Source organism: Cellulomonas soli (genome assembly GCF_052036975.1).
Lineage (GTDB): Bacteria > Actinomycetota > Actinomycetes > Actinomycetales > Cellulomonadaceae > Cellulomonas > Cellulomonas soli_A.
Genome location: NZ_JBQIAR010000004.1, coordinates 57,672 through 112,767 on the forward strand (window position 1 = coordinate 57,672; position 55,096 = coordinate 112,767).

Here is a 55,096-nt window from a genome sequence, read left to right on the forward strand (position 1 = left end):
TGTGCGCCACCATGGGGCCATGGTCATGACGCCACGTTGCCACCCGCTGCGCGGGCATGCCGCCTCGCAGGACCGGGTCGCCGCCCGCTACCGGTATGCCGTGGTCGCCGCCTCCCGCGTCGTGATCGAGGTGCCGCCGCCCGGCTCGTCGCAGCAGGTGGACGCCGGCAGGTTCCCGCGGTGATCGTCTTCCTCGACGTCGACGGGACCTACGCGGCGCGGGGGGTCGTGCCTGCGGGGCACGTAGCTGCCGTCCGCGCCGCCCGCGCCCGTGGCCACCAGGTGCTGCTGTGCACCGGACGACCGGTGTCGATGCTGCCGGAGTCGATCGTGGGGGCGGGCTTCGACGGGCTCGTGGCCAGCGCCGGTGCGTACGTCGAGATCGACGGGCGCGTGGTGCGCGACGAGCGGTTCCCCGCCGACCTGGCGGCCAGGACGGTCCAGGTGCTCGACGAGCACGGCGCGGACTACATCCTGGAGTCGCCGACCGCGCTGCTGGCCGCGCCCGGCACACGGGACCGTGTGCTGCGCGCGTTCGGCGCGACGGGCGCCCGCGACGACGGCGTGCGCCGTGCGGTGCCCGACTTCCTCGTCTCGTTGCAGACCAGGCCCGAGGGACTCCCGGCCCCGTTCAGCAAGGTGACCGTGCTCGGCTCGCGCATCGAGACCGCCGAGCTCGGCGCGCACATCGGACCCCGGGTCGCCACGATCGAGGCCTCGGTTCCGCTGCTGTCCGCCTCCGGGGGTGAGATCTACCTGGCGCACGTGCACAAGGCGATCGGTGCGCAGATCGCCGCCCGCGAGCTCGGCGTGGACCGGGCCGACGCGGTCGCGGTGGGCGACGGCCTCAATGACCTGGAGGTGATCGCCTGGGCGGGGACCGGTGTGGCGATCGAGGGGGCCGACCCGCAAGTCCTCGCCGTGGCCGACCGGGTGGCGCCCGGTCCGCAGCGCGAGGGGCTCGTGACGTTGTTCGGCGAGCTCGGCCTGCTGCGCGAGTGAGCCCCGGGCGGGGGCCCTCAGGTCTCCAGAGCCGACGCGAGACCCGGCCGGTGCGGGCGACCCGAGCTACGAGTCCTGCGCGGCGTCGGTCTCGAGCCGGGCGGCGGCCGTGCGTCGACGGTGCGGGTGGTCCCGCACCTGACCTTCGCTCGTGGAGCACGGGGTGCCGGCGGGGGAGTCGCACCGGGGGCAGCGGACCTCGAGAGGGCTCATGCCGCCAGACTGCCAGCCGCGGCCCGAGGTGGCGAGAGCGGCCGCACGTCACCGCTTCGCGACCAGCCCCTCGACAGCACTCGGCTCCGCGGACAGCCGCTGGGCGACCAGCGGGAACACGATGATCGACAGGACACCAGCGCCGACGAGCGCCGCCGCGGTGTCCCTGGGCATCAGCCCCTCGTCGACGGACAGCTCGGTCAGCGCCACCAGGAGCGGCAACGTCGTGGCGCTGTACAGCGCCACCTGCACCCGTTCACGGGCGCCCAGGTCACGGCGGAGCCAGAACAGGGCAGGACCGCCGCGCACCACCAGCAACAGGACCAGGAACACCGGCGGCAGCCAGGGCGTCCGCAGGATCGAGGCCGCATCCAGCCCCATCCCCGAGCCGATGAAGAACACGGGGATGAACACACCCCAGCCCACGACGTCGAGCTTGCCCTCCAGCTGCTCGACGTCGCCCGGTGCCCAGCGGCGCAGCACCATGCCGCCGAGGAACGCTCCCAGGATCGCGTCGAAGCCGAGCGCCGCCGAGGTGGCCAGCAGGCCCACCAGCAGCACGACGGTCAGCCGCAGGGTGCTCTGACCCGTGCCGTGCTCGACCCGCAGGAGCAGGGCGCTCACCCGGGGCAGGGTGATCCGGGTCGGGACCGCGGCCAGGGCCACCACCAGCGCCGCGAAGGCGAACAGCAGGGCAGCCGCGACGCTGCTCCGCCGGCTGCCGAGCAGGAGGGCCATCACGACGATGGGAGCCAGCTCGCCGACCGCGCCTGCGGCGAAGACGGTCGTGCCCAGCCGGGTGCCGAGCTGCCCGGAGTCACGCAGGATCGGCAGCAGCACGCCCAGAGCGGTCGTGGCCAGCGCGATCGCGCCGGCAGCGAGCGCCTGCGGCGAGGCCGGGCGCAGCACGAGCGCCACGAGCACGACGGCGAACACCAACGACGTACCCCACGCGCCCAGGGCCAACCGGCCCGCCCGTTGCCGCATCAGGCGGGGATCCAGCTCGTACCCCGCGAGCAGGAACAGGAAGCCGATGCCCAGGTCGGACAGCGTCTGCACGGCGGCCGGGTCCGACCAACCCAGCCCTTGCGGTCCGATCAGCACCCCGCCGGCGAGCAGCAGCACGACCTGCGGGACCTTCCACCGCCGCGGGAGTGCGCCGACGACGAGAGGGCTCAGCAGTGCCACCGCGAAGACCGGTAACAGTGCCGTGTAGGTGGTGGTCATGCGATGCGATCCGGGGTGGGGCGGTCCGGACGTGACCGGCCGGTCGAGGTGCCGTCGGCGACGGGGAACCATCGGCCGTCGAGCACCCCGGAGTGGACCACGACGCCATCTCTGCGGCTCGACACCGTGCCACCGTACTGCCGGGCGGTTCGCCAGCGGCGGCACATCCGGTTCGGTGCGGTTCGGTGCGTCGCCGCTGGTCGAGCGGACCCTCCGCGTCGTGGTGGCCGGCGTGCGCCTCGCGTCCGGCGTGCGCGAGTGCCCAGTCGAGCGCGTGGTCGGCGACCTCCTCCCAGCCCGGTTCGGCGCAGATCCAGTGCGAACGTCCGGGGAACTCGTGGTACTCGGTGACGGCGGGCGAGGCCGCGTAGTGCTTCGCGCTGGACCGGTTGACCGACGGCGGCATGACGTGGTCCTTCTCCCCGCGGTGCCTCCCGGTCGGCGCGGGCTCAGTGACCCGCATCGACCGGGCCGTCAGGTCTTGACCGTCCGCGTTCGAGCGGCGACGGTCGATGCATGGCACATGACGAGCAGCGTGCGCTCACGGAGCTTGCCGTCCGGCTCGACCAACGTTTCCCGGGACTGGGTCGAGAACGCATCGACCGGGACGTCGCCGAGCACCACGCCCGGTTCGTGGACGTCACGATCCACGACTTCGTGCCCGTGCTCATCGAACGCCAGCTGGTCGAGACCTACCGCGGCGCCAACGGCAGGTGACCGACCAGGGTGCTGCGGTGCGCGCTCACCAGGCCCGTCGCGCCTGCCGGCACCCCAGGTGTTCACCCCCGTGTGAGAGCATCCGCGGCGCCAGGCCCCAGGAGGCCTGTCGCCACGGCGGATGCCCGGGTGCGCCCGGGCGGGAACGAGACGAACGGTGAGCACCACCAGACCTGCGACCGACCCGCTGCGCGCCGCGTCCAGGGCGCCCTCGGCGCGGACCCTCGTGGACGTGTTCGCCGAGACCGTGCGAAGGTACCCCCTGGCGGTCGCGATCGACGACGGCGACGAGGTCCTCACGTACGCCGCCCTCGACGAGGCGGTCCGCCTGCGGGCGGGGCGGCTCGCGGCGGTGGGTGTGCGCCGCGGGGACAGGGTCGGCATCCGTGTCACCTCCGGGACGGTCGGCCTGTACCTGTCGATCCTCGCCGCGCTGCGCGCCGGCGCCGCGTACGTGCCCGTCGACGCCGACGACCCGGCCGAGCGGGCCCGGCAGATCTTCGACGAGGCGGGTGTGCGCGTCGTCCTGGGCGACGGCCCCGAGCTGACCCACCCGGACGGCAGCCCGGTGCACTCGACGTCCCCGGCCGCCGGGGACCAGCGACCGACCGTCACGGACGACGCGTGGATCATCTTCACCTCGGGCTCGACCGGCAAGCCCAAGGGTGTCGCCGTGACGCACCGCAACGCGGCCGCGTTCGTCGACGCGGAGGCGAACCTGTTCCTGCAGCACGCCCCGATCGGCCCGGGCGACCGGGTCCTGGGGGGCCTGTCGGTCGCGTTCGACGCCTCGTGCGAGGAGATGTGGCTGGCCTGGCGGTACGGGGCCACGCTCGTGCCCGCCCCACGCTCGCTGGTGCGCGCAGGCACCGAGCTGGGCCCGTGGCTCGTGGAACGGGACATCACCGTCGTCTCGACCGTGCCCACCCTGGCCGGGCTGTGGCCCGTTGAGGCACTCGCAGGGTTGCGGCTGCTGATCTTCGGCGGCGAGGCCGTCCCGCCCGAGCTGGCCGAACGCCTGGTGCACCCCGACCGGGAGGTGTGGAACACCTACGGTCCGACCGAGGCCACCGTCGTGGCGTGCGCCGCGCCCCTCGAGTCCGGGCGACCGGTGCGCATCGGGCTCCCGCTGGACGGCTGGGACCTCGCGGTGCTCGGACCGGACGGCACCCCGGTTCCGCAGGGGGCGACCGGTGAGCTGGTCATCGGGGGCGTCGGCGTGGCCCGCTACCTCGACCCGCAGCTGGACGCCGCACGGTTCGCCGCCCTGCCCGCCCTGGGCTGGGATCGCGCCTACCGCACCGGTGACCTGGTCGAACGGCACGACGACGGCCTGGTGTTCGTGGGGCGGGCCGACGACCAGGTGAAGGTCAACGGGCATCGGATCGAGCTCGGTGAGGTCGACGCCGCCCTGCTCGCCCTGCCCGGCATCGCCGGTGCCGCGGCCGCCGTGCGGCGCACCGCGTCGGGGTCGGCACTCCTCGTCGGCTACGTGGTGCCCGCGGGTGACGACCCCGTGCAGACCGCCCCGCTGCTCGCCCGGCTGCGCCAGACCCTGCCCGGGTCGATGCTGCCGCTGCTGGCCGTCGTCGAGGAGATCCCCACCCGCACGTCCGGGAAGGTCGACCGCGACGCGCTCCCGTGGCCCGTGCCGGGGGCCGACGGCCCAGGCAACGACACGCACCTGACCGGCACGGCCGCCTGGGTGGCGCAGCAGTGGGTCGACGTCATCGGTGTGCACCCGGCCGACGCGGAGGACGACTTCTTCCTGCGCGGTGGCAGCTCGCTGACTGCCGCGCAGCTGGTCTCCGCGCTGCGCGCCCACTACCCGGAGGCCACCGTGGCCGACGTCTACGACCATCCCGAGGTCGGCGACCTGGCCGACTACCTGCAGACCACCTGGCCCGACGCCGACGAGGCACCCGTCGCCAGTGCCCCCGCCGCCGACGTCCGCCCGGTGGGCGTCGCCAGCCAGGTCGTCCAGCTGGCGACCGTGCTGGTGCTGCGCACCCTCGTCGCGCTGCGCTGGCTGACCGCGCTGGCCTCCATGAACTTCGTCCTGCACGCCCTGGCGCCGGTGCCGTGGCTGCAGCCCGTGTCCGTGTGGTGGGTGCTGGCAGGCTGGCTCCTGACGGTCAGCCCGGTGGGACGGATGGGAGTCAGCGCACTCGGGGCACGCCTGCTGCTGCTCGGCGTGCGCCCCGGGGAACACCCCCGCGGCGGGTCGGTGCACCTACGCCTGTGGGCCGCCGAACGCCTCACCGAGTCCTTCGGTGCGGTGACACCCGCCACGGCCACCTGGGTGTGGTTGTACGCGCGGGCTCTGGGCGTGCGTATGGGCCGCGACGTCGACCTGCACTCCGTGCCGCCCGTCACCGGCATGCTCACCCTCGGCGACGGGTGTGCCGTCGAACCCGAGGTCGAGCTGTCCGGCCACTGGGTCGACGGCGACGTGCTGCACATCGGTCGCATCACCATCGGGGCCGGGGCCACCGTCGGTGCGCGCAGCGTGCTATGCCCGGGCGCGCACATCGGCGACGGCACGGACGTCGCCGCCGGCTCCGCCGTGCACGGGAGCACCGGCGCAGGGGAGTACTGGGCGGGCTCACCCGCCGCGCGCGTGCACGAGGCGCGCCACCCCTGGCCCACCGAACGGCCCGCCGCCGACGGGCGCTCCGCCCGGTGGGTCCTCGCCTACTCCCTCGTCGGGTCCGTCGTCGCCGCGCTGCCCGCCCTGGCCGTCACGGGTGCGCTCGTCCTGGTCGCGCTCGCGGTGCAGGGCACGGACACGCTCGCCGAGGCGTTCGGCCCGGCGCTCGTCGTGGGTCTGCCGGCCGCGTTCGGGGCCGCGGTGCTGTACGCGGCGCTCGTCGTGGTCTGCGTGCGGGTCCTCGGCCTGCACCTCGGCGAGGGCTACCACCCGGTCCGTTCACGGCAGGGGCTGCAGGCGTGGGCCACGGAACGGCTGATGGACGCGGCCAGGACGATCCTGTTCCCGCTCTACTCCTCGGTGGCGACGCCGCTCTGGATGCGTCTGCTCGGGGCGCAGGTGGGCCGCGGCACCGAGATCTCGACCGTCATCGGTGTGCCCTCGATGATGCGGCTGAAGGACGGGGCGTTCCTGGCCGACGACACCATGGTCGCGCCCTACGAGCTGGGCGGCGGCTGGGTGCGGGTGGCCGTGGCGAAGGTCGGCCGGCGCGCGTTCGTCGGCAACTCCGGCATGACCGCCCCGGGACGCACGGTGCCCAAGAACGGCCTGGTCGCCGTGCTGTCGGCCACGCCGCGGCGCACCCGGGCCGGTTCCAGCTACCTGGGCAGCCCCCCGGTGCTGCTGCCGCGCGCAGCCACGCTCGACGACCCCGCCCGGACCTACGACCCGCCCGCGCGGCTGCGGGCGGCGCGAGCGGTGGTCGAGGTCGGTCGGCTGGTGCCGGCGCTGACGTTGAGCACCCTCAGCCTGGCGACGCTGCTCGCCCTGCAGGCCGTGGTCCTCTCCACGGGGTGGGTGATCGCGTGCGCCGTCGGGGGGCTCGTCCTGGCGGCCGCGGGCGTGGTCGCGGCGCTGGTCACCGTGGTGGCGAAGTGGGTGCTCGTCGGGCGGCACCGGGCCGGCGACCACCCGCTGTGGTCCTCGGCCGTGTGGCGCGGCGAGCTGGCGGACACCTTCACCGAGATGGTCGCGGCCCCGTTCTTCGCCGACCCCGCCACCGGTACTGTCGCGCTGGTGTGGTGGCTGCGAGCTCTGGGTGCCCGGATCGGGCGTGGCGTGTGGTGCCAGTCGTACTGGTTGCCCGAGCCGGACCTGGTCCGCCTGGGTGACGGGGCGACGGTCGGCACCGGGTGCGTCGTGCAGACCCACCTGTTCCACGACCGGGTGATGAGCCTGGACACGGTGCGACTCGACGCCGGTGCCACGTTGGGACCGCACGGTGTGATCCTGCCGGCGGCCCGCCTCGGTGCCGGTGCCAGCGTGGGGCCGGCATCGCTGGTGCTGCGCGGTGAGCACGTCCCGGCGGGGACCCGGTGGGTCGGCAACCCCATCGCCCCGTGGCGTACCGGCAGCACAGGGAGCACGGCGAGCACGGCGCGGGTCGACGCGTGAAGGCGACCACCCGCGGGGCACCCGCCGGCGACCCGTACGACACCTCCCACGGCGACCGGGCCACGCACGTGACCCACTACGACCTGGACCTGACGTACCGGCCGGCCACCAACCGCCTCCAGGGCACCGCCACCTTGCAGGTCGTCACGCTCGAGGTGACGCGCGCCGTGGTGCTTGACCTCCTCGGGCTGGCCGTGTCGAAGGTCGCCGTCACCGGCGCGACCCTGGCGCGGTACGACCACAAGGGCGGGCGGCTGACGGTCCGGTTGTCAGGGGAGGTCCCGGCGGGCACGCACCTGACGCTCACCGTCCGCTACGGGGGCAACCCGCGCCCCGCGCCGAGCCCGTGGGGGCTGGTCGGCTGGGAGGAGCTGGAGGACGGTGTGGTCGTCGCCAGCCAACCCACCGGCGCCCCCACCTGGTTCCCGTGCAACGACCGCCCCGACGACAAGGCGACCTACCGGACCTCGCTCACGGTCGACAACCCCTACCGTGCCCTGGCGCACGGCGTCCTGGTGGGCCGACGGACCAAGGCCAGCGCCACCACGTGGGTCTACGACGAGAAGCACCCCACCTCGACGTACCTCGCCACGGTCCAGATCGGTCAGTACGACGAGATCGTGCTGGCCGAGGGCCCCGCACCGCAGCGGGCGCTCGTGCCGACCGCACTGGTCGCCACCGCGCGCCGCCAGCTCGCGCACCACGGTGCGCTGATGGCCTTCTTCTGCGAGACCTTCGGGCCGTACCCGTTCGCCGCGTACACCGTGGTGTGCACCCCGGACGAGCTGGAGATCCCGCTCGAGGCCCAGGGCGTGGCGATCTTCGGTGCGAACAACCTGCGGGCGACGGGCGGCGAGGAACGGCTCATCGCTCACGAGCTCGCGCACCAGTGGTTCGGCAACAGCGTCTCGGTGACCTCCTGGCGCCACATCTGGCTGAACGAGGGGTTCGCCTGCTACGCCGAGTGGCTGTGGTCGCAGGCCTCGGGCGGTCCGAGCGCCGATGCCCTGGCACGCACGTGGCACGCGCGGCTGGCGGCACTCCCGCAGGACCTGGTGCTCGCCGACCCGGGCTACCCGCGCATCTTCGACGACCGTGTGTACAAGCGGGGTGCGCTGAGCCTGCACGCGCTGCGCACGGTGCTCGGCGACACCGCCTTCTTCGACCTGGTGCGCGCCTGGACCGCGGCCTTCGCGCATCGCAGCGCCGGGACCGACGACTTCCGAGGGCTGGCGACCGCCCACGCGCGCGAGTGCGGGGGACAGGTGCTCGCCTCGACGGTCGGCGACCTGCTGCACGCCTGGCTGGACCTGCCGGTGCTGCCCCCGCTCGCCGTGTCGTCGCCGGCCCGCCGCTGAGCCAGGCTCACCCGACGGCGACCCGCTCCAGGACGGCGGCGCCGTCGTGCAGCTCGACCTGAGGCGCGGGCCACGGTCCGCTGCCCGGGTTCGTGCGCACCGCGACCGCGGCGCCGACCCCCGGACCCACCTCCAGGTCGCTGACCCAGGCGGTCATGGCCGGGCGTGCGTCACCGCGCGCGAGGCGCACGTCGTCCCGGCGGACGTCGACCAGGTCGGGTGCGACCCGTAGCCCCGTGCCCCACGCCTTGAGGGTGGCCTCCTTGCGCACCCATGCGCGGGTCAGCGCAGCGGCGCGCCGGTCGTCCGGGAGCCGCTCGAACGCCTGCCGTTCGGGTTCGGACAACGCGACCTCGGCCAGCGGCGCCCGTGCCACCTGCGCGTGCGACTCGGTGTCGACGCCGACCGGACCCGTCGCCGTGATCGCCACGACCAGCAGCGGGCCGGAGCGGGTCAGGCTCACCTGCCAGGGCGCCTCACCCCTGTCGGGTCGTGGCTGCACCACGACGGGTCCGTGCGGCCTCCCGCACTCCGGGCAGGCGGCCCGGAGCCCGACCTGGTCCGGCGGCAGCCCGAGCCGTGCCCCCAGGGCGCCCCGCAGCAACGCCCGGGCCTGCACGAAGGACGACCGTCGAGCAGGCCGCATCGCCTCGGCGCGGGCGAGCTCCGCCGCGTCGAGCACGGGCACCAGCCGGTTGACGTCGACGTCGCGGGCAGCCGTCGCCCAGACGTCGACCCTCGGACCTGCGACACCTGCCTGCACGCCACCACTCTCGCGCACCGACGCCGTGCAGGGGGGTCCAGGATGGCCCTCCCACCCGTGGCCGGCGCCGCCTAGCCTCCCCGACATGCCCCTTCCTTGTCCCCGCTGGTCCGTCGTCGCGCTCGTCGGGCTGGTCGCGGCCACCCTCGGCGCCCGCTCTGGTGCCGACGTCCGCGGTCCCGCCTCCGACGGCGGTTCGACGGCGTCCGACCCGGTCGCACCGACGGCGCCCACGGCCGCCGGTGCGACCGCCGCGCGCTCGTCCGCCGCGCCGTCGAACGCCGGCAGCCCCATCCGCGTCGGCGAGACGGTCCTGGAGGGCAGGTTGTGGGACACCGCACCGAGCCGTGCGCTCATCGACCAGCTGCCGCTGACGTTGACGGTCTCCGACCTGAACGGCGTCGAGAAGACCGGGCGCCTGCCTCAGGAACGGCCAGCTTTATCACCGCAGCGGCCATCGCCGCAGACGGCGGCATAACCGCGTGAGGGTTCGCAGGACCCCCTGACGAGCGCCGAGGTGAGTGGAGAACGACGCTCGTCCGCGCGCGTTGCGGCACCGGGTGGACACGGGAGAGCAGGTGCACCCCCTGGTGCCCGGTGCGGGGGCGACCTGACGGCCGACCCGCTGCGGAAGGCGCGTCCGACCCCGCAGGGGTGGGTCGGCCAAGGGGGGTACCCGCGGCAACTCCCTCCGCTGGACGACGACTCCTACCGTGGTGGGCATGGCGACGAGCAGACGTGACGACGTGCGGGACTTCCTCCTCTCGCGTCGCGCGAAGGTCACCCCCGAGCAGGTCGGACTCCTGCCCGGGGGCCGTCGCCGTGTGCCGGGCCTGCGTCGCGGCGAGGTCGCGCAGCTGGCTGGGGTGTCGGTCGAGTACTACACGCAGCTCGAGCGTGGCGCCGTGGCCGGTGCCTCCGACAGCGTGCTCGACGCGCTGGCCCGCGCGCTGCTGCTGGACGACGCGGAGCGCGCCCACCTGTTCGACCTGGCCCGCTCGGGAGGCGGAGCGGGCACACGGGCGAGCGCACGTCGCAGGCCGAGCCTGCAGACCGTGCGCCCGGGCATCCAGCAGCTCCTCGACAGTCAGCTCGCGCCCGCCTGGGTCGGCAACACCCGGGGAGACCTCATCGCCACCAACCTGCTGGGCCGGGCGCTGAACTCGCCACTGTTCGACGAACCCGGCCGGCCCGCCAACCTGGCACGGTTCCGGTTCCTGAGCCCGCGGGCGGTGGACTTCTACCGTGACTGGGAGCAGACCGGTCGGGACACCGTCGCCGCACTGCGCCTCGCCGCAGGCAGCACCCCGTTCGACCGTGGCCTGACCGACCTGGTCGGCGAGCTGTCGACCCGCAGCGAGGAGTTCCGCACCCTGTGGGCCTCGCACGACGTGCGCGTGCACAGCACGGGCATCAAACGGCTGCACCACCCGGTCGTCGGTGACCTGGACCTGGCCTACGAGGGCTTGGCCCTCGCGTCCGACCCGGGTCTGATGATCTTCGTCTACAGCGCCGAGCCCGGCTCACCGTCCGCGCACGCCCTCGACCTGCTCGCCAGCTGGGCCGCGACGTCCCTGAAGGAGGCGCAGCCGGCCGTCGAGGCGCCCGCCACGAGCGTGCCCCAGCCGAAGGCGTAGCTCCCGCACCACCGACACACCCCGCGCGCCGCGCGGGTACCGCCAGTCGCACGCACACGTGCGCACCCGTCACGAGAGGTCCTCCGCATGTCCATCGAGATCCCGTCCGTCACCCTGAACAACGGCGTGCCGATGCCGATCCTCGGCTTCGGTGTCTTCCAGGTGCCCGACGAGCAGACCGAGCAGGTCGTAGCCGACGCGCTGGCGGCCGGCTACCGGCACCTGGACACGGCGGCCGTCTACGGCAACGAGGCGGGTGTCGGCCGGGCCATCGCCGCCAGCGGCATCCCGCGCGAGGAGCTGTTCATCACGACCAAGCTGTGGGTGCATGACGGTGGCGAGGACGGCACCAGGCGGGCGTTCGACGCGTCGCTGGAGCGCCTCGGCCTGGACCACCTGGACCTGTACCTGATCCATCAGCCGTACGGGGACGTGTACTCCTCGTGGCGTGCCATGCAGGACCTGTACGGCCAGGGCCGGGTTCGTGCGATCGGCGTCTCGAACTTCTACCCCGACCGGCTGGTCGACCTCATCACGAACACGGACGTCGTCCCGGCCGTCAACCAGGTGGAGACGCACCCGTTCTTCCAGCGCGCCGACTACCAGACGCTGATGGCCGAGCACGGCGTGCAGATCGAGGCCTGGGGTCCGCTTGCCGAGGGGCGCAACGACATCTTCACCAACCCGACCCTGACCGAGATCGGGCAGGTGTACGGCAAGTCCGTGGCGCAGGTCGCGCTGCGCTGGCTCGTCCAGCGCGGGGTCGTGGTCATCCCCAAGTCGGTGCGCCCTGAGCGCATGGCGGAGAACCTGGACGTCTTCGACTTCCAGCTCACCGACGACGACATGGCCCGCATCGCCACGCTGGACACCGGTGCGAGTGTCGCGTTCGACCACCGCGACCCGGCGTTCGTCGCTCAGATCGGCGGCGCCCGCATCGGGTGATCCGCCACGGAGCGGTGCACCCCCTGCCCTCAGGGTGCACCGCTGGCAGCACTCGCACGCGCGTACTGCCAGCACCCCCTCACCACCCCCGCGCCACACGGACGGACAGGACGATGACGACCACCTCCCCGGTTCCGGTGATCCCGCTCAGCACAGGGATCTCCATGCCCGCGCTCGGCCTGGGCGTCTTCCAGAGCGCCCCGGCCGACACGGCCGCCGCGGTCGAGACCGCCCTCGGTGCCGGGTACCGCCTGATCGACACCGCTGCCGTGTACTTCAACGAGCGTGAGGTCGGCGAAGGTGTGCGTCGATCCGGCGTCGACCGCAGCGAGCTGTTCCTCACGACCAAGCTCTGGATCAGCGACTACGGCGACCAGCGGCCGCGACGCGCGTTCGAGGACAGCCTGCGGCGGCTCGGCACCGACTACGTCGACCTGTACCTGCTGCACCAGCCGCTCGCCACCGAGTTCGACCGGACCGTGGCCGCCTACGAGGCCGCCGAGCGGCTGCTGGCCGCGGGACGCGTGCGCGCGATCGGCGTGAGCAACTTCCTTCCCGCGCACCTGGACGCCCTGCTCGCCCGGACGCAGGTGGTCCCCGCGGTGAACCAGGTCGAGCTGCACCCGTACTTCACGCAGAACCTGACCCAGTCGGCCGACACCAGGCGCGGCATCGTCACGCAGGCGTGGTCGCCGCTGGGCGGCGTGACCAGGTACTCCTCGCGGGACCGCAGCGCCGCACCCGACGTGCTGCGCGACCCGGTCCTGACGGGCATCGCGCAGGAGCACGGCGCGACCGTCGCGCAGGTCGTGCTGCGGTGGCACCTGCAGCAGGGACGGTCGGCGATCCCCAAGTCGATCACCCCGCGCCGCATCGTGGAGAACCTCGACGTGCTCGGCTTCGAGCTCACCGCGGACGAGCTCGCCCGGATCGACGCCCTGAACACCGGTGAGCGCGGTGGCCCTCACCCGGCCACCCTCACCCGGCGCTCGATGCCGATCACGATCGGCCGTGGCCCGGGGTGGTGGGCACGCCGAGGGCTCATCGGCGCGTTCGCGCGCCGTCAGCGCGGCCGCTGACCTGACCCTGCGTCCGACACCCACACCCGTACGACGAGAGGCGAGAGCTCATGACCGAGACATCGACCACCGCGTCGACCCGCACGGTGGGCCGACGCGGCTTCCTCCAGGGCGTGGCGGGCATCGCAGCACTGCCGCTCGCCGCGAGCCTGGTCGCCTGCACGTCCGAGCCTGCTCCTCCCGGCACGGCCAGCGGGTCCTCGTCGACCACCCGTCGCGCGCCGGGTGCTCCCGCACCGGCGGCGGTCACCCTCAGCACCACGCGTCGGCTCGGCGAGCTCGAGGTGTCGACGATCGGGTTGGGGTGCCAGACCATGCCAGGGACGCTCTACGGTCCGGTGACCAGCCGTGAGGACATGGTCGCCCTCGTGCGCGGCGCGGTCGACCAGGGCGTCACGCTCTTCGACACCGCCGAGGCGTACGGGCCTTTCGAGTCCGAGGCCATCGTGGGCGAGGCGCTCGAGCCGGTGCGTGACCAGGTGGTCATCGCCACGAAGTTCGGCTGGGACATCGACCCGGACACCGGTCGCATGGTGGGTGGCCTGAACAGCCGGCCCGAGCACATCAGGGTGGCCGTCGACGGGATGCTGCAGCGGCTGCGGACCGACCACATCGACCTGCTGTACCAGCACCGGGTGGACCCGCAGGTACCGATCGAGGACGTGGCCGGCACTGTCCGGGAGCTCATCGCCGAGGGCAAGGTGAGGCACCTCGGGCTGTCGGAACCAGGGTTGGAGACCGTTCGTCGCGCCCATGCCGAGCAGCCACTGACCGCGATCCAGAACGAGTACTCGGTCATGTGGCGAGGTCCCGAGGACGACGTCCTGCCGCTGTGCGAGGAGCTCGGCATCGGCTTCGTGCCGTTCACCCCGCTCGCAGCCGGGTTCGCGACGGGCACCATCAGCCCGTACACCGTGTTCAGTCCGGGTGACTTCCGCGCCGGCGTGCCCCGCAACAGCCCGGAGAACATGGCGGCGAACATGGCCGTGGTGCAGCTGCTGCAGGACTGGGCGGTGCGCACGGGGTCCACGCCGGCCCAGGTCTCGCTGGCGTGGCTGCTGGCGCGCCGTCCGTGGATCGTCCCGATCCCGAGTGCGACCCGCACGGCACACCTGCTGGAGAACCTCGGCGCCGAGGAGCTCTCCCTCACCACCGACGACCTCGCCGCGCTGGACGCCGCTCTGGCGGACCTCGGGGTCGAGGGCGACAGGCTGCCCGGCGGGGTGCTGGCTCTGAGCGGCGTCGAGGCGCCGACCCGGTAGGGCGGCAGGCTCAGCGCAGCAGCGTCCTGGCGAGGTAGTCGTCGAGGTCGATCCCGGCCTCGGCGACCTCCTCGCCGCGCACGGCCAGCCCCTCGCCGACGATCGCGTCCGGCGCGAGGGCGGAGTAGACCTCGACGGCCCGACCCAGACCGCTCATGGCGTGCGTCGTGACCGGCAGCAGGGTCGCACCACGCAGGGGCAACGCCTCGACGAACGTCGACATGATCATCGGCGGTCGCACGTTCCAGATGGGGCTGGCCAGGATCACGGTGCCGTACCCGCTCACGTCGGGCAGAGCTCCCGCGATCACCGGCCGGGCGTCCTCGTCCTGCTCGCGCACGTTGCGGTCGACCGTCTCGCGGTAGTCGTGCGGGTAGGGGTCGGCCGCCTCGATCCGGTACACGTCGCACCCGAGGCGGTCGGCGATCAGGGTGGCCAGCACCTCGGTGTTGCCCACCTCGAGGTCGCGGCGGCCGCCGTACCAGTAGTTCTCACCGGCGCGGGAGAAGTAGGCCAGCAGGATCGTGGACCCGGGGGTCGGCGCGGAGGAAGGCACAGGAGTCGTCTCCGGGTGGTCGGCGGCAGGGGTTCGGGCAGACAGGGTGGCGTCCGGGCCGTCGGTCCGCGCCGCCGTGCACGCCGCCGCCACCGCACCGGTTCCCAGCAGGAGCGAGGCCCTCAGGAACGTGCGCCGGTCGAGCCGGAGCCGGCTCATGCGGTCGGGCCGACGGCCTCGGCGTGGTGGGTCGCTGCGAGTGTGGCCAGCAGCGCGAGGCGGTCGGCGGCCGGGGTGCCGGGTGCGGCGCTGTAGGCGATGAGCAGCACGCCGGGCTCCTGCACCAGCTCCATCACGTCGTAGTCGAGCTCGAGGACACCCACGGCGGGGTGGTGCAGGCGCTTGAGCCCGGTGCGGTGCACGCGCACGTCGTGCGTGGCCCACAGGGTGCGGAACGTCTCCGACCGCGTGGACAGCTCGCCGACGAGGTCGGAGAGGGGCTTGTCGTACGGGTTGAGACCGGCGGCCGCGTGCAGCACGGCCACGCAGTCCCGGCTGACTGTCTCCCAGTCGGGGTAGAAGTCGCGACCCGCCGGGTCGAGGAACGCGAACCGGGCCGTGTTCGGCGTCGTGCCGGTGTGCTCGGCGTAGCGGAAGACCGGTGCATGCAGCTCCTTGGCCAGCGCATTGGCGGCCAGGATGTCCATGCGGGAGTCGCGCACGTAGGCGGGGACGGTGCCCATGGCGTCGAGCACCCGGCACAGGGACTGACGGACCGGCGCCGGCCTGGCCGGCGTGCGGCGCTTACGCGCGGGCTGGCTGGCCGCCCGGGCGAGGTTGCGCAGGTGCGCCAGCTCGGCGTCGTCGAGCCTCAGCGCCCCGGCCAGGGCGTCCAGCACGGAGTCGGAGACCCCGGCGAGGTTCCCGCGCTCGAGGCGCGCGTAGTACTCGGAGGAGACCCCCGCCAGCACGGCGACCTCGTCGCGGCGCAGACCGGCGACCCGACGCCGCCCGGTGCCGGCGGGCAGCCCGACGTCCGCCGGGCTCAGCCGTGCCCGGCGTGACGCGAGGAAGTCGCGCACCTCGTCCCGTTGATCCATGGCCTCGACGGTACGAGGCACGCGCGTGCCGAGCCACGTACTGGCAGTACACCCGTCGGCAGAGCGTTCCTCGGTGGCGTCCACGGTGGTGTCGTAGAGGCCGACACTCCCGGTCTGTCCGGGTCCCCACACGCAGCAGCGAGGACATGACGATGCGAGCGACGTTCCTGTACGGCGCCGGTGACATCCGGGTCGAGGAGGTACCCGACCCGACGATCCAGGAGCCGCACGACGCGGTGCTCCGCGTCGTGCGGGCCTGCGTGTGCGGCTCGGACCTGCACCGCTGGCACGACTTCCCGGCGGCCAAGGTCGGCCGACCGATGGGCCACGAGCTGCTCGCCGTCGTCGAACAGGTGGGCGCCGACGTGACGTCGGTGCGTCCCGGCGACTTCGTGATCTGCCCCTTCGGGATCCAGGACAACACCTGCGTGTACTGCCGCGAGGGCTTCCAGACCTCGTGCGAGCACGGTCACTTCTTCGGCACCGGTGGCATCGGGGGAGCGCAGGCCGAGCTGGTGCGCATCCCGCAGGCCGACGGCACGCTCGTGAAGACCGGCACCGCGCTGGAGGACACCGACGACGCGCTGCTGAACTCCCTGCTGACCCTCTCGGATGTGTTCCTGACCGGGCACCACGCGGCGCACAGGGGCCGCGTGGGCCCCGGCAGCACCGTCACCGTGATCGGCGACGGTGCGGTGGGCCTGTCCGCGGTGCTGGCCTCGCGGCGGCTGGGAGCGGAGCGGATCATCCTCATGGGCCGGCACGCGGACCGCACCGCGCTCGGTCGCGACTTCGGGGCGACCGACGTCGTGGCCGCACGCGGCGAGGAGGGGGTGGCGGCGGTGCGCGACCTCACCGCCGGCCAGGGCGCGCACGTGGTCATCGAGGCCGTCGGGCACATGCCTGCCTACGAGCAGGCGTACGGCATCGTCCGTGTGGGGGGCATCATCTCGCGCGTGGGCGTGCCCCAGTACGAGTCGGCACCGGTCGGCTGGGCGTCGCTGTTCGCCAAGAACATCACCCTGACGGGCGGGCCCGCGCCCGTGCGCGCGTACCTCGAGCAGACACTGCCCGACGTGCTCTCCGGCGCGCTCGACCCCGGCCGCGTGTTCGACCGCACCGTCTCGCTGGACGACGTCGCCGAGGGCTACCGCGCCATGGACTCGCGCGAGGCGCTCAAGGTCGTCGTCCTGCCCTGAGCGTCCGCACCCACCCCCTGCCCCCGATGTCGCGGGCGTCCCACCCTGCGAACCGCGACCGAGGATCCTCATGACCGTCGAGCCCAGCACCACCCGCCCGGACGTCGCCGTGACGACGTCGCCGCCCTCCCGCAGCCCGCGTGCCGCGCTCGCGGTGGCCATGCTCGGGTTCTTCGTCGTCGCCCTGGACTCCCAGGTCGTCAACGTCGCCCTGCCGACCATCCGCGACGACCTGGGCGGGAACCTGTCCGCGCTGCAGTGGGTCGTCACTGGTTACACGCTGAGCTTCTCGGCGCTGCTGCTGTTCGGGGGCACCTTCTCCGAACGGATCGGGGCGCGGCGCGCGTACGGGGTCGGCATGGTGCTGTTCGTCGCCGCCTCCGCACTGTGCGGGCTCGCGCCGAACCTGGTCCTGCTGGTCGTCGCCCGCGTGCTGCAGGGCGTGGGTGCCGCGCTGATCACCCCGACGTCGTTGGCGCTGATCCGGCAGGAGTACACCGACGCGGCCGCCCGCACCCGGGCGATCGCCTACTGGGCGATGGGCGGGTCCGTGGCCGCGGCCGCCGGTCCGATCCTGGGAGGCGTGCTCGCGCAGTCCGACTGGCGATGGATCTTCTACCTGAACCTGCCCGTCGGCGTGCTCGCCCTGGTGGTGCTCGCGCGCGTCGGCGACTCCCCGCGCCGCGTCGTGCCGTTCGACACCGCCGGCCAGGTCACCGCCGTGCTCGCCCTCGCGGGCACGACGTTCGCCGTGATCGAGGGCGCCGATCTGGGGTACGGCAGCACCCCCGTGCTGGCGGCCGCCGTGGTCGCGGTGCTCGCCGCCACGGTGTTCCTGCGGACCCAGGCGCGCGGCGCGCACCCCATGGTGCCGCTCGACCTGTTCCGGTCCCGGCGCGTCACCGTGAGCCTGGTGGCCGCGTTCATGGGCATGGTGGGCTTCTACGGTCTGGTGTTCGTCCAGGGGCTCTACTTCCAGCAGGCACGCGGCCTCGACCCGCTCACCACGGGGCTGCTGTTCCTGCCGATGACCGGACTGGTGGCCCTGCTCAACCCGCTGGCCGCCCGGCTGGCCGTGCGCACCGGACCGGTCGTCCCGATCGTGGGCGGACAGCTGGTGCTGGTCGCCGGCCTCGTCTGCCTCGTCCTGACCCCCGCGACCGCGCCGACATGGGTCGTCGCCGTGCTGATGATCCCCGTCGGCGTCGGTGGCTCGTTCACCGTGCCGCCGTTGACAAGCCTGCTGCTGGACGCCGTACCCGCCGAGCGTGCCGGGACCGCCTCTGGTGTGCTGAACACGGCGCGCCAGGTCGGCGGCTCCCTCGGTGTGGCGGCCGTCGGTGCCGTCCTGGCCTCCCAGGCCGACCTGCTGCACGGTCAGCGGATCGCCCTGAGCGCCGTCGCCGTGCTCGTCGCGGCCACCGCACTGCTGAGCCTCACCCTGCGTCACCCGTCCCGATCGATCAAGGAGACACCATGACCACGACCCTCACCCTGAACAACGGGGTGCTCATGCCGGCGCTGGGGCTCGGGGTGTTCCAGACACCGCCCGAGGAGACCGTGGCGTCCGTCCGCACCGCGCTCGAGGTGGGCTACCGGCTCATCGACACCGCGGCCGCGTACGGCAACGAGCGAGAGGTCGGCCAGGCCATCGCCACCTCGGGCGTGCCGCGCGAGGAGGTGTTCATCGAGACGAAGGTCTGGATCAGCGACTACGGCTACGACGCGACGCTGCACGCGTTCGAGAAGTCCGCAGGCAAGCTGGGCGTCGAGCAGATCGACCTGCTCCTGCTGCACCAGGCCCTGCCGGGCCGGTTCGCCCTGACCATCGACGCCTACCGCGCGCTGGAGCGTCTGCTCGAGGACGGCAAGGTCCGGGCGATCGGCGTCTCGAACTTCATGCCGGAGCACCTCGATGCGCTCCTGGCCGCCACCTCGGTGGTGCCCGCGGTGAACCAGGTGGAGATCCACCCGTACTTCCAGCAGCGGGACGTGCAGGCCGCGGACGCCGCCCACCGCATCGTGTCGCAGGCGTGGTCGCCGATCGGGGGGATCACCTCGTACCGCGACACCGGTGCGGGTCGCACGTTCGACGACCCCGCGATCGTGGCGATCGCCGAGGCCCACGACAGGACGCCCGCTCAGGTCATGCTGGCCTGGCACCTGCAGCAGGGCCGATCGGCCATCCCGAAGTCGACCAAGGCTGCCCGCATCGCGGAGAACTTCGCGGTCTTCGACGTCGCGCTCACGCCCGAGGAGCTCGCGACCATCGACGCACTCGACCAGGGCGTGCGCCGCGGGCCCGAGCCGGAGGTCATCACGCTCGAGACGTTCCACCGCGACATCCCCGAGGCCTGAACCGGGTGGCGTGCCCACCCCGAGACAAGGAGAGTGCCATGACGAGCTGGACCGCCGACGAGCTGGACCGTGTGGGAGGGGCCACCGAGCTGCGGGTCGCCAGCCGGCGCCCCGACGGCAGCCTTCGGCCGTTCGTGACGATCTGGGTCGCCGCAACCGGCCACCAGGTGTACGTGCGTTCGGCGCGCGGCACCGACAACCCGTGGTTCCGACGTGCCACCGAGTCCGGACGCGGCCGGATTATCGCCGGTGGAGTCGAACGCGACGTGCGGTTCGAGGCCCCCGACCCGCAGGTGCATCCGCAGATCGACGAGGCGCTGCACCTCAAGTACGACCGCTACGGACCCGGACCGGTCGGTGCGATCACCGGGTCGGGCACCTGGGCGGGCACGCTGCGCGTCATCCCGGAGTAGTCGTCGGCCGGGTGCGCACACGGGAGCCATGAGGTCCGGCGCCACCATCCGCGGTCCTGGCTCAGCCGTCGAGCCGCTGCACGAGCTGGACCGGGTGGCCGTCGGGGTCCTCCACGAAGGCCACGCTCAGCAGCCCGTCATGGAAGGGGTGGGGGCCGCGCATGTCGGCGCCCCCCGCCTCGAGGCCGAGCTGTTCGAGGCCGCGCTCGACGAGGCCGCGCAGCGATACGAGGACTGGCGTGACGAGCGACTGGCCGGTGAGACCGATCCGTTCCGCCGCCTGGCGATGAGCATCAGGCTCACCGGCCGGCTGCACTGGGAGCACCCCCAGGAGGCCGATCTGCTCATCCGGCAGCTGACGTTCCTGCGTGCGGGCACGCGGCACCTGCCCGCCCGGGTGCGCGAGGACGTCGTCGCGGCCATCGAGGCCGTACCCGTGTCGGCGCGGGCCGCGAGCCGGGCGGACGTCACGGTCATCGCGGCCGCCCAGCTGCCCGACGACGCCCGGGCGGACCTGGCCGACGCGCTCGCCGCCGACATCCTGCGACTGCTCGGGGTGGACGACGACCTCATCGTCGGACTGGTCGCCGAGCCGATCGGCTGATCCGCGCACGGGGGTCGCGGCGTCGCGTGCCGCGCATCCGGTGACGGTCTCGATGTCGACCCCTGCGCCCCCGGGTCGCAGGGCCAGCCGGGCCCGTCTCAGGGTCTCGTTGCCTGCAGCGCCTGGTACATCTCGCGCGGGGTCGGTGCGGCGGGCAGGTCGTCGGCTCCCGGGTGGAACGACTGGAGCATGTACTCGACGAGCCGGCTCGACGCCTGCCGGTTGCCGCCCGTGGCGTGGACGAGGCCGGCGTTGGCCATGAGCAGCAGGACGAGGTCCTGGTGCTCGAAGTCACGGCGCAGGACGTCGGCGTCCTGCGCGCGGTGCACCAGCTTCGTGAACGCGCGGAACGCCCGCGACCGCTGGGGGTGGAACGCGCGTCGCGGCGCGAGGGCGAGGATGTCGGCGAAGCCCGCATCCTCGACCTGCATGCGGCAGACGACGCGGACGTAGTCGCTGAACCCGGTCCACGGGTCGTCGACCACGAGCGCAGCCTCCGCGGCGTCGGCGTAGACGTCCATCTTGGCGGCGAACACGGCGGCGACGAGGTCGTCGGCGGTGGGGAAGCGCCGGTAGAGCGTGGCGATCCCGACGCCGGCTCGCTTGGCGACCTCGGTCAGCGGGATGTCCAGGCCCTGCTCGGCGTAGAGCTCGCGCGCGGCGCCCAGGATGCGCGCGCGGTTGCGCTCGGCGTCCACGCGCAGCGGTTCGCCGTCGCTGGGGATCTGGTCGACGGGGGTCATGGATCGAGCATACCGACAAATGGAATAGGCCCTCCGGTTGTCGTGTTAGCGTCGGTACGAACTGGAGACAGTCCTCCACTTGATCCCATCAGGAGAGCCCCATGCGTGCAGTCGCCTTCGCCGAGCTCGGTGCCACCCCGCAGGTCCACGACGTCGCCGTCCCCGAGCCTGCCGAGGGCGAGGTGCGCGTCCGTGTCCACGCGGCCTCGGTGAACGGGTTCGACCTGGCCGTCGCCGCCGGGTACCTGGACGGGATGATGGAGCACCGCTTCCCGGTCGTGCTCGGCAAGGACTTCGCCGGCGTCGTCGACGCGATCGGCGCCGGGGTCGAGGGCTACGCGGTCGGCGATCGAGTGTTCGGCGTGGTCACCAAGACGTTCCTCGGGGACGGGTCGTTCGGTGAGTACGTGACCGTGCCGGTCGCTGTCGGCCTGGCCCGGCTGCCCCGGTCGGTGAGCTTCGTCGACGGTGCCGCTCTCGGTCTGGCCGGGACCGCCGCGGTGGACGCCGTGGACGCGGCCCGGCTCGAGGCCGGGCAGGTCGTCCTGGTGGCCGGTGCCACGGGCGGTGTCGGGAACCAGGTCGTCCAGCTCGCGGTGCGCTCGGGAGCGACCGTGATCGCGACGACCCACACCGGGCCGGAGACGGCACTCGTCACGAGTCTGGGTGCGGCGGAGGTCGTCGACTACCGCCAGGACGTCGCCGCGCAGGTGCTCGCCGCCCACCCGGGCGGTGTCGACGCCGTGATCCACCTGGCCGGGGACGCGGCGACCCTGCTTCCGGCGTTGCGCGCCGGAGGTCGGTTCGCCTCGACCCTGGTCATGTCGCCCGATCAGCTGCCCACCGACGCGGCGACCGTCGTTCCGGTGTTCGCGACCCCGACGACCGCGACCCTCGACCGCCTCGCGGACGACAGCGCCCAGCGGCACACCACGGTGACGATCGAGCGGACCTACCCCCTCGACCAGGTCGGCCGGGCGTTCGCCGACTTCGGCGCCGGCACCGTCGGCAAGCTCGTCATCACGATCGACTGACCCCACCCACCGCGCGGGGGTCGGCCGAGCCGCCCCGCCACCTGAACGGACCGACCCATGGACCTCGGCGTCTTCTCCCTGACCGACATCGCGGGCGACCCCTCCGGCGGACCTCCGCCGAGCGTGAGCAGGCGGCTCGACGACATCGTCGGCTACGGCGTCCTGGCCGACCGGTTGGGGCTGGACGAGTTCGGCATCGGCGAGCACCCCAGTCACCAGTACGCCGTGTCCTGCCAGGCCGTCGCCCTGGCGGCCGTCGCGCCGGCCACCGGCACTGACCACCCGAACGAAGGAACCCGATGAACGTCACCGTCTTCGGCGCCACCGGCGCCATCGGCCAGCTCGTCGTGGCCGACCTGCTCAAGGCCGGCCACGCGGTCACCGCCTACGTCCGCAACCCCGCCAAGGTCCCCGCCTGGGGCGACCAGGTGCGGGTCGTGGTCGGTGAGATCACCGACGGTGCCGCGATCGACACGGCGGTGGCCGGCAGTCGGGCCGTCGTCAGCGCGCTGGGCCCCAGCATGGACCGCAAGGCCCAGGGCCTTCCGTTGGTCGAGGGCACCCGCCTGATCCTGGAAGCCATGCAGAGGCACGGGGTGCGTCGCTACGTCGGGAACGGGACCCCCAGCGTCCTCGACGTCCGCGACAGGCGCACCCTGCAGGCACGCCTGGTGGGTTGGATGGGGCGCACCTTCCTGCCCCGTGCCTACGACGAGCTCGTCCAGATGTCCGCGCTCGTGACCGGCTCAGGCCTGGACTGGACCATCGTGCGATTCATCGCCCCCAAGGACGGCCCCGCCAAGGGTGTGCGCCGGATCGGGTTCTTCGGCACCGACAGGCTCGGCTTCGCCGTCACACGGGCCGACATCGCCGCCTTCACGGCCGCGCAGGTCGACGACAGCACCTACGTCAACGCCGCACCCGCCGTCAGCAACTGAGATCCGAGGACCCCCACATGACCATCGCCGTCTGGATCGTCTCCGGCCTGCTCGCCGCCCTGTACCTGACCGCAGGCCTGATGAAGACCCTCCGACCCAAGGCCGCCCTGCGGGCCGGCCTGCCGTGGGTCGAGGACTACGCGTCCTCCACCGTCAAGCTCATCGGCACCACCGAGCTGCTCGGGGCCTTCGGCCTGATCCTGCCCTGGCTCACCGGCATCGCCGAGGTCCTGACACCGCTGGCCGCCACCGGCCTCGTCGTCATCCAGGCCCTCGCGATCGGTGCGCACTTGCGCCGCGGTGAGCGGGACGTGCTCGCCTTCAACGTTGCGCTCCTGGCCGCGGCGGCCTTCGTCGCCGTCGCCCGGTTCGCAGGCCTCTGATCGGCACAACCGCGCCGGAGCGGCACCGATCTCGACGCGGTGGCACTACCCCCGGGGTGGCTTCGACATCGCGTACGCCGAGGGCTGACGGCCGGCGGCAGGTCCCGCAACGATGAGGGGCTGGTCACCCGGACGGTGACCAGCCCCTCATATCGGCGTGGCGCTACGCGCTGGCCGTCTCCCGCCCGACCACAGGGGCGGTCGCGGCCTCGGCGGAGACCTGCGACGACGTCAGCGCCGCGGCGGTCTCCCGCTCGACCTGCAGCTCGCGGCGGTCCGCCAGCCGGAAGAAGGGGAAGTAGCAGGCGACGGACAGCAGGTAGCAGGCGATCAGGAAGATCCCGAAGCCCACGCCGGCGCCGAGCAGGAACCCGCCGGGGATGAACGGCATCGTCATGACCGAGAACGGCAGGGTGACCCACGGGACCCCGATGATCCCGGCGCTGATGAGCACGTAGCCGAGCGTGAGCTGGATCAGGGGGACCAGGACGAACGGGATCGCCATGATCGGGTTGAACACGACCGGGAAGCCGAACATCATCGGCTCGGTGATGTTGAAGACGCTGGGCGGGAACGCGAGCCGGCCGAGGGTCTTGTACCGCTCGCTCTTCGCGAACAGCAGCATGTTCGTCGACAGGCCGATGAGGCTTCCGCCACCGCCGACCCACTGGACGATCGCGAACACGACCGTGAGCGTGATCGTGTAGGGCAGCGGGTCACCGGCCGTCCCCGCGACCTGGTTCTCGGTGGCCGGGCCGATCATGAGGGGCAGGACCACGAACCACACGGCGCCGTTGTGGATACCCACCGTCCAGCACAGCTGGGCGATCAGCAGCAGGATGAACCAGGTGGCGAAGGAGTTGCTGACGCTGGCCAGCGGGGCGCCGATGATGGTGAAGATCAGCTGGGACAGGTGCCCGTAGGAGGTGTTGGCGAGCACCGCGTGCACGACCAGGAACAGGGTGCCGACGATCACGGCCGGCACGATCGACTCGAACGGGCGCGACACGTTCGGCGGGACGCTGGCCGGCATCTTGATCTTCCAGCCGCGGGCGACGATGAACGCGTACAGCCGCACGGCCACGAGCGAGACGATGATCGCGGTGAAGATGCCCTGGCTGCCGAGCCACTGCGTCGGGATGACGCCGGTGGCCAGGAGCTCGGTGTCGCCGCTGACCACCGTCGTGGAGAACGGCATGACGAGCAGGAACGAGGCCAGCCCGGTGATCGTGGTGGCGAGCGGGTCCTGCTTGAGCTCGCGGCCCAGCGAGTAGCTGATGCCGATCACGGCGTACAGGCCGAGCAGCCCGAAGGTCGCGTCGGAACCGAACTGCAGCGCGGCGCCCAGGCTGTGGCCGGCGAGCCAGTCCGTCCATGCGGTCACCGGGAACCCGAGGATCATCGAGCACACGGCGCCGAACATCAGCGCCGGCAGCGCCGCCATGAAGCCGCCGGTGATCGACTTGACGTAGACGTTCTCCTGGATGCGCGTGGCGACGGGTTGGACACGTTCGACGACGGTGTCGATGTTCATCAGTGGAGCCCTTTCAGTGGAGCCGGCTGACGGCTCGCCCGTTTGCGGTGTACCGATGCTCCCGAGGGCGAATCGGGCCGTGCCACCAGAGTCCGTTCCTCGACGGCGGAACCAGCCTGAACCGGCAGGTCCGACCCTGCCCGCACCGGCTGGCACCGGTCTGGGAGCGCGAGTCTGCCACCCGGGCGGCCGGCGGGCACGTGTGCTGGAGGTGTGCTTCCGCGGAGGCGGAAGCGCACCTACCTCGACGCCCGGTCGGTGCGCCCAGCAGGCTGACGCCGCCGGTTCGCGACACACGACGACGAGAGCGCGGACGGTCGGCAGCGAGAAGAGGTCCACATGGTCGACGACCAGTTCGTGCCCCTGTTCGACGGCACATCCACCGCCGGCTGGCGGGCCATCCCTCGGGTCTACGGCACCGTCCGGCCGGGCGGCCCCACGATCGCCGAGGTGTACCGGGAGCAGGGCCTGTGCCCCCCGCAGGCCCCGCAGGACCACCCTGCTCGGTGGACGGTCGAGGACGGCGTGCTGGTCGGCAGGCAGGACCCGCCGGGCTGCGGCTACGGCGGGTACCTGATCACCGAACGTGCATTCGGTGACTTCGAGCTCGTGCTGGAGACGAAGCCCGACTGGCCGGCGGACACCGGCGTGATGGTGCGTCGCCCCGCGGACTCCTGGGAGGGGTTCCAGGTGCTCCTCGACCATCGACCGCACGGGGGCATCGGCGGGTTCTTCGGCAACGGCCTGGCCAGCTTCTCGGCCGTGCCGTTCACGGTGGACGTCGAGCGCGACACGCACGAGCGCCCGGTGGGCCTGCGGATCGACGACGCGGGCGCCGGTCCGGGCACGGCGATCGCGCACCGGCGCGCGCAGCTGTCCCAGGCGTGCGAGGCCGAGGAGTTCCTGCGTGCCTGGCGCTGGGGGGAGTGGAACGAGCTGCGGGTGCGGTGCGTCGGGCACCTGCCGCGACTGACGACGTGGGTCAACGGTCTGCTCGTCGCCGAGCTGGACACCGCCGCGATCGACTGGCCCGGCTACGACCCCGACACCGTGGCCCGCACGCTCGGTCCGCGCGGGCACATCGCGCTCGAGGTGCACGACAACGACCCGGTCAGCGGCCTGGACCGCTGGGGCGCGGACGCCGCCTGCCGCTGGCGCAACATCCGGATCGCAGAGCTGTGACCACCCGCAGGTCGGCCGGAGGCCGTCTGCCAGGACAGGAGACGACATGACGACCATCAGGATCGGCGTGCTCGGTGGAGGACCGATCGCCGCCGTGTTCGCCGAGCGCATCGCCGAGCTCGACGGTGTCGAGCTCGGCGCGATCAGCGCGGCGGCAGGGGAGGACGTGACCGCGTTCGCCGAGCGCCACGGCGTGCCGGTCGCGCCGGACGAGCATGCCCTGGCCGCCGACGTGACGCTCGACGCCGTGTACGTCGTCAGCGTCAGCTCGCTGCACGCCGAGCACGCGATCAGACTGCTGCGCGCGGGCAAGCACGTGCTGGTCGAGAAGCCGATGGCGTGCACCGCCGCGCAGGTCGCGGCCATGACCGCCGCCGCCCGTGAGCACGACCGGCTGCTCATGGAGCTGTACCCGGCCGCGTTCGAGCCGAACATCGCCGCCCTGCGCGAGGCGCTGCCACGCCTGGACCGTGTGCGGCGCGCCGTGCTGGTCAAGGACCAGTACTCCTCGGCGTTCGACGCCTACCGGGCCGGCCAGAACCCGCCCGCCTTCGACCCGGCGTTCGGGGGCGGCTCGATCCTCGACCTGGGCTTCTACCCGGTGTCGCTGGCTGTCCACCTCTTCGGTGCGCCGAACTCGGTCACCGCGACCGGACGGCTCCTGGACAACGGCGCCGACTCCCAGGGCCTGATCGTCCTGGGCTACCCGGACCTCGAGGTCGCCTGCCTGCACTCGAAGGTGTCCAGCTCGGCCATCGACTCGCAGGTCGCCGGTGAGTTGTCCGCGCTGCTGCTCGACGACATCTCGACGCCCAGCAGGGTGCAGCTGCTCGAACGCGGCCCCTCGCGGCGCCTGGAGCCGGTCGCCGACCTCTCGCGCGAGCGGACCGGCAGCCACCTGGTGTACGGGATCGACGCGTTCGTCGACCTGCTGCGCGAGGGAGCCCGGGACAGCGCGATCCACCCGCTCGCCGACGTCGCGACCGCGCACCAGGTGCTGGACGAGGCGCGTCGGCAGGTCGGCGTGCGCTTCCCGGCCGACGACTGACCCGCCGACCCTCCACGAGAGACGAGACCGACGTGACCCTTCCGTCCAGCTTCCCTGACCCGTCCTTCCTCGGCCGTGGGACCGCGCCGTCCCTGCGCTGGGGCGTCGTCGGGGCCGGGCACATCGCCCAGGAGTGGGTGCCGGCCGTCCAGCGGCACACCGAGCAACGGGTCGTCGCCGTCGCCGCACGGACCGCCGGACGGGCCGAGCAGTTCGCCGCCCGGTTCGGCATCGAGACCGCCGTCGAGTCGGCGCAGCAGCTCCTCGACCTCCCGCAGGTCGACGCGGTCTACGTCGCGACCCCGGACAGCGAGCACGTCCCGATCGGGCTCATGGCCGTCGCGGCGGGCAAGCACGTGCTCGTCGAGAAGCCCGTCGCGCCCTCCGCGGCGCAGGCCCAGGAGCTGTTCACCGCGGCCGCCCGCGCGGGGGTCCTCGCCATGGAGGCGATGTGGACGCGGTACCTGCCGCAGTTCGACGTGATCCGCCGACTCGTGGCCGACGGGGTCCTGGGTGAGCTCGAGCTCGTGGTCGCCTCCGCGTGCCGCGCGCTCGTGCCCGCCCGGGTTGCCGACGACGGTGCCTTCGACGCGAGCGCGGTGGCCGGGATGGGCGTCTACCCGATCGCCCTCGCCTCGGACCTGCTGGGCACGCCGACCGTGGTGCGTGCGCTCGGGCGCACGACGCCGGCGGGCGGCGACCTGACGGCCTCCGTGCTGCTCGGGCACGCCGGTGGCGCCCAGGCGTCGATCACGACCAGCATCGCGACGCGCGCACCGGTCACCGCGACGATCTCCGGCACGCGGGCACGGGTCGACCTCGAGGAGTTCTTCTTCAACCCGACCTCGTTCACGCTGACCACCCCGGAGAAGATCGGCACGAGCATGCGCTGGCAGGAGCCCACCGGGATGGCCCTGTACGACGGGCTGGCCTGGCAGGTGCTCGCGCTCGCGCAGTTCGCGGGGGAGGGGCGCGTCGAGTCGCCGCTGCACACGCACGCCGAGACGGTGGCGATCCTGCGGACGATCGAGTCCGCCCGCGCCCAGCTGACCCCGCCCGCACCGCGCTGACGCCGCTCGTGCGCGACGCCGGCGCACCGCCCAGCAGCGGACCTGACCTGCACCATGCCCAGGAAGGCAGCCTTGTGAACCCCCAGCACGTGGTGGCGGACGCCGCCGTGTCCTCCCGTCCCGTCCTCCCCGCCGGCGCACGTCCCGGCGCGGCTTCCCAGGTCATCCACGGCGTCGGCGTCGGCCGCAACGCCGTGGTGGGCCCCGTCGCACGGGCGCATCCCGCACCGTCGGTGCGCGCCGATGCGCCCGCGCCGCTCGACACCGACGCGGCGGTGCGCCAGGTCACCGAGGCTCTCGCGCGGGTCGGCGACCGCCTGCGCGTGCGCGCCGAGCGCGCCGAGGGGACGCTCGCGCAGGTGCTCGCCGCCGCCGCGGCAATGGCCGCGGACCCCGCCCTGCTGACCGACGCCACGGCGCGCGTCGCTGCGGGCACGGATCCGGCACTGGCCGTCTGGCAGAGCACGGAGCAGTTCGCCGCCCTGTTCACCGCCGCCGGCGGCTACCTCGCCGAGCGCGTCACCGACCTGGTGTCCGTGCGTGACCGGGCGATCGCGCAGCTGCGGGGCCTGCCGGAACCAGGCGTGCCGGCGCTGTCGCGACCGTCCGTCGTCGTGGCGCAGGACCTCTCGCCCGCGGACACGGCCGTGCTCGACCTCGACCTGGTGCTGGCCATCGTCGTGGAGCGCGGTGGCCCGACGTCGCACACCGCGATCATCGCCGGCCAGCTCGGTCTGCCCTGCGTGGTCCGCGCGACCGACGCCGCGACCCTCGTCGACGGCGAGCTCGTGGCCGTCGACGCCGCGCGAGGGACCATCGTGACCGCCCCCGACGCACAGGTGCTGGCGGCGGTGGCCCGACGGCGCGAAGGCCTGGCGGCGCTCGTGGCCGACACAGGCGACGGCGCGACGGCGGACGGCCACGCGGTGCAGCTGCTGGCGAACATCGGGACGGCGCAGGACGCCGAGCGGCTGCCCGTTGCGGGTGTGCAAGGAGTGGGCCTGTTCCGCACGGAGGTGCTGTTCCTCGACGCGCAGAGCGCGCCCGGCCGCGAGGACCAGGGCGCGACCTACGCGCGTGTGCTGGCCGCCCTCGGCGGGCGCAAGGTGGTGGTCCGCACCCTCGACGCGGGTGCGGACAAGCCGCTGGCGTTCGTCACGCAGGCGGACGAGGAGAACCCCGCGCTCGGCGTCCGCGGGTACCGGCTCGTGCGGTCCGCCCCCGAGCTGCTGAGTACGCAGCTCGCGGCGATCGCGGACGCGGCGAGCCGGACGGGCCAGGACCCGTGGGTGATGGCCCCGATGATCGCGACCGCTGCCGAGGCCTCGGCGTTCGCGACCGCCGCGCGGCGCGCCGGTCTGCGTCAGGTCGGGGTGATGGTCGAGGTCCCCTCGGCGGCCCTGCGTGCGCGGGAGATCCTGGCTGAGGTGGACTTCGTCTCGTTGGGCACCAACGACCTCGCGCAGTACACGATGGCGACCGACCGGTTGCGCGGTGAGCTGGCAGACCTGCTGGACCCGTGGCAGCCGGCCGTGCTCGACCTGGTCGCTGCGACCGTCGAGGCCGGGCTCGAGCTGGGCAAACCGGTCGGCGTCTGCGGGGAGTCCGCCGCCGACCCGGTCATGGCGCTGGCGCTGACCGGGATGGGCGTCAGCTCGTTGTCCATGGCGGCGACCGCGATCCCCGCCGTGCGGTTCGCGCTGCGGGCGCACCCGATGGCCGTGTGCCGGCAGGTCGCCGCCGTCGCACGGTCGGCCGAGAGCGCTCAGCATGGGCGGGCCGCGGCCCTGCGGCTCGTCGAGCCGGATGTGCGCGCCGCGCTGGCGCTCGACCTGACGTGATCGTCTTCCTGGACGTCGACGGCACGTACGCCCACCACGGCGTGGTGCCGCAGGTGCACGTGCAGGCGGTGCGGGACGCCCGCGCCCGCGGGCACCGCGTCCTGCTGTGCACCGGACGACCGATGTCGATGCTGTCTCCGGCGCTCCTGGCGGCCGGCTTCGACGGCGTCGTGGCCAGCGCCGGTGCGTACGTCGAGATCGACGGGTGCGTGCTCAAGGACGTGCGGTTCCCCGCCCAGCTGGCAGCACGGACCGTGCAGGTGCTCGACGAGCACGACGCGGCGTACGTGCTGGAGGCTCCGGACCGCCTGCTGGGCCCACCCGGGGTGCGCGTCCGCGCGGACCGAGCGTTCGCCGCGCTGCAGGCCGACCGCGAGCCGCGTGCCGGCCGGCTCGACTTCCTCGACGCGCTGGAGGCGCGCGACGACCTGAGCGAGGCCTCGTTCGGCAAGGTGACGGTGCTCGTCTCGCGCACCCCGATCGTCGAGCTCGGACGTGCCGTCGGACCCGGCGTGGCGACGATCACGAGCTCGATCCCCGGGATGGGGACCTCGTCCGGGGAGATCTACCTCGCGGACATCCACAAGGCGCTGGGCGCACAGCTCGCTGCCGAGCACCTCGGCCACTCCCGCGAGTCGGCGGTCGCCGTCGGTGACGGCCTCAACGACGTCGAGCTGCTCGCCTGGGCCGGGACGGGCGTCGCCGTCGACGGTGCGCCACCGGCCGTCCTGGCCGCTGCCGACCGGGTCGCACCCGGGCCGGAGCGCGGCGGCATCGCCCTGCTCTTCGGCGAGCTGGGCCTCGTCCCGAGGTGAACCACGGTGCCTCGTGCGTCACGGGTGCCGTCATCGGTCCCAGGAGCGCAGACGAGAGCGGGAGGGCACCCCACCCCCACGGTGGGTGCCCTCCCGCTCTCGTCGGGCGCGAGGTCAGTCGGCCGAGGTCGCGACGGGCACACCGAGCCGCTCGTACACGTGGACCAGCTCCTCGGCCAGGTCGCGCACGGTCATGGCCGAGGTCAGGTGGTCCTGCGCGTGCACCAGGATGATGTTCACCGGCACCCGCTCACCGCGCGCCTCGCTCTGCACCAGCTCGGTCTGCCGCTGGTGAGCAGCCGCGAGCGAGCTCTCCGCCGCCGCGAGCAACCGCCACGCCTCGGGCAGGTCGCCCCCGCGTGCGGCCCGCAGCGCGAGCATCGCGCTCGATCGCGCATCACCCGCCTGCGAGATCAGCTCGAATGCGATCGCGTATTCCTCATCCATCGCTGAACTCCCTGCGCAACCCTGGGTCGTGGGCGGGATCGATCACCCGCCGTGTGGTGCGACCAGCCTCCGGCCGAGGGGTACGACTGTGCCACCAGCGGTGCTTCCTCCGCGGCGGAACCGCCGCTCGTTGCCGCGTGCTGCCGGGCATGTGACAGTGATGAGGACGGTGGGGCCCCCACCGTCGCACGCCCGTCGGAGGCTCGGTGTACACGACCAAGCAGGAGCAGCTCCTGCGCATCCTGCGCGACGCCACGGAGGCGACGCCGGGGACGCGGTTGTCCACCGCCCTGGGCGTGTCGACCCGCAGCGTGCGCAACTACGTCCGTGAGCTCAACGAGCTCGCCGGCACGGAGATGATCTCCGCCTCGCACCGCGGCTACGTGCTCGACGAGCGCGCTCTGCGATCCTTCGAGCAGGGCCGGCGGGAACGCACCCGTGCCGACACCCCCATGCAGCGCCTGTACTACATCGTCCGCCGCCTGGTCACCTCGCAGGACGGTGTCGACGTCTACGACCTGGCCGCGATGCTGTACGTGTCGGACGCGACGATCGAGGCCGACCTGGCGAAGGTGCGCACCCTCGTGCGCGAGTTCGCCCTGGTGCTGCGCCGCCACCAGTGGGTGGTGGCGCTCGAGGGCTCCGAGCGGGACAAGCGCCGCCTCGTCCGGCAGATCCTGCTCGACTCGACGCACGGCGTCGCCGCGGTCGGGCTGTCGGCCGCGCTGCGCGAGTACCACTCCTACGACCTGCCCAGCCTGATCGCGCTGCTGCGCCAGACGCTCACCGGGCACGGCCTGACGGTGCAGGAGTACGCGCTCACCGACCTGGCCCTGCACGTCGTCATCGCCGTCGACCGGGTCTCCGCCGGGCACCTGCGCGAGCAGCAGACCGGCGACCAGGAGCAGTACCCGGCGCTGGAGGCGGTCGCCGACGACCTCGCCGACACGCTCGAGGCACGCTACGGCGTCAGCCTGCCCGCACCCGAGCGCCGTGACCTGGCCCGGCTGATCGCCGCGCGCACCGGACCGAACCTCGACGCGGCGGGCCTCGTCGCGGACGACCCGTCCGTGGTGCTCGTGCGCCAGGTGATGCGCGAGCTGTCGGAGTCCTACCTGCTGGACGTCGACGACCCGACCTTCCCGGTCAACCTCGCTCTGCACGTGCACAACCTCGTGCGACGGGCCCGCACGGGTGCGTACGCCAGGAACCCGCTCGGGGCCTCGTTCAAGCAGTCGCACCCGCTCGTGCACGAGCTGGCCGTGTTCGTCGCCAGCCGGATCGAGGCCGGCACCGGCGTCGAGGTCAACGAGGACGAGATCGCGTTCCTGTCGCTGCACCTGGGCGCCCACCTGCACAAGAGCCTGGCCGCGGTGGACCAGGTCTCGGTCGCCTGCGCGGCACCGCAGTACTACGACGCGCACCGCGCGTTCGTCGACCGTCTCGCCGAGCACCTGGGGGACACCGCCGTCATCCAGGTCGCCGTCGACACCGTGCACCACGACTGGTCGACCACGAGCGCCGACGTGGTGGTCAGCTCGGTGGAGGTCGGGGCGGACGTGCCCGCAGAGGTCGTGATGATCTCCCCTGTCCCGACCCGAGCCGAGCTCGACCGCGTCAGCGACGTCGTGCGTGCGGTCCGGGCCCGCAAGGTGGCCTCCCGCATCCGGTGGACGTTGTCCGAGCTGCTCGACCCCCGGCTGTTCTGGCACGTGGACCGGGTCACGCAGGGCGAGGCGCTGAGCCTGATGTGCCGTCGGCTGCACGAGGAGGGCGTGACCGCAGCGAACATCCTCGACGACGTCCTCGAGCGGGAGCGGCTGTCCCCGACCGCGTTCGGCGGGGCGTTGGCGGTGCCGCACTCGATGCGCATGGACGCGACGCGCACCGCGATCTCGGTGCTGGTCAGCGACGAACCGATCGAGTGGGCCGGGTCGCAGGTGCACCTGGTCGTGCTCTTCGCGCTGAGCGCCGACGGCCGGCACGTGTTCCGCGACGTGCTCGACGAGATGATCGCCGCCCTGGCCGAACCGGCGAAGATCGCCACCCTCATCGGTGGGTCGGCATCGTACGAGGACTTCGTCACGACGCTGCTCGAGACCGTGGGTCGGTGAGACCGCAGGCCGATCCCGGGGTTCCGCGTCGGCGGAAACGGGGCTAATGGCACACGGCGGCCAGGTCGGAAACGATGGTTCTGCCAGCCGAGGTCACCGACGCCGGAGCACCGGCTGGCACAGGGCCCGCACCGACGCGGACCCCTTGCCACGGAGGTCACCATGAACGTCCTGCTCGCCTGCGCCGCGGGTATGTCCACCAGCCTGCTCGTCGCCAACATGCGTAAGTTCGCCGCTCCGGGCGACACCATCGAGGCCGTCTCGTTCTCCGAGGTCGCCGAACGTCTCGGCGAGTTCGACGTGGTGCTGCTCGGCCCGCAGATCCGGTTCCGGCTCGCCGAGGCCCAGCAGCTGGCCGGTGCCCAGGGCAAGCCGGCCGGTGTCATCGACATGCGCGTCTACGGCACGATGGACGGCGCCTCCGCGCTCGCCCAGGCCACGTCGCTGCTCGCTGCCTGACCCACCGCACAAGCACGGAGAGCGAGCCATGACTTCGACGACCCCGTTCCCGCCCGGGTTCCTGTGGGGTGGCGCGACCGCCGCCAACCAGATCGAGGGCGCCTACGACCAGGGCGGCAAGGGCCTGTCCATCCAGGACGTCATGCCCCAGGGCATCGCCGGTCCGCCGACGCAGGAGCCGACGCCCGACAACCTCAAGCTCGAGGCGATCGACTTCTACCACCGGTACGCGCAGGACATCGCGCTGTTCGCCGAGATGGGCTTCAAGACGTTCCGCTTCTCCATCGCGTGGAGCCGGATCTTCCCGCTGGGCGACGAGGCCGAGCCGAACGAGGAGGGCCTGGCGTTCTACGACCGGGTGCTCGACGAGCTCGAGAAGCACGGCATCGAACCCCTGATCACGCTGTCGCACTACGAGACGCCGCTGCACCTGGCGCGCACCTACGACGGGTGGCGTTCGCGCCGGCTCATCGGGTTCTACGAGAGGTACGTGCGGACCGTCCTGGAGCGTTACGGCTCGCGCGTGCGGTACTGGCTGACGTTCAACGAGATCAACTCGGTGCTGCACGCCCCGCTGCTGTCGGGTGGCATCACCACCCCGCCCGACCAGCTGTCGAAGGGCGAGCTGTACCAGGCGGCGCACTACGAGCTGGTCGCGTCGGCGGCCGCCACACGGATCGCGCACGAGGTCAACCCCGACATCCAGGTCGGCTGCATGCTCATCGCAATCCCGGTCTACCCGCTGACCCCGGACCCGGCCGACGCGCTGGCGGTGCAGGCCGCCCAGCACGACAACTACTTCTTCGGCGACATCCACACGCGCGGCGCCTACCCGGGGTACGCCCTGCGGTTCCTGCGCGAGCAGGGCATCGAGCTGGACATCACCGACGAGGACCGCCAGACGTTGACGCACACCGTCGACTTCGTGTCCTTCTCCTACTACATGTCAGTGTGCCAGACCGCCGACCCCGCCAAGCAGGCGGCCGGCGAGGGGAACATCCTCGGCGGCGTGCCGAACCCGCACCTGCCGGCCTCGCAGTGGGGCTGGCAGATCGACCCGGTGGGCCTGCGGATCATCGCCAACGACTTCTGGGACCGGTGGCGCAAGCCGCTGTTCGTCGTCGAGAACGGCCTGGGGGCCCGCGACGAGCTCGTCGAGGTCGACGGGGTCAAGACGGTTCTGGACGACTACCGGATCGACTACCTCAACGACCACCTGGTCCAGCTCGGTGAGGCGATCGAGGACGGGGTGGAGGTCCTCGGATACACCACGTGGGGCCCCATCGACCTCGTCTCCGCGTCCACCGCCCAGATGAGCAAGCGGTACGGCTTCATCTACGTCGACCGTCACGACGACGGCTCGGGCAGCCTCGAGCGCTACCGCAAGAAGTCCTTCGGCTGGTACGCGCGGGTCATCGCCACCAACGGCGCCAGCCTCACCCGTCCCTGACCCACGGTGCGGTGACGTCAGGGGCCCCCGTCCTGACGTCACCGCACCGTGCCCGGGCACCGTCGGGTGCCCCAGATCCAGCCCCCGTCCCCTGAGGAGAGCACCCCGATGATCGCGACCGCCGAGGTCACCGTGACCAACCCCTCCGGTCTGCACGCACGCCCGGCAACCGAGCTCGTGCGCGTGGCCTCCGCCCTGAGCTCGTCCACCCAGCTCGTGCTCGACGACCGGACCATCGACGCCCGGTCCGTCCTGAGCGTCATGGGCGCCGCCATCGCCGGCGGACGCACCCTGACCGTCCGCTGCGAGGGCGAGCAGGCCGACCTCGACCTGCAGACCGTCGTCGCGGCGTTCGCCGCCGGCCTCGGCGAGTGACCGACCGGCCCGCCCACCCCCTCATCGCAGCACCGATCGTGCGGCGCACCAGCCGCCCCGAAGGAGCACCGTCATGCTGACCCTCGCCTACATCGGCAACGGCAAGAGCGCGAACCGCTACCACCTGCCGTTCGTGCTGACCCGCCCGGACACGTTCCGGGTGAAGACGATCTACGCACCCACGCCCTCCCCGTGGGCGCCTGTCGAGGGCGTCACGTACGTCGAGGACCTGCAGGAGATCTGGGACGACCCGCAGATCGACCTGGTCGTGATCTGCACGCCGCACGACACCCACGTGGAGCTCGCCCGGGCGGCCCTCGAGCACGGCAAGAACGCCCTGGTGGAGAAGCCGTTCGCGCCGACGGCCGCCGAAGCACGCGAGCTGTTCGCCCTGGCGCAGGCCAAAGGCCTGTTCCTGCAGTGCTACCAGAACCGGCGCTTCGACGCGGACTTCCTCACGGTGCAGAAGGTGATCGAGTCCGGTGTGCTGGGCGACCTGCTCGAGCTCGAGATGCACTTCGACTACTACCGGCCCGAGTGGCCGTTGAGCGTCACGCACTTCGACCCCGACTGGTCGTACCTGTACGGGCACGGCGTGCACACCGTCGACCAGGTGCTCGGCTACTTCGGCAGCCCCGACCGGATCCACTCCGAGGTCCGCCAGCTGCTCGGCCCGGGCCGCATGAACGACTACTTCGACCTCGACCTGTTCTACGGCGCGTTCAAGGTGTCGGTGAAGTCGAGCTTCTTCCGCGTGAAGGAGCGCCCGAGCTTCGTCGTGTATGGCACGAAGGGCGCCTTCGTGAAGGCGGTCAAGGATCGCCAGGAGGAGCACCTCAAGCTCTTCTACCTGCCCGGGCGGCCGGGCTTCGGCGTCGACCTGCCCGAGCACTACGGCACCCTCACGTACTACGACGAGGACGGCGTCTACCACGAGGAGAAGGTGATCTCGCAGGTCGGCGACTACGGCCGCATCTACGACGGCGTGCACGCCTCGATCGTCGACGGCGCCCCCAAGCTCGTGCAGGACGAGCAGACCATCGAGCTCATCCAGATCCTCGAGGACGCCATCCGCCCGCTCGTCGAGCAGGAGGCCGGGCGATGAACCTCGCGATCCTCGGGTCGGGCATGATCGTGCGCGACTTCCTGTCGATCTCCCACGAGATCCCCGGCCTGGCCCTGCGCGCGATCTTCGGCCTGGAGTCCGTGCGCCCCGACCTGGACGAGCTCAGCGCGACGTACGCGATCCCGGCGGTCTACACGGATCTCGACGCGTGCCTGGCGGACCCCGACGTCGACACCGTCTACGTCGGCCTTCCCAACTCGCTGCACGCACCGTTCGCCAAGCGGGCACTGCTGGCCGGCAAGCACGTGATCTGCGAGAAGCCGTTCACGCTGGGCGTGGCCGACCTGGCCGAGCTGCGGGCGATCGCGCAGGAGCGTGACCTCATCCTCGTCGAAGGGGTCACGACCCAGTACCTGTCGAACTACCAGGCGATCAAGGAGAGCCTGCCGCAGCTCGGCGAGCTCAAGCTCGTGCAGTGCGAGTACTCCCAGTACTCCTCGCGGTACCCGGCGTTCCGGGAGGGCACCGTGCTGCCCGCCTTCGACCCCGCGATGGGCGGCGGGGCGCTGATGGACATCGGCATCTACACGCTGCACTTCGTCGCCGGTCTGCTCGGTCGGCCGCAGACCATCAGCTACACCGCGAACATCGAGCGCGGCGTGGACACCTCGGGCGTCGTCGTCCTCGACTACGGGACCTGCACCGCCGTCCTGGTGTGCGCGAAGGACTCCGGGGGCCCGATCCGCACCAAGCTGCAGGGCAACGACGGCACGATCCTCATGACCAGCCCGCCGAACGTCTGCGACGACTTCTCGATCACGCTGCGCGGGCAGGACACGCAGGTCGTGGACCAGAAGCTGCACCAGCACCGCATGGTCGAGGAGTTCCGCGCGTTCGAGGCCATGATCCGCACCCAGGACCTGGCTGAGCGCGATGTCCGGCTCGACCACTCCGAGCTCGTCCTCGAGCTCGCCGCGACGGCGCTGGCATCTGCGGGCATCCGGCTGGGCCCTGCTTGACCGGCCACGCGAACCTCCGCTACGGGCCGTAGCGTGGCGCGATCGCCAGAACGCGGCCGTCCAGGTCGGCAGTGCAGCGGCTCACCTGAGCCTCGCGACGGGCGGCGAGATGCGGCAGCGTGCTGATCCGGGTGACGTCGCGGTAGCGGTCGAGCGTGGTCTCGGTACGTTCGGCGGGAGCGGGGGTCAGTCGGCTGGTGCCGGTGAGTCGAGCGGCTGCGAGGTCGGGTCGGTCGCTGAGCTGGTCTCCGGTCAGGCTCTCGATCGGGACGTAGACCTGTTCGCAGCGTGCGAGCAGCGCGAAGGTTGCCGCGTTCCACTCGGCGGCCTGCCCGAGTGCGGCGCACGCCCCGTGCAGGGCGCCGCCGAGCTGCCGTTCCTCGGGTCGTGCCGATGTACTGCGGCCGCTGGCGACGGGGTGAGGCTGCGTCCCTCGGTCGACGCCGGCGTGCGCGCTGAGACCGACACCGCGGGCTGATCGGCGGCGCGCAGCGTGCTGAGCGGTCCGTGTGATCTGCGAGCAACTGGTCGGTGCTCCTGGACAGGTGGCTCGCGCGACGGTCTGTGCGTTGTCCAGTGCCGCCGAGTTGGCCCGCCCCGCTGGGTGCGAGGTGCTCCGATCATGCTCCAGCGCCCCTGGGCGCCTCGAAAGGCCGACCGCTACTGCACTCATGTTGCACGCCAGGCCACGAAGGAGGGCCCCCGCCCAGCAAATCTGCTGGTCAGAGGCCCTCGGGTGCTTGCTCCCTCGACTGGACTCGAACCAGTAACCGTCCGATTAACAGTCGGATGCTCTGCCAATTGAGCTACGAGGGATCGTGCGGGAAGAACTCTAGCAGCCGCCTGCGGGTGCTCCGAACCGCTCAGCGCAGCAGGCCGGCCGCGTCGCGGACCTGGTCCTCGGCAGCGTCCACGAGGGCCGCGACGGCCGGGTCGTCGAGGTCGACACCACCGTCCCCGAGCACCTGCGTGAACAGGTCGCCACCGGGATCCCGCCGCAGGGCGACCCTGACCTGGCGCCCCCCGGGCAGGGCGACGGGCCGGTCGTGGACCACGGACTGCTGCACGCGCTCGCGGAACACCTGGGCGAACCGTGGGGCGTGCCGGTCGGAGGGCAGAGGGAGTGCGCTGGAGGTGCCGTCGACCCAGTGGACCGTCAGGACGCGCGCCTGGGGTTCGAGCGAGCCCCGGTCCACGTCGGACCAGGCGTGCCGTGTGGCCGACGTCCGGTCGATCAGCTGCAGGCCGGCGCGGGTGGCGACCGCCCAGCGTCCGTCGGTCAGCTCGACCGCCGTCAGGACGGCGTCGTGGGGCGCGAGGCGCACCTGCGCCTGCATCTCGGCGGGAAGGGTGCGGCGACGGCGGAGCAAGGACACGACCCCACCGTACCCGCGGTGGCTGGTGCCTCCTGAGGAGGGGGCGCTCCCTGCTGCAAGGTGGGGCAGGTGGGGCTTGAACCCACGACCCACGGATTATGAGTCCGCTGCTCTGACCGGCTGAGCTACTGCCCCTCGCTGACCGTCAGGGTAGTCGTGGCGCTGTGGTCGAGGCGCCGGCTGGAGCGTTCCCACACCGGCTCCCACGGGCGTCGGGTGGTGCCCGGCAAGGGGGCGCCTGTGAAGTTCACCCGGTTGCGGGCCGATCGACCCGATTCGCAGGTTGCACAACACCTCTCGATTCGGGCATAGTTCCCTTGTCAGCGAAAACGGCAAACCCGCCGCAAGGTGGGGACGCAAAGCCACGGGACCTACAAGGTCAGCCGAGCTACCGAACGACGAGGAGCAATCCCATGAGCATCTCCACCATCTCCGAGGCCCCCCTCCAGCAGGGCGCTCTTCTGACCCCGGGTGAGGTCGCGGTGCTCTTCCGCGTCGACCCGAAGACGGTCACGCGCTGGGCCCAGGCCGGCAAGCTCTCGGCCGTGCGGACCCTCGGTGGTCACCGCCGCTTCCACGAGGCCGAGGTCCGTTCGCTGCTGTCGGGCATCCCGCAGCAGCGCGCCGGCGAGTGATCGCCCGCTGAGCAACCAGAAGGGCCGGTCCTGACCGCAAGGTCAGGGCCGGCCCTTCTGTCATGCCTGAGGTCCCGCGGGCATGCTGGTCCTCGCGTCAGGTTCGCCCCGCTCGGGTCTGTCAGTGCACGGCGTCCAGCACCGCGGTCAGGACGTCCTCCAGGGGGCGCTCGGGCTGGAACACCAACCAGGAGAGCCCGGCGACGACGGCCGCGCCGAACAGCGCCGCCCCCGTGAGCATCGCGTCACGCTCGGGCCAGGTCTCCGCGACGACCGTGGCGAAGGTGCCGATCGCCTCGTCGTGCACGAGGCGGATCGACTCCTGCCAGTCGCGACCGGTGCGGAACACCTCGGCGACCAGCACCTTGGCGAAGTCGGGGTGCTCGTGGATCCGTCGCAGCAGCTCGGCGACGAGGGCTTCGATCGCCTCGCGGCCGTGCAGGCCGGCGACGGCCACGGTCAGGGCCCCCGTCAGGCGGGCGACCCCCTCGACCAGCACCGTCTCGAAGAGCGAGGCCTTGTTCCCGAAGTTGTAGAACACGCTGCCCTTGGCCACGCCGGCCGCGGCCGCGATGTCGTCCACGGACGTCGCGCCGAAGCCGCGTTCGGCGATCAGGGCGACGGCCGCGTCGAGGATCTGCTCCCGCACCCCCGTGCCGCGTTCGCGTCGCAGCGCAGGGGCGGCCGGCGTCGTCGACGAGGTGGGCGGCACAGGGGTGGGGGATGCCATGACGGAAGCCTGTCAGATCTCGAGGGCCGGGTGCAGGCGCGCCATGCTCCACGTCCGCAGCCGCCCGGCGCGCCACGCGGTCAGGGCGAGCGAGCCGACGAGGAACCCGGCCAGCACCGCCACCGACGCCCACAGCCGGGCGTCGATCCCGCCGGTGATGACCTGGCGCAGCCCCGTCACCGCGTACGTCATGGGCAGCAGGGGGTGCACGACCCGGAAGAACGCGGGCGTCGTCTCCACCGGGTAGGTGCCGCCCGACGAGGCGAGCTGCAGCATGAGCAGGGCGAGCACCGCGACCTTGCCGGCGGCCGGGCCCAGCAGCGCCATGAGCGCCTGCTGCACGGCGAGGAACGTGGCCGCGACGAGCAGGGTGAACCCGATCGTGCCCAGCGTGGTGTGCATCTGCAGGCCGACGCCGTAGTGGATGACGCCGAGCATCACGGCGACCTGCGCGACACCGAGCGCGAGCGCAGGCAGGTACCCGCTGAACGCGGTCCGGAGCCCGTTGATCGGGGTGGCCAGGGCACGGGTGGGCAGCGGCCGCAGCAGCAGCCACGTGATCAGGGCGCCGACGAACAGGGCCAGCGGGATGAAGAACGGTGCGAAGCCCTCGCCGAAGCCTTCGGCCTTGGCCATGTCCTCGTCGGCCACGGTGACCGGGGCGCTGATGACCTCGGCGCGGTCCGCGCGCAGAGTGTCGGAGTCGTCGGGGATCTGCGTGGCACCGTCGGCGAGCGCGTCGGCGAGCGTCTGCGCACCGTCACCGACCTGGTCGGTGCCGTCTGCCACCTGGGCGGCGCCGTCCGCGAGCGTGCCGGTGCCCGCGGCCAGCTGCGAGGCCCCCGCGGCCAGGGTGTGCGTGCCGGTCTGCAGGCGGGTCGCCCCGCTGGCGAGCGTGGCCGAGCCCGTGGCGAGCTGCCCGGCACCGGTGGCCACCTGTGCGGTGCCGGTCGACAGGGCGGCGGCCCCGGTGGACAGCTCGGTGGTCTTCGAGGAGAGCGTGCCCAGACCGTCGCGCAGTGCCGCTGTGCCGTCGGCGACCTGCTGCGCCCCGGCCGTCAGTGCCGTGAGCTGGGCGAGGGAGGCCTTCTGCGCGTCGGCGGTGGGCAGGTCGAGCCCGGCGACGGAGGTCTGGAACTGGGTGAGCGCGGTGCTGATGCTGCCTGCGGTGGCCAGGTCGCCGGCGGCGGCGTTGCTCTGAGCGATGCTGGTGAGCGAGCCGGTGAGCGTCGTCAGGTAGCCCGTCAGGGACTGCGACTGCGTGGCGGTCGTCTTGACGGAGGCTGCCAGCTGCTGGACGCCGGCGTTGACCTGCGCGGCTCCGCTGGCCAGGTCGCCCGACTTGGCTGCCGCGCCGGCGGTGGCGGTGGCGAGCTGGTTCGCACCGGTGGCGAGCGTGGCGGCGCCGGTCGAGGCCTTGGCCGCACCGGCCGACAGGGTGCTCGCGCCGGTGGCCAGCTGACCTGCACCGCTGGCGAGGGTGTCGGTGCCGTCGGCGAGGGTCGTGGACCCGTCGGCCAGCTGGGCCGCGCCGTCTGCTGCCGTCAGGGCGCCGTCGGCCACCTGGTGGGCGCCGTCGGACAACGTGCCGCTGGCGGCGCTCAGCGTCAGTGCGCCGTCCGACGCCTGCGCGAAGCCGTCACGGGCCGACCCCAGACCGACCAGCACCTTGTCGACGGCCTGCTCGCCGACCGTGGCGCGGACAGCCGCCTGCACCTGGGCCATGGCCGAGCGCCCGAGCGTGGAAGCGAGGAAGGAGTTCGCGTCGTTGTAGGTGACGAGCAGCGAGGCCCCGGTCGGGGTGTCGGAGCCGGCGGAGGCGATGTCGGTCGAGAAGTTCGCCGGGACGGTGAGGGCGAAGTAGTAGGTGCCGTCGGCGACGCCGTCGGCGGCGTCCTGCGCGTCGGTCTCCACCCACTGCAGGTCACCGGACTCCACGAGTCGGGCGGTCACGTCGTCGCCGGCGTGCAGGGCCTCGCCGTCGAGGGTCGCGCCCTCGTCGGCGTTGACCAGCGCCACGGGCAGCCGGTCCATGTTGCCGGTGGGGTCCCAGAAGGCCCACAGGTAGAGCGCGCCGTAGAGCAGCGGGACCAGCACCATGGCCGCGACGGCCAGGCGGGGCAGCGTGCCCCGACGGAACCGGCGCAGCTCGGTGCCGGTGGAGGTGAGCGAGAGCATGAGGGGAGAGTCCTTCGTGGGGGTGGGTCAGGCGGCGGGGACGGCGTGCGGGCCGGTGGCCAGCGTGATCTGCTCGGGCCGGCCGGCCCAGTGCATGCGGGACACCTCGTCGAGGGAGGCGACCGAGGCCACCACGGTGGTGCCCGTGGCTGCGATGGCCTCCAGGCGCGCCCACACGGTCTGCCGCCGGACGGAGTCGTGCACCTGGTCGACGTCGTCGACCACGAGCAGCTCGGGCTCCTGCGCCATGGCGAACGCGATCCGCAGCAGCATGGCGTCGACCTCGTCGAGGTCCCAGATCAGGGTCTCGGTGCGCGGCAGCGGCCGGTCGCCGAACACGGGGGCCACCAGGGCGGCGAGGGTCGCCTGATCCACACGCGGCACCCGGCGGTGCCAGGGGGAGAGCCAGGCGAGCCGCTCGCGGGTGGCCTCGCCGACGGTCACGGCCTCGTCGAGGTCGTCGATCCCGTGGAACCCGGCGATGGCCACGCGCTTCTGCACCGCGGTGCGGCGGCGGGGGAGCGTCTCGCCGAGCACCCGCAGCGTGCAGCCGGAATCGGGCACCATGCGGCCGGCGAGGGTCAGCAGCAGGCTGGAGCGCCCGCCGCCCTGGGGGCCCTGCACCACGGCGAGGGTGCCCTCGGGGATGTCGAGGTCGACCGGCCCGTAGACGATGCCGCGCCGCGTGTGCAGGTGCAGTCCGCGCGCGACGACCGCGGGCGTCGCGGCCGGCGTACCGGCGGAGGCTGCGGCATCGCCGGGCGACGCGGTCGGGGTGCCGTCGGCGGTCGCCGGCGCGGTCAGGTGGCGGGTGGTGCTCTGGTTCGAGGCTGCGGTGGGCACGCGCATGTCCTTCGTCGTCGATCCCGGCCTCTTGGTCTGACCGGTCAGTACAAACATAGGACGACCCGGCTCGATCGGCAAGCGCCCTCCGGCCGGCGCCTCACCGTCGCCCGGACCGGGGCCGGGTCGTGAAAGAATCCCGGCATGGCCATGCGAGAGATCCGAACCGTCGGCGACCCGGTGCTGCGCACGCCCTGCGAACCCATCACGACGATCGACGACCGCGTGCGCGGCCTGGTCGAGGACCTGCTCGAGACGGTCGACCACGACGGTCGCGCCGGCCTGGCCGCCAACCAGATCGGCGTGGGCCTGCGCGCGTTCTCGTGGAACATCGACGACGAGGTCGGCTACGTGCTCAACCCCGTGATCGTCGAGCTGTCCGAGGACGAGTACCAGGACGGCGACGAGGGCTGCCTGTCCGTCCCCGGCCTGTGGTACCCCACCAAGCGAGCCTGGTACGCCCGGGTCGTCGGCACCGACCTGGACGGCAAGGAGGTCGTGGTCGAGGGGACCGAGCTCATGGCGCGCTGCCTCCAGCACGAGGTCGACCACCTCGACGGCATGCTCTACCTCGACCGGCTCGAGCGCTCGGTCCGCAAGAAGGCCATGCGGGCCATCCGCGACCAGCTCTGACCTGCAGGTCCAGGCTGCCGGTTCGGCGAGCACGCTGGCGCTGGGCCTCGATGTCGGGCATGCTTGCGCCCAGCACACTGCGTGCGTACTGCTGTGATGCCTCCGGATCACGGTGCGAGGTCGTTGGGGAAGGCGAACCTCGAGCCGTCAGGAGGATGACATGGCCGGTGCGATCACCCGCGGTGTACTTTTCGTGCACTCAGCACCTCGCGCGCTGTGCCCCCACGTGGAGTGGGCGGCAGGCAACGTGCTGGGCGCACGCGTCACGCTGGACTGGACACCCCAGCCTGCCGGACCGAGCTTCTACCGCGGCGAGTACTCCTGGCAGGGCGCCCAGGGCACCGGCGCGCGTCTGGCCTCCGCCCTGCGCGGCTGGGCTCACCTGCGCTACGAGGTGACCGAGGAAGCCAGCCACGGGGCCGACGGCTCCCGGTGGAGCCACACCCCTGAGCTGGGCATCTTCCACGCGGCGACCGACGTGCACGGCAACGTCGTCGTCCCCGAGGACCGCATCCGGGCGGCCCTCGAGCACGCCGCGGACCCGCTGCGTCTGCGCGCCGAGCTCGACCTGGCGCTCGGCCAGGCCTGGGACGACGAGCTCGAGCCGTTCCGGTACGCCGGTGCCGGCGCGCCCGTCCGGTGGCTGCACCGCGTCGGCTGATCGCGATCCACGCGGCCGACCGCCACGTCGCACCGTCGCAGGCCGGGTGACCGGGCGGACGCGCCATCGACCACGAAGGCCGTCGACTGCTCCTCGAGGGAGCGGCCGACGGCCTTCGACCGACGAGGCGCCGAGCGGTCAGACCGAGGTCAGCACCAGGGCGACGTTGTGCCCGCCGAACCCGAACGAGTTGTTCACCGCGGCGATCTGCCCGGCGGGCAACGCGCGCGGCGTGTCACGCACCAGGTCGAGGACCAGCTCGGGGTCCGGGTCGGTGACGTTGATCGTCGGCGGCGCCTGGCGGTCGTGCAGGGCCAGGATCGTGAAGATCGTCTCCAACGCGCCCGCGCCACCGAGCAGGTGCCCGGTCATCGACTTGGTCGCGGAGAGGGCGACGTGGTCCGCGTCGCCACCGAGCAGGCCGCGGATGCTGCGCGCCTCGATGAGGTCGCCCACCACGGTCGAGGTGGCGTGCGCGTTGACGTGCACGACGTCCGCCGCCGACGCACCGGACTCCTCGAGAGCCGCCCGCATCGCGCGGATCTGACCGTCGCCCGACGGCTCGGGCGACGTGATGTGGTACCCGTCGGCGGACAGGCCGACGCCGGACACCTTCGCGTAGACGCGTGCGCCGCGGGCGGCAGCATGCTCCGCGGACTCCAGGACCACCACGCCGGCGCCCTCGCCGATGACGAACCCGTCACGGGCCCGGTCGTACGGACGCGAGGCGCCCTGCGGGTCGTCGTTGCGCAGCGAGAGCGTGCGCGAGGCCGCGAAGGCCGCGATCGGCATCGGGTGGATCGACGCCTCGGTGCCGCCGGCCACGACCACGTCGGCACGGCCGGAACGGATCATCTCGACCGCGTACCCGATGGCCTCGGCGCCGCTCGCGCACGCGGAGACCAGGGCGTGCGCACCGGCCCGAGCGCCGAGCTCGAGCGAGACGTACGCGGTGGGGGAGTTCGGCATGAGCATCGGCACGGTCATCGGCAGGACGCGGCGGGCGCCCTTCTCGCGCAGGGTGTCCCAGCCGTCGAGCGTGGTCCAGATGCCGCCGATGCCGGAGGACACGACCGAGCCGAGGCGCTCGCCGTCGACCTCGGGGCTGCCCGCGTCGGCCCACGCCTCGCGGGCGGCGATGATCGCGTACTGCGCCGAGGGATCCATGCGCTTGATCTCAGGACGGGTCAGGACGTCCTCGGGCGAGACCTTGATGGTCGCCGCGAAGGTGACGGGCAGGCCGTAGGTCTCCACCCAGTCGTTGTCGAACGTGCGGGCACCGGACTGGCCCGCCAGCGCGGCGCTCCAGGTGCTGGGCACGTCCCCGCCCAGCGGGGTCGTGGCGCCCAGGCCGGTGACGACGACGTCGGGTACGTGGCTCATCGGTGCTCCAGTCGGCGGTCGAGCAGTGGCTCGCGTGGTCCGGTCAGGGGTCGTGCCCGGGTGGGTCGCCCCGACCGGTCGCGCGCCGCAGCGGCGACCGGTCAGGGCCCTGCGTGCAGGGAAGACCCGTCAGGGGTGCAGGCTCAGGCCTGGGCTCCCGCGATGAAGGAGACGGCGTCGCCCACCGTGACGAGGTTCTTGACCTCGTCGTCGGGGATGCGCACGTCGAACTTCTCCTCGGCGAGCGTGACGATCGTCATCATCGACAGCGAGTCGATGTCGAGGTCGTCGGTGAAGGACTTCTCGGGCAGGACGGAGTCGGTCGGCAGACCCGTCTCCTCGCTGACGATCTCGGCCAGGCCGGCCAGGATGTCCTGCTCGCTGTGCGCCATCGGTGTCTCCTCCAAGGTGGGCAGTCGGGGACGACTGCGGGTGAGTGCTGGTGGTCGTGAACGGTACAGCCGGGTCGACGGTACCGGGGCGTGCGGGTCGGCCTGCTCAGGGCAGGACGACCACCTGGGCGGCGTACACCAGTCCCGCGCCGAAGCCGATCTGCAGGGCGAGCGCGCCGCTGGAGACCTGGCCCTCGCGCAGCAGGCGCTCGGTGGCCAGCGGGATCGAGGCGGCCGAGGTGTTGCCGGTGTCGGCGATGTCGCGGGCCACCACGACCGACTCGGGCAGCTTGAGCTGCTTGATCATCTGGTCGATGATCCGCATGTTCGCCTGGTGCGGGATGAACGCGTCGATCTGGTCGGCGGTGACCCCCGCGGCGTCGAGGGCCTTCTGCGCGATCGGCGCCATCTGCCACACGGCCCACTTGAACACCGACTGACCTTCCTGGCGCAGCGTCGGCCAGCCGGCGCCGTGGTCGCGCGTGTCGAGCCAGGAGTGCGTCTGCCGGATGGCCTGCGCCTGCCCGCCGTCGGAACCCCACACGGTGGGGCCGATGCCAGGGAAGTCGGACGGGCCGATGACGACCGCGCCGGCGCCGTCGCCGAGCAGGAACGAGATGCTGCGGTCCGTCGGGTCGACGAACTCGCTCATCTTCTCGGCGCCGATGACCAGCACGTGGCGTGCCGCACCCGAACGGACGAGGGCGTCCGCCTGGCCGATGCCGTAGCAGTAGCCCGCGCACGCGGCCGAGATGTCGTAGGCCGCCGCCGGCGTGGCGCCCAGGCGGTCCGCCAGGATCGCGGCACCCGCAGGCGTCTGGTGGAAGTAGGTGACCGTCGACAGGATCACGGCGTCGATGTCGGCACCGGTCAGCCCGGCGTTCTCGATCGCGGCGCGCGCCGCACCCTCGGCCAGGTCCAGCACGTCCGTGCCGGCCTCCGCACGACGACGGGTGATGATCCCCGTGCGCTGCCGGATCCACTCGTCGGAGGAGTCGATCGGGCCGACGAGGTCGTCGTTCGGGACGACGCGCTCGCCGCGGACACCACCCAGGCCCAGGATGCGCGAGTAGGCGGGGCCGGAGGACTGGGTGAGGGTCGGACGGGTCACGACGTGCGCTCCTGGCTGCTGGGGTCGGTGGACAGTGCCGTACCTGCGTGCCGACGGACGAGGTCGCGGGCGGCGTCGAGGTCGGCGGGGGACTTCAGGGCGACGGTCTCGACGCCGGGCAGCGTACGCCGGGCCAGGCCGGTGAGCACCCCGCCGGGGGCCAGCTCGAGCAGCCCGGTGACGCCCCGCTCGACGAGCGTCGACTGGCACAGGTCCCAGCGCACGGGGTGTGCCACCTGGGCGACGATGCGGTGCAGCGATTCCGCCCCGGAGGTCACGACGGCACCGTCGGCGTTGGACAGCAGCGGCGTGCTCGGGTCGGACACGGCCACGCCCGAGGCGGCGGCACGCAGCTCCTCGACGGCCGGTGCCATGTGCTCGGTGTGGAAGGCGCCGGCCACCTGCAGGGGGATCACGCGGGCACGTGTCGGCGGTGCGGCGACCAGGGCGGCGATCGCCTCGGTCGTCCCGGCGGCGACGACCTGCCCGCCACCGTTGACGTTGGCGGGCACCAGGCCGAGGTCGGCGAGGGCCGCGAGAACCTCCTGCGGGTCGCCGCCGAGCACCGCGGCCATCCCCGTCGGGGTGACTGCGGCGGCGCGAGCCATGGCCGCTCCGCGCACAGTCACCAGGCGCAGGGCGTCGTCCTCGGCAAGGACCCCGGCGGCCGCCGCCGCGGCGAGCTCGCCGACCGAGTGCCCTGCGACGGCGTCGGCCCGGCCGGTCAGGGCGTCCGCCAGCGGGGTGTCGGCGTCGATGTCCAGCACCGCCCGCAGGGCCGCCAGGGCCGTCGAGACGAGCAGCGGCTGGGCCACGGCGGTGTCACGGATCGTGTCGGCGTCCGACGTCGTCCCGTGGGCGAGCAGGTCGACGCCTGTCGTGGCGCTCGCACGCGAGAGCGTCTCGGCGACGACGGGCAGCTCGAGCCATGGGGCGAGCATGCCGGGGGACTGGGCGCCCTGACCGGGGCTGACGACGACGAGCACCCGACCACTGTGCCCGGCCTGACCGGTTCGACCGGCTCACGGCGCACACCAAGGATCACCGCACCCCTTGTGCGGGTCCTACAAAGGTGGCCGTCCGGTCGAGGGTTCGACGAACCGTGCTCGCGAGGGTCAGCTGCCGGGCTCCGGCGTGCCGGTGCCGTCCAGACGACCCACCGCGAGCGCCGTCTGCAGCACGTACGACTCGCGGGCGTCCAGGGGGTCCCACCCGGTGACGTCGGCGACGCGGCGCAGGCGGTAGCGGACCGTGTTGGGGTGCACGTACAACGTGCGGGCGGCCGCCTCGAGCGAACGGCCGGTGCCGAGGTAGGCCGACAGCGTCTCCAGCAGCGAGCCCTGGCCCGCGGCCAACGGCACGTACGCCTGCTGCACGAGCACGCGTCGGGCGGTGGCGTCGCCGACCAGCACACGTTCGGGCAGCAGCTCGTCGGCCTGCACGGGTCGGGGGGCCTGCTCCCAGGCTGCCGCGGCGACGAGTCCGGCCAGGGCGGCGCGTGCCGAGCGGGAGCAGTCGGCCAGGTCCTGCACGACCGGTCCGATGACCACCGGACCCGGGCCGAACCGGGACGTCAGGGCGTGCGCGGCGGCCAGCAGGTCACCGCGCCCGCCGAGGAACACGACCAGGCGGTTGCCCTGGATGCCGACCAGCGCGTCGTCGACGGCACGGCGCAGCACACGCCGCAGGTCGGCCGAGCGCACCTCGTCGAGGGGGCCGGCGGACGTACCCGTCATGACGAGCATCGAGCCGTGCCCGCTCCAGCCGAGGGCGGCCACACGTGAGCGCAACGAGTCGTCGACGTCCCCGCGGACCAGGGCGTCGACCACGAGCGCCTCGAGCCGTGCGTCCCACGCCCCGCGCACCTCGGCCGCGCGGGCGTAGACCTCGGCCGCCGAGAACGCGACCTCGCGCGAGTAGCGCAGCACCGCCTCGCGCACCTCGCGCTCCTCGCCCGGGGCGGCCAGCTGGTCGGAGTGCGCCTCGACGACGTCGACGATCACGCGCACGAGCTGCAGCGTGTGCTGCAGGGAGATCGAGCGTGTCAGCTCCGGTGGTGCCGCCGCGAAGATGTCGCCGACGCCGTGCGGGGGCAGCGCGGGTGCGTTGAACCAGGTGACGAAGGCCGTGATGCCTGCCTGCACCACCAGGCCCACCCATGAGCGGTCCTCGGCGGGCAGCCTGCGGTACCACTCGAGGTCGCTGTCCAGGCGGCGCATGGCGGCGGCCGAGAGCGGTCCGGTGCCCTCGCGGACCCGCCGTTGCGTCTCCGCGCCGGCCCGAGGGTCGGCCTGCGCGCCGGCGCCCGGAGGCTGCTCGGCGCCTGCCACGACGTCGGCGGGGGAGCGGCGCGGGGCACTGACCATGGGCCGAGCATAGGCGGAGCCTTGTGGGGAGTCGACAAATGCCGATCCGTGTCGACCCGCACGGGGAGCAGTGGGGCCGCTCCTCGGCCGCCGCGGGCGTTGGCCGTTTCCTCTTGTGCGCGGCCGGAGCGGGTGAGGGATGTGCACGGTTGCGGCTAGGGTCGCCACATGGCACTCCTGCCCCGACTCCGTCAGCTGATGCGGCGCCCGACGTCCGCATCACGGGTCGGCGCGCGACGGCCGACCACGGCCGCACGACGCGGCGACACGCTCCACGAGGACGCGCTGCGCTCGATGCTCAGCGACGACCCCAACAACGAACGGGCCTTCCGGGCCCTGGCCGAGATCGTCCGTCGGCGCGCGGCGGACGCCTCCGGCGACGACGACCCGCTGACCGCCACGCTCGACGAGAGCGAGCGGCAGCGCGCCGCCGACCTGGCCGTCTGGGCGCTCGGCGAGGAGCTGGCCGGCAACCCCCGTGCCTGGTACCCGCTGATCGAGGTCGCCCGGCTGTCCGTGCGGGACGACCACGAGGGCACCCTGCGCCGTCTGGCCACCGCCACCGAGCGCGACCCGTCCGGGCAGGCACTGGTGTCCGCGCTGGCGTTGCTGCGCGAGGCGGGGCTGCCCGTCGAGGCGCTGGGTCTGGGCACGGGGCACTGGAGGCCCCGCGAGCATGCGCCGGAGATCGCGCGCGAGCTGGTGCTCGCCGCCGTCGAGGCCGGCCGTCCCCTGGACGCCAAGCAGCACCTGGCGGCTCTGGACCTCTACCCGGACCAGCGCAAGGTGAGCGCGCTGCGCGACGAGCTCGTGCGCGCGGTGGCCCAGGCGGAGCAGAGCATCCAAGGCACCTGAGCGCACCACCGACGGCGAACGCGACGAAGGCCCGGACGGCATCGCCGTCCGGGCCTTCGTGCGTCCACGGGTCAGCGACCCGCAGCCGACCTCAGGAGTCGCCGCCCGTGTTGCCGGACGTCCCGGCCGTCACGTCGTGCAGGCGGTACCGCTCGATGGCCTGCGCCGGGGCGTCGGCGGCCACCTTGCCCTCGCGGGCGAGCTCGAGGAGCACGCGCACGGCGGTCGACGGGCCGTCGATCTTGAAGTGGCGGCGTGCGGCGGCGCGCGTGTCGGAGAAGCCGAAGCCGTCCGCCCCGAGCGTCGCGTAGCGGCCCGGCACCCACGCGCGCACCTGGTCGGCGACCAGGTGGTCGTAGTCGGTCGTGGCCACGAACGGCCCCTCCGCCCCGGCGAGCTTGGTCGTCAGGTAGGCCTCGCGCTGCTCCTCACCCGGGTGCAGGAACGCGTGCTCGTCGGCGGCGAGGCCGTCACGGCGCAGCTCGTTCCAGCTGGTCACCGACCACACCGCGGCGTGCACGCCCCAGTCCTCGGCGAGCAGCTGCTGGGCCTCCAGCGCCCACGGCACCGCGACACCGGAGGCGAGGATCTGTGCCTTCGGTCCCTCACCCTGCGCGGGGGCGATGAGGTGGATTCCCTTGAGGATGCCTTCGACGTCCACGCCCTCCGGCTCGGCCGGCTGGATCATCGGCTCGTTGTAGACCGTGAGGTAGTAGATGACGTCACGGTCGCGACCGCCGGCGTCGCCGTACATGCGCTCGATCCCGTCCCGCACGATGTGCCGGATCTCGTACCCGTACGCCGGGTCGTAGTGCACGACGTGGCTCATGGTCCCGGCGAGCAGCGGCGAGTGGCCGTCCGCGTGCTGCAGGCCCTCGCCCGTCAACGTGGTGCGTCCGGCCGTGGCCCCGATGAGGAAGCCGCGGGTCATCTGGTCGCCGGCGGCCCAGAACTGGTCGCCGGTGCGCTGGAACCCGAACATCGAGTAGTAGAAGTAGAACGGGATCAGCGGCTCGCCGTGCGTCGCGTACGACGTACCGACGGCCTGGAACGCCGATGCCGACCCGGCCTCGTTGATGCCCGTGTGCATGATCTGCCCCGACTCGGACTCCTTGTAGCTCAGCATGAGCTCGCGGTCCACGGCGAGGTAGTTCTGCCCGAGGGTGTTGAAGATCTTCGCGCTCGGGAAGATCGCGTCCAGGCCGAACGTGCGGGCCTCGTCGGGGATGATCGGCACCAGGCGGTGGCCGAACTCCTTGTCCTTGACCAGGTCCTTGAACAGGCGCACGAGTGCCATGGTCGAGGCGACCTCCTGCGTGCCGGACCCCTTGGCCAGGCTCTCGTAGGCCTTCGGCTCGGGCGTCTTGATCGGCGTGTGCGTCGAGCGGCGCTCGGGCACGAAGCCGCCGAGCTGGCGGCGACGGTCGAGCATGTAGCGGACGGCCTCGTCGTCCGGCCCCGGGTGGTAGTACGGGGGCAGGTACGGGTCGGCGTCGATCTGCTCGTCCGTGATCGGGATGTGCAGCGAGTCGCGCAGGTTCTTCAGGTCCTGGTTCTTCAGCTTCTTCATCTGGTGTGTGGCGTTGCGCCCGGCGAAGCCCGAGCCCAGGCCGTAGCCCTTGATGGTGTGCGCCAGGATCACCGTCGGTGCACCGGTGTGCTCGCGGGCGGCCTTGTAGGCGGCGTAGATCTTGCGGTAGTCGTGCCCGCCGCGCTTGAGCGCCCAGATCTCGTCGTCCGTCATGTTCGCCACGAGCTGCTTGGTGCGCGGGTCGCGACCGAAGAAGTGCTCACGGATGAACGCACCGGACTCGGCGCGGTACGTCTGGAAGTCACCGTCGGGGGTGACGTTCATTAGGTTGACGAGCGCACGGTCCTTGTCGGCGTTGAGCAGGACGTCCCACTCGCGGCCCCAGATGACCTTGATGACGTTCCAACCGGCCCCGCGGAACTGGGCCTCGAGCTCCTGGATGATCTTGCCGTTGCCACGGACCGGGCCGTCGAGGCGCTGCAGGTTGCAGTTGACGACGAACGTGAGGTTGTCCAGGCCCTGCTGGCCGGCCAGCTGCAGCATGCCGCGCGACTCGGGCTCGTCCATCTCGCCGTCGCCGAGGAACGCCCAGACGTCCTGCTGGCTGGTGTCCTTGATGCCGCGCAGGTGCAGGTACTTGTTCGTCCATGCCTGGTAGATGGCGGACGAGGGGCCCAGACCCATCGACACCGTGGGGAACTCCCACAGGTCGGGTGCCAGACGCGGGTGCGGGTACGACGGCAGGCCGCCGCCGGGGTGCGAGACCTCCTGGCGGAAGCCGTCGAGCTGGTCGGCGGACAGGCGGCCCTCGAGGAACCCGCGGGCGTACACGCCGGGGGAGGCATGACCCTGGAAGTAGACCTGGTCACCGCCGCCCGGATGGTCCTTGCCGCGGAAGAAGTGGTTGAGGCCGACCTCGGTCAGCGTCGCCACCGAGGCGTAGGAGGAGATGTGGCCGCCGACCCCGATGCCGGGACGCTGCGCGCGCGTCACCATGACGGCGGCGTTCCAACGGATCCACGAGCGGTAGCGGCGCTCCATGACCTCGTCGCCGGGGAAGTACGGCTCGTCGTGCACGGCGATCGTGTTGACGTACGGGGTGTTGATGGACGTCGGGATCGCCACGTTCTTCTGACGGGCGTGCCGCAGCATGCTCAGCAGGATGTAGCGGGCGCGAGGGCCACCCTTGTCCTCGATGAGCCCGTCGAGGGACTCCAGCCACTCGCCGGTCTCGCCCGGGTCGATGTCGGGTACCTGGCTGAGCAGGCCGCCGATCAGCGGGCCTGTCTCGTCGATCGAAGCCACCAGCGCTCCTTGCCTCTCGTGCGCGCGCCCGGCCGGTCGGCCCCGGCGCGCATCTCGGCCCTGACCTGCTCGGTCGGCGTCCCGCAGGAGCGCCGCCGGCAGGGGCGGGTAGTTCGACCATTCTCGGTCTCTTCTGGGCCGAAAGTCACACGCGGGGCCGATTTCTTGGACGTGACGTGAGTGACACGTGACGTGCACCGCAGCGCGCACTCCGGACCGGACGGGTCCGGATGGGTGCGGCCGGGCGTGGCGCGCCGGGCGGAGGGCCCTTGCCAGGGCCCGGCGGTGTGCGGTGGGCTACGGTGTGCGGACATCAGCAGGTGACTCCCGGAACAGGGACACCGTGACGGAAGGGATCGGTCGGGACGTGTCATCCACAGCGGACGACTCCGCCACGCCGGCGGCTCGTCTGGGATTCACCGCAGGTCAGGTGATCCAGGAGTTCGGCTACGACGAGGATGTCGACCAGGACCTGCGCGCAGGCCTGGAGACGATCACCGGCTCCGAGCTGGTCGACGAGGAGTACGACGACGTCACCGACGGCGCCGTCATCTGGTTCCGTGACGACGACGGCGACCTGACGGACTTCCTGGTCGATGCGATGACGGTGCTGGACGACAACGGGCCCATCTGGGTCCTGGTCCCCAAGGCCGGTCGCCGTGGTCATGTGTCGCACAGCGACATCGAGGAGGCCGCCACGACCTCGGGCCTGCACGCGATGACCACCTTCTCCATCGCTGCCGAGTGGTCGGCCACGCGTCTGGCGACACGCGGCCGAGGCAAGTGAGCGCAGGCCCCCGCGTCGGGGACCTCGCCCCCGACTTCACGCTCGTCGACACCCACGGCACACCGGTCACGCTCAGTGCGCTGAGAGGAACGCCGGTGGCGCTCGTCTTCGTGCCGTTCGCCTTCTCCGGCATCTGCACGGGCGAGCTGTGCGAGCTGCGCGACAACCTCGACGCCTTCGACCGGGCCGGCGTGCGGCTGCTCGCGATCTCCTGCGATGCGATGTTCTCGCTGCGCGCCTGGGCGGAGCAGGACGGCTACACCTTCGACCTGCTGTCCGACTTCTGGCCGCACGGACAGGTGGCGCGCGCCTAC

Annotated in this window: 54 protein-coding genes, 2 tRNA genes and 1 riboswitch (1 of these 57 running past the window's edge); of the genes, 36 read left to right on the plus strand and 20 right to left on the minus strand. The window is 72.5% G+C overall.

Annotated features, from left to right (window positions below):
* The first annotated feature begins 19 nt into the window (after window positions 1–19).
* Entirely contained in the window at window positions 20–184 is a 165-nt protein-coding gene (locus ACTHAM_RS05520) for a hypothetical protein (protein ID WP_440685183.1), read from the plus strand.
* Window positions 181–1,002 carry an HAD family hydrolase gene (locus ACTHAM_RS05525; RefSeq protein ID WP_440685185.1) on the plus strand — a complete coding sequence of 274 codons (822 nt, stop codon included), beginning with the start codon at window positions 181–183 and terminating at the stop codon, window positions 1,000–1,002. The genes ACTHAM_RS05520 and ACTHAM_RS05525 overlap by 4 nt, the downstream gene beginning before the upstream one ends.
* Window positions 1,003–1,068: 66 nt before the next feature.
* Here the strand turns inward: ACTHAM_RS05525 and ACTHAM_RS05530 are convergent, their stop codons facing one another.
* The gene (locus ACTHAM_RS05530) at window positions 1,069–1,215 is read right to left on the minus strand and encodes a zinc finger domain-containing protein (protein ID WP_440685187.1); all 147 of its coding nucleotides are present in this window, start codon (window positions 1,213–1,215) and stop codon (window positions 1,069–1,071) included.
* Between the two features lie 48 nt (window positions 1,216–1,263).
* On the minus strand, window positions 1,264–2,442 hold the full coding sequence (locus ACTHAM_RS05535; protein WP_440685189.1) for a cation:proton antiporter: 1,179 nt from the start codon (window positions 2,440–2,442) through the stop codon (window positions 1,264–1,266).
* A gap of 516 nt (window positions 2,443–2,958) precedes the next feature.
* On the opposite strand from ACTHAM_RS05535, the gene ACTHAM_RS05540 reads away from it, so the two are divergent.
* The 3 genes from ACTHAM_RS05540 (at window position 2,959) to ACTHAM_RS05550 (ending at window position 8,622) form a co-directional block, all read left to right on the plus strand.
* Window positions 2,959–3,159, plus strand: coding sequence for a three-helix bundle dimerization domain-containing protein (locus ACTHAM_RS05540; protein ID WP_440685191.1), 201 nt, complete (start codon window positions 2,959–2,961; stop codon window positions 3,157–3,159).
* A 121-nt stretch (window positions 3,160–3,280) separates the two neighbouring features.
* Window positions 3,281–7,264, plus strand: a complete 3,984-nt coding sequence (locus ACTHAM_RS05545; protein WP_440685193.1) for a Pls/PosA family non-ribosomal peptide synthetase — start codon at window positions 3,281–3,283, stop codon at window positions 7,262–7,264.
* Window positions 7,261–8,622, plus strand: coding sequence for a M1 family metallopeptidase (locus ACTHAM_RS05550; RefSeq protein WP_440685195.1), 1,362 nt, complete (start codon window positions 7,261–7,263; stop codon window positions 8,620–8,622). The genes ACTHAM_RS05545 and ACTHAM_RS05550 overlap by 4 nt, the downstream gene beginning before the upstream one ends.
* Before the next feature lie 7 nt (window positions 8,623–8,629).
* On the opposite strand, the gene ACTHAM_RS05555 is transcribed toward ACTHAM_RS05550, so the two are convergent.
* Window positions 8,630–9,385 (minus strand): 4'-phosphopantetheinyl transferase family protein, encoded by a 756-nt coding sequence (locus ACTHAM_RS05555; protein ID WP_440685197.1) that lies wholly within the window; start codon window positions 9,383–9,385, stop codon window positions 8,630–8,632.
* An 85-nt stretch (window positions 9,386–9,470) separates the two neighbouring features.
* Between ACTHAM_RS05555 and ACTHAM_RS05560 the strand changes: the two genes are divergently transcribed.
* The 5 genes from ACTHAM_RS05560 (at window position 9,471) to ACTHAM_RS05580 (ending at window position 14,308) form a co-directional block, all read left to right on the plus strand.
* A complete protein-coding gene (locus ACTHAM_RS05560; RefSeq protein ID WP_440685199.1) occupies window positions 9,471–9,863 on the plus strand; it encodes a cyclophilin-like fold protein in 393 nt (130 codons plus the stop codon).
* Window positions 9,864–10,107: 244 nt separating this feature from the next.
* Window positions 10,108–11,022, plus strand: coding sequence for an MmyB family transcriptional regulator (locus ACTHAM_RS05565; RefSeq protein WP_440685201.1), 915 nt, complete (start codon window positions 10,108–10,110; stop codon window positions 11,020–11,022).
* Between the two features lie 87 nt (window positions 11,023–11,109).
* Window positions 11,110–11,967 carry an aldo/keto reductase gene (locus ACTHAM_RS05570; RefSeq protein WP_440685203.1) on the plus strand — a complete coding sequence of 286 codons (858 nt, stop codon included), beginning with the start codon at window positions 11,110–11,112 and terminating at the stop codon, window positions 11,965–11,967.
* 113 nt (window positions 11,968–12,080) lie between these two features.
* Window positions 12,081–13,046, plus strand: coding sequence for an aldo/keto reductase (locus ACTHAM_RS05575; protein ID WP_440685205.1), 966 nt, complete (start codon window positions 12,081–12,083; stop codon window positions 13,044–13,046).
* Window positions 13,047–13,096: 50 nt separating this feature from the next.
* Window positions 13,097–14,308: an aldo/keto reductase gene (locus ACTHAM_RS05580; RefSeq protein ID WP_440685206.1), complete on the plus strand. Its 1,212-nt coding sequence runs from the start codon at window positions 13,097–13,099 to the stop codon at window positions 14,306–14,308.
* Window positions 14,309–14,318: 10 nt separating this feature from the next.
* Here the strand turns inward: ACTHAM_RS05580 and ACTHAM_RS05585 are convergent, their stop codons facing one another.
* Complete coding sequence (locus tag ACTHAM_RS05585) at window positions 14,319–15,023, minus strand: flavodoxin (protein WP_440685207.1); 705 nt, start codon at window positions 15,021–15,023, stop codon at window positions 14,319–14,321.
* Window positions 15,020–15,904 carry a helix-turn-helix domain-containing protein gene (locus ACTHAM_RS05590; protein ID WP_440685209.1) on the minus strand — a complete coding sequence of 295 codons (885 nt, stop codon included), beginning with the start codon at window positions 15,902–15,904 and terminating at the stop codon, window positions 15,020–15,022. The genes ACTHAM_RS05585 and ACTHAM_RS05590 overlap by 4 nt, the downstream gene beginning before the upstream one ends.
* 152 nt (window positions 15,905–16,056) lie before the next feature.
* Between ACTHAM_RS05590 and ACTHAM_RS05595 the strand changes: the two genes are divergently transcribed.
* From ACTHAM_RS05595 to ACTHAM_RS05615, 5 genes are all read left to right on the plus strand, one after another.
* Window positions 16,057–17,103, plus strand: coding sequence for a zinc-binding dehydrogenase (locus tag ACTHAM_RS05595; protein WP_440685652.1), 1,047 nt, complete (start codon window positions 16,057–16,059; stop codon window positions 17,101–17,103).
* A 70-nt stretch (window positions 17,104–17,173) separates the two neighbouring features.
* Window positions 17,174–18,583, plus strand: a complete 1,410-nt coding sequence (locus ACTHAM_RS05600; RefSeq protein ID WP_440685211.1) for an MFS transporter — start codon at window positions 17,174–17,176, stop codon at window positions 18,581–18,583.
* On the plus strand, window positions 18,580–19,461 hold the full coding sequence (locus ACTHAM_RS05605) for an aldo/keto reductase (RefSeq protein ID WP_440685213.1): 882 nt from the start codon (window positions 18,580–18,582) through the stop codon (window positions 19,459–19,461). Before ACTHAM_RS05600 ends, ACTHAM_RS05605 begins: the two co-directional genes overlap by 4 nt.
* 38 nt (window positions 19,462–19,499) lie before the next feature.
* Complete coding sequence (locus ACTHAM_RS05610; protein WP_440685215.1) at window positions 19,500–19,874, plus strand: DUF2255 family protein; 375 nt, start codon at window positions 19,500–19,502, stop codon at window positions 19,872–19,874.
* A gap of 28 nt (window positions 19,875–19,902) precedes the next feature.
* Complete coding sequence (locus ACTHAM_RS05615; RefSeq protein WP_440685217.1) at window positions 19,903–20,478, plus strand: hypothetical protein; 576 nt, start codon at window positions 19,903–19,905, stop codon at window positions 20,476–20,478.
* A gap of 98 nt (window positions 20,479–20,576) precedes the next feature.
* On the opposite strand, the gene ACTHAM_RS05620 is transcribed toward ACTHAM_RS05615, so the two are convergent.
* Window positions 20,577–21,221, minus strand: coding sequence for a TetR/AcrR family transcriptional regulator (locus tag ACTHAM_RS05620; RefSeq protein WP_440685219.1), 645 nt, complete (start codon window positions 21,219–21,221; stop codon window positions 20,577–20,579).
* Between the two features lie 101 nt (window positions 21,222–21,322).
* Here ACTHAM_RS05620 and ACTHAM_RS05625 point away from each other — a divergent pair, with 101 nt between their 5' ends.
* Genes ACTHAM_RS05625 through ACTHAM_RS05640 form a run of 4 tightly spaced genes read left to right on the plus strand, consistent with a single transcriptional unit; the run spans window position 21,323 to window position 23,576 of the window.
* The gene (locus ACTHAM_RS05625; protein ID WP_440685221.1) at window positions 21,323–22,255 is read left to right on the plus strand and encodes an NADP-dependent oxidoreductase; all 933 of its coding nucleotides are present in this window, start codon (window positions 21,323–21,325) and stop codon (window positions 22,253–22,255) included.
* 57 nt (window positions 22,256–22,312) lie between these two features.
* On the plus strand, window positions 22,313–22,558 hold the full coding sequence (locus tag ACTHAM_RS05630; RefSeq protein ID WP_440685223.1) for an LLM class flavin-dependent oxidoreductase: 246 nt from the start codon (window positions 22,313–22,315) through the stop codon (window positions 22,556–22,558).
* Window positions 22,555–23,193, plus strand: coding sequence for an NAD(P)-dependent oxidoreductase (locus tag ACTHAM_RS05635; RefSeq protein WP_440685225.1), 639 nt, complete (start codon window positions 22,555–22,557; stop codon window positions 23,191–23,193). Before ACTHAM_RS05630 ends, ACTHAM_RS05635 begins: the two co-directional genes overlap by 4 nt.
* Window positions 23,194–23,210: 17 nt before the next feature.
* The gene (locus ACTHAM_RS05640; RefSeq protein ID WP_440685227.1) at window positions 23,211–23,576 is read left to right on the plus strand and encodes a DoxX family protein; all 366 of its coding nucleotides are present in this window, start codon (window positions 23,211–23,213) and stop codon (window positions 23,574–23,576) included.
* 163 nt (window positions 23,577–23,739) lie between these two features.
* Here ACTHAM_RS05640 and ACTHAM_RS05645 read toward each other — a convergent pair whose 3' ends face one another.
* Window positions 23,740–25,110 (minus strand): PTS sugar transporter subunit IIC, encoded by a 1,371-nt coding sequence (locus tag ACTHAM_RS05645; protein ID WP_440685229.1) that lies wholly within the window; start codon window positions 25,108–25,110, stop codon window positions 23,740–23,742.
* 339 nt (window positions 25,111–25,449) lie between these two features.
* Here ACTHAM_RS05645 and ACTHAM_RS05650 point away from each other — a divergent pair, with 339 nt between their 5' ends.
* From ACTHAM_RS05650 to ACTHAM_RS05670, 5 genes are all read left to right on the plus strand, one after another.
* Complete coding sequence (locus tag ACTHAM_RS05650) at window positions 25,450–26,292, plus strand: 3-keto-disaccharide hydrolase (protein WP_440685231.1); 843 nt, start codon at window positions 25,450–25,452, stop codon at window positions 26,290–26,292.
* Window positions 26,293–26,338: 46 nt separating this feature from the next.
* Entirely contained in the window at window positions 26,339–27,340 is a 1,002-nt protein-coding gene (locus ACTHAM_RS05655; protein ID WP_440685233.1) for a Gfo/Idh/MocA family protein, read from the plus strand.
* A gap of 32 nt (window positions 27,341–27,372) precedes the next feature.
* Window positions 27,373–28,410, plus strand: a complete 1,038-nt coding sequence (locus ACTHAM_RS05660; protein WP_440685235.1) for a Gfo/Idh/MocA family protein — start codon at window positions 27,373–27,375, stop codon at window positions 28,408–28,410.
* A gap of 74 nt (window positions 28,411–28,484) precedes the next feature.
* A complete protein-coding gene (locus ACTHAM_RS05665) occupies window positions 28,485–30,251 on the plus strand; it encodes a putative PEP-binding protein (RefSeq protein ID WP_440685237.1) in 1,767 nt (588 codons plus the stop codon).
* Window positions 30,248–31,066, plus strand: a complete 819-nt coding sequence (locus ACTHAM_RS05670; protein WP_440685239.1) for an HAD hydrolase family protein — start codon at window positions 30,248–30,250, stop codon at window positions 31,064–31,066. Before ACTHAM_RS05665 ends, ACTHAM_RS05670 begins: the two co-directional genes overlap by 4 nt.
* Before the next feature lie 114 nt (window positions 31,067–31,180).
* On the opposite strand, the gene ACTHAM_RS05675 is transcribed toward ACTHAM_RS05670, so the two are convergent.
* Complete coding sequence (locus tag ACTHAM_RS05675) at window positions 31,181–31,513, minus strand: PTS lactose/cellobiose transporter subunit IIA (RefSeq protein WP_440685241.1); 333 nt, start codon at window positions 31,511–31,513, stop codon at window positions 31,181–31,183.
* Between the two features lie 206 nt (window positions 31,514–31,719).
* On the opposite strand from ACTHAM_RS05675, the gene ACTHAM_RS05680 reads away from it, so the two are divergent.
* The 6 genes from ACTHAM_RS05680 (at window position 31,720) to ACTHAM_RS05705 (ending at window position 37,996) form a co-directional block, all read left to right on the plus strand.
* Window positions 31,720–33,627 (plus strand): BglG family transcription antiterminator, encoded by a 1,908-nt coding sequence (locus ACTHAM_RS05680; RefSeq protein ID WP_440685243.1) that lies wholly within the window; start codon window positions 31,720–31,722, stop codon window positions 33,625–33,627.
* Window positions 33,628–33,789: 162 nt separating this feature from the next.
* Window positions 33,790–34,086: a PTS sugar transporter subunit IIB gene (locus ACTHAM_RS05685; RefSeq protein ID WP_440685245.1), complete on the plus strand. Its 297-nt coding sequence runs from the start codon at window positions 33,790–33,792 to the stop codon at window positions 34,084–34,086.
* Between the two features lie 28 nt (window positions 34,087–34,114).
* Complete coding sequence (locus ACTHAM_RS05690; RefSeq protein WP_440685247.1) at window positions 34,115–35,536, plus strand: glycoside hydrolase family 1 protein; 1,422 nt, start codon at window positions 34,115–34,117, stop codon at window positions 35,534–35,536.
* Between the two features lie 108 nt (window positions 35,537–35,644).
* Window positions 35,645–35,911: an HPr family phosphocarrier protein gene (locus ACTHAM_RS05695; protein ID WP_440685249.1), complete on the plus strand. Its 267-nt coding sequence runs from the start codon at window positions 35,645–35,647 to the stop codon at window positions 35,909–35,911.
* A 73-nt stretch (window positions 35,912–35,984) separates the two neighbouring features.
* Window positions 35,985–37,016, plus strand: coding sequence for a Gfo/Idh/MocA family oxidoreductase (locus ACTHAM_RS05700; protein ID WP_440685251.1), 1,032 nt, complete (start codon window positions 35,985–35,987; stop codon window positions 37,014–37,016).
* On the plus strand, window positions 37,013–37,996 hold the full coding sequence (locus ACTHAM_RS05705; RefSeq protein ID WP_440685253.1) for a Gfo/Idh/MocA family protein: 984 nt from the start codon (window positions 37,013–37,015) through the stop codon (window positions 37,994–37,996). Before ACTHAM_RS05700 ends, ACTHAM_RS05705 begins: the two co-directional genes overlap by 4 nt.
* 743 nt (window positions 37,997–38,739) lie before the next feature.
* Here ACTHAM_RS05705 and ACTHAM_RS05710 read toward each other — a convergent pair.
* The 3 genes from ACTHAM_RS05710 to ACTHAM_RS05720 form a co-directional block, all read right to left on the minus strand.
* Window positions 38,740–38,812 (minus strand) — tRNA-Asn (locus tag ACTHAM_RS05710).
* Between the two features lie 47 nt (window positions 38,813–38,859).
* On the minus strand, window positions 38,860–39,372 hold the full coding sequence (locus ACTHAM_RS05715; protein WP_440685255.1) for a hypothetical protein: 513 nt from the start codon (window positions 39,370–39,372) through the stop codon (window positions 38,860–38,862).
* 61 nt (window positions 39,373–39,433) lie between these two features.
* Window positions 39,434–39,507, minus strand: a tRNA-Ile gene (locus tag ACTHAM_RS05720).
* Between the two features lie 186 nt (window positions 39,508–39,693).
* Window positions 39,694–39,768: riboswitch (cyclic di-GMP riboswitch) on the plus strand.
* A 17-nt stretch (window positions 39,769–39,785) separates the two neighbouring features.
* Between ACTHAM_RS05720 and ACTHAM_RS05725 the strand changes: the two genes are divergently transcribed.
* On the plus strand, window positions 39,786–40,007 hold the full coding sequence (locus ACTHAM_RS05725; RefSeq protein WP_440685257.1) for a BldC family transcriptional regulator: 222 nt from the start codon (window positions 39,786–39,788) through the stop codon (window positions 40,005–40,007).
* A gap of 121 nt (window positions 40,008–40,128) precedes the next feature.
* On the opposite strand, the gene ACTHAM_RS05730 is transcribed toward ACTHAM_RS05725, so the two are convergent.
* The 3 genes from ACTHAM_RS05730 to ACTHAM_RS05740 are packed head-to-tail and all read right to left on the minus strand — an operon-like array spanning window position 40,129 to window position 43,758.
* A complete protein-coding gene (locus tag ACTHAM_RS05730; RefSeq protein ID WP_440685259.1) occupies window positions 40,129–40,737 on the minus strand; it encodes a TetR/AcrR family transcriptional regulator in 609 nt (202 codons plus the stop codon).
* A 12-nt stretch (window positions 40,738–40,749) separates the two neighbouring features.
* Window positions 40,750–42,915: a YhgE/Pip family protein gene (locus ACTHAM_RS05735; RefSeq protein ID WP_440685261.1), complete on the minus strand. Its 2,166-nt coding sequence runs from the start codon at window positions 42,913–42,915 to the stop codon at window positions 40,750–40,752.
* Between the two features lie 27 nt (window positions 42,916–42,942).
* Entirely contained in the window at window positions 42,943–43,758 is an 816-nt protein-coding gene (locus ACTHAM_RS05740) for an ATP-binding cassette domain-containing protein (RefSeq protein ID WP_440685263.1), read from the minus strand.
* A 144-nt stretch (window positions 43,759–43,902) separates the two neighbouring features.
* Between ACTHAM_RS05740 and def the strand changes: the two genes are divergently transcribed.
* Window positions 43,903–44,391, plus strand: a complete 489-nt coding sequence (gene def / locus ACTHAM_RS05745; RefSeq protein WP_440685265.1) for a peptide deformylase — start codon at window positions 43,903–43,905, stop codon at window positions 44,389–44,391.
* 160 nt (window positions 44,392–44,551) lie between these two features.
* On the plus strand, window positions 44,552–45,052 hold the full coding sequence (locus ACTHAM_RS05750; RefSeq protein ID WP_440685267.1) for a DUF3145 domain-containing protein: 501 nt from the start codon (window positions 44,552–44,554) through the stop codon (window positions 45,050–45,052).
* A 138-nt stretch (window positions 45,053–45,190) separates the two neighbouring features.
* On the opposite strand, the gene ACTHAM_RS05755 is transcribed toward ACTHAM_RS05750, so the two are convergent.
* From ACTHAM_RS05755 to ACTHAM_RS05775, 5 genes are all read right to left on the minus strand, one after another.
* Complete coding sequence (locus tag ACTHAM_RS05755; protein WP_440685269.1) at window positions 45,191–46,435, minus strand: beta-ketoacyl-[acyl-carrier-protein] synthase family protein; 1,245 nt, start codon at window positions 46,433–46,435, stop codon at window positions 45,191–45,193.
* 143 nt (window positions 46,436–46,578) lie between these two features.
* Window positions 46,579–46,827, minus strand: coding sequence for an acyl carrier protein (locus ACTHAM_RS05760; RefSeq protein WP_146951658.1), 249 nt, complete (start codon window positions 46,825–46,827; stop codon window positions 46,579–46,581).
* A 106-nt stretch (window positions 46,828–46,933) separates the two neighbouring features.
* Window positions 46,934–47,938 (minus strand): beta-ketoacyl-ACP synthase III, encoded by a 1,005-nt coding sequence (locus tag ACTHAM_RS05765; protein ID WP_440685272.1) that lies wholly within the window; start codon window positions 47,936–47,938, stop codon window positions 46,934–46,936.
* Window positions 47,935–48,924 carry an ACP S-malonyltransferase gene (locus tag ACTHAM_RS05770; protein WP_440685274.1) on the minus strand — a complete coding sequence of 330 codons (990 nt, stop codon included), beginning with the start codon at window positions 48,922–48,924 and terminating at the stop codon, window positions 47,935–47,937. Before ACTHAM_RS05770 ends, ACTHAM_RS05765 begins: the two co-directional genes overlap by 4 nt.
* Before the next feature lie 129 nt (window positions 48,925–49,053).
* Window positions 49,054–50,304 (minus strand): PucR family transcriptional regulator, encoded by a 1,251-nt coding sequence (locus tag ACTHAM_RS05775; protein WP_440685276.1) that lies wholly within the window; start codon window positions 50,302–50,304, stop codon window positions 49,054–49,056.
* 168 nt (window positions 50,305–50,472) lie between these two features.
* On the opposite strand from ACTHAM_RS05775, the gene ACTHAM_RS05780 reads away from it, so the two are divergent.
* Window positions 50,473–51,159 carry a hypothetical protein gene (locus tag ACTHAM_RS05780; RefSeq protein ID WP_440685277.1) on the plus strand — a complete coding sequence of 229 codons (687 nt, stop codon included), beginning with the start codon at window positions 50,473–50,475 and terminating at the stop codon, window positions 51,157–51,159.
* Between the two features lie 91 nt (window positions 51,160–51,250).
* Here ACTHAM_RS05780 and aceE read toward each other — a convergent pair whose 3' ends face one another.
* Window positions 51,251–53,995, minus strand: a complete 2,745-nt coding sequence (aceE, locus tag ACTHAM_RS05785) for a pyruvate dehydrogenase (acetyl-transferring), homodimeric type (protein WP_440685279.1) — start codon at window positions 53,993–53,995, stop codon at window positions 51,251–51,253.
* Between the two features lie 367 nt (window positions 53,996–54,362).
* On the opposite strand from aceE, the gene ACTHAM_RS05790 reads away from it, so the two are divergent.
* Together ACTHAM_RS05790 and ACTHAM_RS05795 are read left to right on the plus strand one after the other, a co-directional pair.
* Window positions 54,363–54,782 carry a DUF3052 domain-containing protein gene (locus ACTHAM_RS05790; RefSeq protein WP_440685281.1) on the plus strand — a complete coding sequence of 140 codons (420 nt, stop codon included), beginning with the start codon at window positions 54,363–54,365 and terminating at the stop codon, window positions 54,780–54,782.
* On the plus strand, window positions 54,779–55,096 hold the 5' portion of the coding sequence (locus tag ACTHAM_RS05795; RefSeq protein ID WP_440685283.1) for a peroxiredoxin. The gene runs 153 nt beyond the window's last position; the window shows 318 of its 471 coding nt (coding positions 1–318); its start codon is at window positions 54,779–54,781; its stop codon lies off the right edge, out of view. The genes ACTHAM_RS05790 and ACTHAM_RS05795 overlap by 4 nt, the downstream gene beginning before the upstream one ends.

Bases quoted from the DNA above. Each gene is read 5' to 3' on its own strand.
- ACTHAM_RS05520 (WP_440685183.1), top strand. From the start codon at position 20: ATGGTCATGACGCCACGTTGCCACCCGCTGCGCGGGCATGCCGCCTCG.
- ACTHAM_RS05530 (WP_440685187.1), bottom strand. From the start codon at position 1,215: ATGAGCCCTCTCGAGGTCCGCTGCCCCCGGTGCGACTCCCCCGCCGGC.
- ACTHAM_RS05535 (WP_440685189.1), bottom strand. From the start codon at position 2,442: ATGACCACCACCTACACGGCACTGTTACCGGTCTTCGCGGTGGCACTG.
- ACTHAM_RS05540 (WP_440685191.1), top strand. From the start codon at position 2,959: ATGGCACATGACGAGCAGCGTGCGCTCACGGAGCTTGCCGTCCGGCTC.
- ACTHAM_RS05545 (WP_440685193.1), top strand. From the start codon at position 3,281: ATGCCCGGGTGCGCCCGGGCGGGAACGAGACGAACGGTGAGCACCACC.
- ACTHAM_RS05560 (WP_440685199.1), top strand. From the start codon at position 9,471: ATGCCCCTTCCTTGTCCCCGCTGGTCCGTCGTCGCGCTCGTCGGGCTG.
- ACTHAM_RS05565 (WP_440685201.1), top strand. From the start codon at position 10,108: ATGGCGACGAGCAGACGTGACGACGTGCGGGACTTCCTCCTCTCGCGT.
- ACTHAM_RS05570 (WP_440685203.1), top strand. From the start codon at position 11,110: ATGTCCATCGAGATCCCGTCCGTCACCCTGAACAACGGCGTGCCGATG.
- ACTHAM_RS05575 (WP_440685205.1), top strand. From the start codon at position 12,081: ATGACGACCACCTCCCCGGTTCCGGTGATCCCGCTCAGCACAGGGATC.
- ACTHAM_RS05580 (WP_440685206.1), top strand. From the start codon at position 13,097: ATGACCGAGACATCGACCACCGCGTCGACCCGCACGGTGGGCCGACGC.
- ACTHAM_RS05585 (WP_440685207.1), bottom strand. From the start codon at position 15,023: ATGAGCCGGCTCCGGCTCGACCGGCGCACGTTCCTGAGGGCCTCGCTC.
- ACTHAM_RS05590 (WP_440685209.1), bottom strand. From the start codon at position 15,904: ATGGATCAACGGGACGAGGTGCGCGACTTCCTCGCGTCACGCCGGGCA.
- ACTHAM_RS05595 (WP_440685652.1), top strand. From the start codon at position 16,057: ATGCGAGCGACGTTCCTGTACGGCGCCGGTGACATCCGGGTCGAGGAG.
- ACTHAM_RS05600 (WP_440685211.1), top strand. From the start codon at position 17,174: ATGACCGTCGAGCCCAGCACCACCCGCCCGGACGTCGCCGTGACGACG.
- ACTHAM_RS05605 (WP_440685213.1), top strand. From the start codon at position 18,580: ATGACCACGACCCTCACCCTGAACAACGGGGTGCTCATGCCGGCGCTG.
- ACTHAM_RS05610 (WP_440685215.1), top strand. From the start codon at position 19,500: ATGACGAGCTGGACCGCCGACGAGCTGGACCGTGTGGGAGGGGCCACC.
- ACTHAM_RS05615 (WP_440685217.1), top strand. From the start codon at position 19,903: ATGAGGTCCGGCGCCACCATCCGCGGTCCTGGCTCAGCCGTCGAGCCG.
- ACTHAM_RS05620 (WP_440685219.1), bottom strand. From the start codon at position 21,221: ATGACCCCCGTCGACCAGATCCCCAGCGACGGCGAACCGCTGCGCGTG.
- ACTHAM_RS05625 (WP_440685221.1), top strand. From the start codon at position 21,323: ATGCGTGCAGTCGCCTTCGCCGAGCTCGGTGCCACCCCGCAGGTCCAC.
- ACTHAM_RS05630 (WP_440685223.1), top strand. From the start codon at position 22,313: ATGGACCTCGGCGTCTTCTCCCTGACCGACATCGCGGGCGACCCCTCC.
- ACTHAM_RS05635 (WP_440685225.1), top strand. From the start codon at position 22,555: ATGAACGTCACCGTCTTCGGCGCCACCGGCGCCATCGGCCAGCTCGTC.
- ACTHAM_RS05640 (WP_440685227.1), top strand. From the start codon at position 23,211: ATGACCATCGCCGTCTGGATCGTCTCCGGCCTGCTCGCCGCCCTGTAC.
- ACTHAM_RS05645 (WP_440685229.1), bottom strand. From the start codon at position 25,110: ATGAACATCGACACCGTCGTCGAACGTGTCCAACCCGTCGCCACGCGC.
- ACTHAM_RS05650 (WP_440685231.1), top strand. From the start codon at position 25,450: ATGGTCGACGACCAGTTCGTGCCCCTGTTCGACGGCACATCCACCGCC.
- ACTHAM_RS05655 (WP_440685233.1), top strand. From the start codon at position 26,339: ATGACGACCATCAGGATCGGCGTGCTCGGTGGAGGACCGATCGCCGCC.
- ACTHAM_RS05675 (WP_440685241.1), bottom strand. From the start codon at position 31,513: ATGGATGAGGAATACGCGATCGCATTCGAGCTGATCTCGCAGGCGGGT.
- ACTHAM_RS05685 (WP_440685245.1), top strand. From the start codon at position 33,790: ATGAACGTCCTGCTCGCCTGCGCCGCGGGTATGTCCACCAGCCTGCTC.
- ACTHAM_RS05690 (WP_440685247.1), top strand. From the start codon at position 34,115: ATGACTTCGACGACCCCGTTCCCGCCCGGGTTCCTGTGGGGTGGCGCG.
- ACTHAM_RS05695 (WP_440685249.1), top strand. From the start codon at position 35,645: ATGATCGCGACCGCCGAGGTCACCGTGACCAACCCCTCCGGTCTGCAC.
- ACTHAM_RS05700 (WP_440685251.1), top strand. From the start codon at position 35,985: ATGCTGACCCTCGCCTACATCGGCAACGGCAAGAGCGCGAACCGCTAC.
- ACTHAM_RS05705 (WP_440685253.1), top strand. From the start codon at position 37,013: ATGAACCTCGCGATCCTCGGGTCGGGCATGATCGTGCGCGACTTCCTG.
- ACTHAM_RS05725 (WP_440685257.1), top strand. From the start codon at position 39,786: ATGAGCATCTCCACCATCTCCGAGGCCCCCCTCCAGCAGGGCGCTCTT.
- ACTHAM_RS05730 (WP_440685259.1), bottom strand. From the start codon at position 40,737: ATGGCATCCCCCACCCCTGTGCCGCCCACCTCGTCGACGACGCCGGCC.
- ACTHAM_RS05735 (WP_440685261.1), bottom strand. From the start codon at position 42,915: ATGCTCTCGCTCACCTCCACCGGCACCGAGCTGCGCCGGTTCCGTCGG.
- def (WP_440685265.1), top strand. From the start codon at position 43,903: ATGGCCATGCGAGAGATCCGAACCGTCGGCGACCCGGTGCTGCGCACG.
- ACTHAM_RS05750 (WP_440685267.1), top strand. From the start codon at position 44,552: ATGGCCGGTGCGATCACCCGCGGTGTACTTTTCGTGCACTCAGCACCT.
- ACTHAM_RS05755 (WP_440685269.1), bottom strand. From the start codon at position 46,435: ATGAGCCACGTACCCGACGTCGTCGTCACCGGCCTGGGCGCCACGACC.
- ACTHAM_RS05760 (WP_146951658.1), bottom strand. From the start codon at position 46,827: ATGGCGCACAGCGAGCAGGACATCCTGGCCGGCCTGGCCGAGATCGTC.
- ACTHAM_RS05775 (WP_440685276.1), bottom strand. From the start codon at position 50,304: ATGGTCAGTGCCCCGCGCCGCTCCCCCGCCGACGTCGTGGCAGGCGCC.
- ACTHAM_RS05780 (WP_440685277.1), top strand. From the start codon at position 50,473: ATGGCACTCCTGCCCCGACTCCGTCAGCTGATGCGGCGCCCGACGTCC.